46 protein-coding genes (1 of these 46 running past the window's edge) are annotated in these 57,671 nt (G+C 62.6%); 29 read left to right on the top strand and 17 right to left on the bottom strand.

Annotated elements, in window-relative coordinates; translation table 11 throughout:
• Positions 1-113: 113 nt before the first annotated feature.
• The 6 genes from ACKUUH_RS02695 to ACKUUH_RS02720 form a co-directional block, all read right to left on the bottom strand.
• Complete coding sequence (locus ACKUUH_RS02695; RefSeq protein WP_407948314.1) at positions 114-1,127, bottom strand: NADP-dependent oxidoreductase; 1,014 nt, start codon at positions 1,125-1,127, stop codon at positions 114-116.
• A gap of 139 nt (positions 1,128-1,266) precedes the next feature.
• Positions 1,267-2,292, bottom strand: coding sequence for an NADP-dependent oxidoreductase (locus ACKUUH_RS02700; RefSeq protein WP_407948315.1), 1,026 nt, complete (start codon positions 2,290-2,292; stop codon positions 1,267-1,269).
• Positions 2,293-2,409: 117 nt separating this feature from the next.
• Positions 2,410-3,843, bottom strand: coding sequence for an efflux transporter outer membrane subunit (locus ACKUUH_RS02705; protein WP_407948316.1), 1,434 nt, complete (start codon positions 3,841-3,843; stop codon positions 2,410-2,412).
• Positions 3,844-3,854: 11 nt separating this feature from the next.
• On the bottom strand, positions 3,855-5,813 hold the full coding sequence (locus ACKUUH_RS02710; protein WP_407948317.1) for a MacB family efflux pump subunit: 1,959 nt from the start codon (positions 5,811-5,813) through the stop codon (positions 3,855-3,857).
• Positions 5,814-5,823: 10 nt separating this feature from the next.
• Positions 5,824-7,047 (bottom strand): efflux RND transporter periplasmic adaptor subunit, encoded by a 1,224-nt coding sequence (locus ACKUUH_RS02715; protein WP_407948318.1) that lies wholly within the window; start codon positions 7,045-7,047, stop codon positions 5,824-5,826.
• Positions 7,048-7,174: 127 nt separating this feature from the next.
• Complete coding sequence (locus ACKUUH_RS02720; RefSeq protein ID WP_407948319.1) at positions 7,175-8,173, bottom strand: NADP-dependent oxidoreductase; 999 nt, start codon at positions 8,171-8,173, stop codon at positions 7,175-7,177.
• Between the two features lie 189 nt (positions 8,174-8,362).
• On the opposite strand from ACKUUH_RS02720, the gene ACKUUH_RS02725 reads away from it, so the two are divergent.
• The 4 genes from ACKUUH_RS02725 (at position 8,363) to rarD (ending at position 14,984) form a co-directional block, all read left to right on the top strand.
• Entirely contained in the window at positions 8,363-10,030 is a 1,668-nt protein-coding gene (locus tag ACKUUH_RS02725; protein WP_407948320.1) for an NAD+ synthase, read from the top strand.
• Positions 10,031-10,352: 322 nt separating this feature from the next.
• The gene (gene gltX, locus ACKUUH_RS02730; protein WP_407948321.1) at positions 10,353-11,708 is read left to right on the top strand and encodes a glutamate--tRNA ligase; all 1,356 of its coding nucleotides are present in this window, start codon (positions 10,353-10,355) and stop codon (positions 11,706-11,708) included.
• Positions 11,709-12,089: 381 nt separating this feature from the next.
• Complete coding sequence (gene cimA, locus ACKUUH_RS02735; RefSeq protein WP_407948322.1) at positions 12,090-13,748, top strand: citramalate synthase; 1,659 nt, start codon at positions 12,090-12,092, stop codon at positions 13,746-13,748.
• A 300-nt stretch (positions 13,749-14,048) separates the two neighbouring features.
• Positions 14,049-14,984 carry an EamA family transporter RarD gene (gene rarD / locus ACKUUH_RS02740; protein WP_407948323.1) on the top strand — a complete coding sequence of 312 codons (936 nt, stop codon included), beginning with the start codon at positions 14,049-14,051 and terminating at the stop codon, positions 14,982-14,984.
• Between the two features lie 64 nt (positions 14,985-15,048).
• Here rarD and ACKUUH_RS02745 read toward each other — a convergent pair whose 3' ends face one another.
• Positions 15,049-15,597, bottom strand: coding sequence for a TIGR00730 family Rossman fold protein (locus tag ACKUUH_RS02745; RefSeq protein WP_407948324.1), 549 nt, complete (start codon positions 15,595-15,597; stop codon positions 15,049-15,051).
• A gap of 151 nt (positions 15,598-15,748) precedes the next feature.
• Here ACKUUH_RS02745 and ACKUUH_RS02750 point away from each other — a divergent pair, with 151 nt between their 5' ends.
• From ACKUUH_RS02750 to pssA, 4 genes are all read left to right on the top strand, one after another.
• Positions 15,749-16,714, top strand: coding sequence for a LysM peptidoglycan-binding domain-containing protein (locus tag ACKUUH_RS02750; RefSeq protein WP_407948325.1), 966 nt, complete (start codon positions 15,749-15,751; stop codon positions 16,712-16,714).
• Positions 16,715-16,861: 147 nt separating this feature from the next.
• Positions 16,862-18,799 carry an ABCB family ABC transporter ATP-binding protein/permease gene (locus tag ACKUUH_RS02755; protein WP_407948326.1) on the top strand — a complete coding sequence of 646 codons (1,938 nt, stop codon included), beginning with the start codon at positions 16,862-16,864 and terminating at the stop codon, positions 18,797-18,799.
• 79 nt (positions 18,800-18,878) lie between these two features.
• Positions 18,879-19,559, top strand: a complete 681-nt coding sequence (locus ACKUUH_RS02760; protein ID WP_407948327.1) for a phosphatidylserine decarboxylase — start codon at positions 18,879-18,881, stop codon at positions 19,557-19,559.
• A 38-nt stretch (positions 19,560-19,597) separates the two neighbouring features.
• Positions 19,598-20,464 carry a CDP-diacylglycerol--serine O-phosphatidyltransferase gene (gene pssA / locus ACKUUH_RS02765; protein WP_407948328.1) on the top strand — a complete coding sequence of 289 codons (867 nt, stop codon included), beginning with the start codon at positions 19,598-19,600 and terminating at the stop codon, positions 20,462-20,464.
• A gap of 7 nt (positions 20,465-20,471) precedes the next feature.
• On the opposite strand, the gene ACKUUH_RS02770 is transcribed toward pssA, so the two are convergent.
• Together ACKUUH_RS02770 and ACKUUH_RS02775 are read right to left on the bottom strand one after the other, a co-directional pair.
• Positions 20,472-20,633: a hypothetical protein gene (locus ACKUUH_RS02770; RefSeq protein WP_407948329.1), complete on the bottom strand. Its 162-nt coding sequence runs from the start codon at positions 20,631-20,633 to the stop codon at positions 20,472-20,474.
• A gap of 49 nt (positions 20,634-20,682) precedes the next feature.
• A complete protein-coding gene (locus ACKUUH_RS02775; RefSeq protein WP_407948330.1) occupies positions 20,683-22,002 on the bottom strand; it encodes a methyltransferase domain-containing protein in 1,320 nt (439 codons plus the stop codon).
• A gap of 254 nt (positions 22,003-22,256) precedes the next feature.
• Here ACKUUH_RS02775 and ACKUUH_RS02780 point away from each other — a divergent pair, with 254 nt between their 5' ends.
• Both ACKUUH_RS02780 and ACKUUH_RS02785 read left to right on the top strand, forming a co-directional pair.
• Complete coding sequence (locus ACKUUH_RS02780; protein ID WP_407948331.1) at positions 22,257-24,554, top strand: efflux RND transporter permease subunit; 2,298 nt, start codon at positions 22,257-22,259, stop codon at positions 24,552-24,554.
• Between the two features lie 215 nt (positions 24,555-24,769).
• Positions 24,770-26,119 (top strand): hypothetical protein, encoded by a 1,350-nt coding sequence (locus ACKUUH_RS02785; RefSeq protein ID WP_407948332.1) that lies wholly within the window; start codon positions 24,770-24,772, stop codon positions 26,117-26,119.
• Positions 26,120-26,129: 10 nt separating this feature from the next.
• On the opposite strand, the gene ACKUUH_RS02790 is transcribed toward ACKUUH_RS02785, so the two are convergent.
• From ACKUUH_RS02790 to ACKUUH_RS02805, 4 genes are all read right to left on the bottom strand, one after another.
• The gene (locus tag ACKUUH_RS02790; protein WP_407948333.1) at positions 26,130-27,629 is read right to left on the bottom strand and encodes a sensor histidine kinase; all 1,500 of its coding nucleotides are present in this window, start codon (positions 27,627-27,629) and stop codon (positions 26,130-26,132) included.
• A 156-nt stretch (positions 27,630-27,785) separates the two neighbouring features.
• Positions 27,786-28,592, bottom strand: coding sequence for an undecaprenyl-diphosphate phosphatase (locus ACKUUH_RS02795; RefSeq protein ID WP_407948334.1), 807 nt, complete (start codon positions 28,590-28,592; stop codon positions 27,786-27,788).
• A 119-nt stretch (positions 28,593-28,711) separates the two neighbouring features.
• Positions 28,712-29,953 carry a Glu/Leu/Phe/Val family dehydrogenase gene (locus ACKUUH_RS02800; RefSeq protein ID WP_407948335.1) on the bottom strand — a complete coding sequence of 414 codons (1,242 nt, stop codon included), beginning with the start codon at positions 29,951-29,953 and terminating at the stop codon, positions 28,712-28,714.
• A gap of 199 nt (positions 29,954-30,152) precedes the next feature.
• Positions 30,153-30,620, bottom strand: coding sequence for a hypothetical protein (locus tag ACKUUH_RS02805; RefSeq protein ID WP_407948336.1), 468 nt, complete (start codon positions 30,618-30,620; stop codon positions 30,153-30,155).
• On the opposite strand from ACKUUH_RS02805, the gene ACKUUH_RS02810 reads away from it, so the two are divergent.
• The 7 genes from ACKUUH_RS02810 (at position 30,615) to ACKUUH_RS02840 (ending at position 38,963) form a co-directional block, all read left to right on the top strand.
• Entirely contained in the window at positions 30,615-31,400 is a 786-nt protein-coding gene (locus tag ACKUUH_RS02810) for a glycine zipper domain-containing protein (protein ID WP_407948337.1), read from the top strand. The two genes, ACKUUH_RS02805 and ACKUUH_RS02810, sit on opposite strands and share 6 nt — an antisense overlap.
• Before the next feature lie 151 nt (positions 31,401-31,551).
• Complete coding sequence (locus tag ACKUUH_RS02815) at positions 31,552-32,358, top strand: enoyl-CoA hydratase/isomerase family protein (protein ID WP_407948338.1); 807 nt, start codon at positions 31,552-31,554, stop codon at positions 32,356-32,358.
• Positions 32,359-32,496: 138 nt separating this feature from the next.
• Positions 32,497-34,242 carry an amidohydrolase gene (locus ACKUUH_RS02820; protein WP_407948339.1) on the top strand — a complete coding sequence of 582 codons (1,746 nt, stop codon included), beginning with the start codon at positions 32,497-32,499 and terminating at the stop codon, positions 34,240-34,242.
• A 13-nt stretch (positions 34,243-34,255) separates the two neighbouring features.
• The gene (locus tag ACKUUH_RS02825; protein WP_407948340.1) at positions 34,256-35,773 is read left to right on the top strand and encodes a thymidine phosphorylase family protein; all 1,518 of its coding nucleotides are present in this window, start codon (positions 34,256-34,258) and stop codon (positions 35,771-35,773) included.
• Entirely contained in the window at positions 35,770-36,663 is an 894-nt protein-coding gene (locus tag ACKUUH_RS02830) for a ribose-phosphate diphosphokinase (protein WP_407948341.1), read from the top strand. The genes ACKUUH_RS02825 and ACKUUH_RS02830 overlap by 4 nt, the downstream gene beginning before the upstream one ends.
• Before the next feature lie 5 nt (positions 36,664-36,668).
• A complete protein-coding gene (locus ACKUUH_RS02835) occupies positions 36,669-38,270 on the top strand; it encodes an MBL fold metallo-hydrolase RNA specificity domain-containing protein (protein ID WP_407948342.1) in 1,602 nt (533 codons plus the stop codon).
• Positions 38,271-38,369: 99 nt separating this feature from the next.
• Entirely contained in the window at positions 38,370-38,963 is a 594-nt protein-coding gene (locus tag ACKUUH_RS02840) for a TetR/AcrR family transcriptional regulator (protein ID WP_407948343.1), read from the top strand.
• A gap of 30 nt (positions 38,964-38,993) precedes the next feature.
• Here the strand turns inward: ACKUUH_RS02840 and ACKUUH_RS02845 are convergent, their stop codons facing one another.
• Positions 38,994-40,025: a glutathione S-transferase N-terminal domain-containing protein gene (locus ACKUUH_RS02845; protein ID WP_407948344.1), complete on the bottom strand. Its 1,032-nt coding sequence runs from the start codon at positions 40,023-40,025 to the stop codon at positions 38,994-38,996.
• Positions 40,026-40,057: 32 nt separating this feature from the next.
• Positions 40,058-41,131 carry a DUF2855 family protein gene (locus ACKUUH_RS02850; protein WP_407948345.1) on the bottom strand — a complete coding sequence of 358 codons (1,074 nt, stop codon included), beginning with the start codon at positions 41,129-41,131 and terminating at the stop codon, positions 40,058-40,060.
• Positions 41,132-41,343: 212 nt separating this feature from the next.
• Here ACKUUH_RS02850 and ACKUUH_RS02855 point away from each other — a divergent pair, with 212 nt between their 5' ends.
• The 7 genes from ACKUUH_RS02855 to ACKUUH_RS02885 all read left to right on the top strand — a co-directional run bounded on the left by ACKUUH_RS02855 (position 41,344) and on the right by ACKUUH_RS02885 (position 50,265).
• Entirely contained in the window at positions 41,344-41,763 is a 420-nt protein-coding gene (locus tag ACKUUH_RS02855; RefSeq protein ID WP_407948346.1) for a DUF1330 domain-containing protein, read from the top strand.
• Positions 41,764-41,954: 191 nt separating this feature from the next.
• Entirely contained in the window at positions 41,955-43,649 is a 1,695-nt protein-coding gene (locus ACKUUH_RS02860) for an alpha/beta fold hydrolase (protein ID WP_407948347.1), read from the top strand.
• A 40-nt stretch (positions 43,650-43,689) separates the two neighbouring features.
• Positions 43,690-44,571, top strand: a complete 882-nt coding sequence (gene phaZ / locus ACKUUH_RS02865) for a poly(3-hydroxyalkanoate) depolymerase (protein ID WP_407948348.1) — start codon at positions 43,690-43,692, stop codon at positions 44,569-44,571.
• 106 nt (positions 44,572-44,677) lie between these two features.
• Complete coding sequence (locus ACKUUH_RS02870; RefSeq protein WP_407948349.1) at positions 44,678-46,324, top strand: sulfatase-like hydrolase/transferase; 1,647 nt, start codon at positions 44,678-44,680, stop codon at positions 46,322-46,324.
• Between the two features lie 3 nt (positions 46,325-46,327).
• On the top strand, positions 46,328-47,332 hold the full coding sequence (locus ACKUUH_RS02875) for a formylglycine-generating enzyme family protein (protein WP_407948350.1): 1,005 nt from the start codon (positions 46,328-46,330) through the stop codon (positions 47,330-47,332).
• Positions 47,333-47,398: 66 nt separating this feature from the next.
• A complete protein-coding gene (locus ACKUUH_RS02880; protein ID WP_407948351.1) occupies positions 47,399-49,579 on the top strand; it encodes a VTT domain-containing protein in 2,181 nt (726 codons plus the stop codon).
• Positions 49,576-50,265, top strand: coding sequence for an endonuclease/exonuclease/phosphatase family protein (locus ACKUUH_RS02885; RefSeq protein WP_407948352.1), 690 nt, complete (start codon positions 49,576-49,578; stop codon positions 50,263-50,265). The genes ACKUUH_RS02880 and ACKUUH_RS02885 overlap by 4 nt, the downstream gene beginning before the upstream one ends.
• Here ACKUUH_RS02885 and aguB read toward each other — a convergent pair.
• Complete coding sequence (aguB, locus tag ACKUUH_RS02890; protein ID WP_407948354.1) at positions 50,262-51,134, bottom strand: N-carbamoylputrescine amidase; 873 nt, start codon at positions 51,132-51,134, stop codon at positions 50,262-50,264. The two genes, ACKUUH_RS02885 and aguB, sit on opposite strands and share 4 nt — an antisense overlap.
• A 155-nt stretch (positions 51,135-51,289) precedes the next feature.
• Between aguB and ptcA the strand changes: the two genes are divergently transcribed.
• The 5 genes from ptcA to ACKUUH_RS02915 all read left to right on the top strand — a co-directional run bounded on the left by ptcA (position 51,290) and on the right by ACKUUH_RS02915 (position 56,786).
• Positions 51,290-52,300: a putrescine carbamoyltransferase gene (gene ptcA / locus ACKUUH_RS02895; protein ID WP_407948355.1), complete on the top strand. Its 1,011-nt coding sequence runs from the start codon at positions 51,290-51,292 to the stop codon at positions 52,298-52,300.
• A gap of 64 nt (positions 52,301-52,364) precedes the next feature.
• Positions 52,365-53,759, top strand: a complete 1,395-nt coding sequence (locus tag ACKUUH_RS02900; protein WP_407948356.1) for an APC family permease — start codon at positions 52,365-52,367, stop codon at positions 53,757-53,759.
• Between the two features lie 66 nt (positions 53,760-53,825).
• A complete protein-coding gene (gene aguA, locus ACKUUH_RS02905) occupies positions 53,826-54,929 on the top strand; it encodes an agmatine deiminase (RefSeq protein WP_407948357.1) in 1,104 nt (367 codons plus the stop codon).
• A gap of 3 nt (positions 54,930-54,932) precedes the next feature.
• Positions 54,933-55,844 (top strand): carbamate kinase, encoded by a 912-nt coding sequence (locus tag ACKUUH_RS02910; protein WP_407948358.1) that lies wholly within the window; start codon positions 54,933-54,935, stop codon positions 55,842-55,844.
• 111 nt (positions 55,845-55,955) lie between these two features.
• Complete coding sequence (locus ACKUUH_RS02915; protein ID WP_407948359.1) at positions 55,956-56,786, top strand: TonB C-terminal domain-containing protein; 831 nt, start codon at positions 55,956-55,958, stop codon at positions 56,784-56,786.
• A 107-nt stretch (positions 56,787-56,893) separates the two neighbouring features.
• On the opposite strand, the gene ACKUUH_RS02920 is transcribed toward ACKUUH_RS02915, so the two are convergent.
• A protein-coding gene (locus tag ACKUUH_RS02920; protein WP_407948360.1) for a PQQ-dependent sugar dehydrogenase crosses the window boundary here: on the bottom strand, positions 56,894-57,671 show its 3' portion. Its footprint extends 356 nt past the window's final position; only the last 778 of its 1,134 coding nucleotides appear in the window; its start codon lies beyond the right edge, outside the window — the gene reads right to left on this strand; the stop codon is at positions 56,894-56,896.

The raw sequence follows: 57,671 nt of genomic DNA on the forward strand, positions 1-57,671 counted from the left end.
TCAAATGGTCACGAGACTCTACTTCCGACTGGATGAAACTTGGGGCGCAGGTCACTCTGGCTACCTATTTGGCAAATTCGCGTGCGATGGTAAGAGATTTGGTTCGCGCCTGATCAACTCACCTTGATCAGCCGTCGTCCCAAATTCTCTCCCTCGAAGAGCCCGATGAAGGCCGCCGCCGATCCCTCGATCCCTTCGGAGACATCTTCGGTATACTGAAGTTTCCCTTCATGGATCCACCCGGCCATCTCGGCCTGCGCCTCGCGGAAGCGCTTGAAATAGTCGAACACCACCAGCCCCTCCATCCGCAGCCGGTGCGTGATGAAGCGCGTCACGTTGCGGATGCCCACAAGCTCGTCATCGGCGCGGTTATACTCGCTCACCTGGCCCGAAATGACGATCCGCCCATGCTCCTTCATGTTGAGGATCGCCGCGTCGAGCATTTCGCCGCCCACATTGTCGAAATAGATGTCGGCGCCGTCCGGGCAGTGCTCCCCGATTGCCGCGCGCAAATCCGCGCCCCGATAGGAAAAGCAGGCGTCGAAGCCGAGCCCCGTCACGTAATCGCACTTCTCCTTTGAGCCCGCGATGCCGACAACGCGGCAGCCCTTCATCTTCGCGATCTGCCCTGCGGTCGCGCCCACCGGCCCGGCGGCCGACGAAATCAGCACCGTGTCGCCCTCTTTCGGTTGCCCGAGTTCCAGCAATCCGAAATAGGAGGTGAGGCCCGGAATGCCGAGCACGCCGATGGCCGCCGTCGGCCGCAGCTTCCCGTGAAACATCTCAGGTGCGAGCACCTGCACGCCGCGCCCGTTCGAGATCGCGTGCGTCACCCAGCCGAAACCGCCGGTCACGCGGTCGCCCACCTTGAACTTCTCGTTCCTGGATGCTTCGACTACGCCCACCATCGCGCTGTCGATGGTCTCACCCAGAGGCAGCGCCGCCGTGTAGCTGTCGCCCGAAAGCCGCCCGCGCATGCCGGGATCGACGGAGTGATGTTCCGTGCGGATCAGGATTTCATGCTCACCGAGTTCCGGTAGCCGGGTCTCCTCCAGCCGGAAATTCTCCGCCCGCGGCTTCCCCTCCGGCCGCGACGCCAGCACCCATCGCTTCGCTTTTGTCGGCATGTGGTCTCCTCCTTGGCTCTCTCATCCCCAAAATGTCATGCCCGGGCTTGACCCGGGCATCCAGGAGCCATTGGCTCCGAGCTTTGTTGCTCTGGATTGCCGGGTCAAGCCCGGCAATGACATCGAGAGTGCGGAACGCTTACACCGCCTTGTCCGGCCCGATCTTCACCAGCATCTTGCCGAAATTCGCGCCCTTGAAGAGATTGAGGAAGGCCTTCGGCGCATTCTCGATGCCTTCTTCCACCGTCTCCTCCCAGTGCATCTTTCCGCCTTTGATGAGCGGACCCATCTCGGCGTAGAACTCGCCGATGTGCTGGAAATAGTTGGAAACGATGAAGCCCTGCAGGCGCAGGCTCTTGCCGACGATCTGGATGAGGTTCGTCGGGCCGGGGCGCGGCTCGGTGTCGTTATACTGTTCGATCATGCCGCACAGCGCCGCCCGTCCGTTCGGCCGCATGGACTCGATGGCGGCTTCGAGATGCTTGCCGCCCACATTCTCGAAATAAACGTCGATCCCCTTCGGGAAAGCGTCCTTCACGGCCTTGGTCAGGTCGCCGCAGGTCTTGTAGTTGATCGCCTTGTCGATGCCCGCGACCTCTGTCAGCCACTTGCACTTGTCGTCGGAGCCCGCCGAGCCCACAACATAGCAGCCATGCGCCTTCGCAAGCTGGCAGACCACGGAGCCCACGGCGCCCGACGCGGCGGAGACGAATACCGTCTCGCCGTCTTTCAGCTCCGCCACCTTGAAGAGCCCGGCCCATGCCGTCATCCCCGGCATGCCGAGCACGCCGAGAAAGGCCTCGATGGGCCCAAGCGCCGGATCGACCGGCGTGAAGCCTGCCGCCGCCGCCGTCGCGAATTCGCGCCAGCCCAGCATGTGGTTCACATAAGTCCCCACTTTCAGCTTGTCGCTCTTGGATGCGACCACCTGGCCGATCGCGCCGCCTTCCAGCGGACTGCCGATCTGGAACGGCGGCACATAGCTCTCGCGGTCCATCATGCGCCCGCGCATATAGGGGTCCACCGACATCCAGATGTTCCGCACCAGCACCTCGCCCTCGCCGGGCTGGCGCGCTTCCGTCGTCGCCAGTTCGAAATCGCTCTCCTTCGGCATGCCGATGGGCCGCGCCTTCAGGCGAATTTCCTTCGAGGTCAGGTTCATCATGGCTCTCCTCCACCTATTCGTGTTTTCGTTGAGGGGAGACTAGCCGCCTTTGCGGGCAGGTGAAAGCAAAGCCCCGCCCGCGTCTGAACAACAGGTTGTGAAGGACTGAACGATGCCTCAGTTCTTCCAGCCGCCGCCCAGCGCGACGAAGAGATCGATGGCCGAGCCGTAGCGGTCGAGCCGCGCCGTTGCCGCGCTGTCCCGTGCCGAAAGCCAGCTTCGCTGCGCGTCGAGCACCGAGAGCAGGTCGCTCGCGCCCGCGCGGTAGCGCGCCAGCGAAAGCTCATACGACTTGCCCGCTTCCTCCGCCGCGATGTTGAGCGAGGTCTCGCGCGCCGCCGTCGTCTCCACGGTCGTGAGGGCATTCTCGACTTCGGAGAACGAGGTGAGCACGGTGAGTTTGTAGTTCGCGGCAAATTCGGCTTGCCGTCCCTTCGCCGATTGCAGGTTTCCTTCCAGCGTGCCGCCGGAGAAGATCGGTGCCAGCAGGGAGGCGCCGATGGAACTGACTGTCTCCGCCGCGCTTGCCGTCGCGAAGCTCCGTGTCAGCGAGGCCGAGAGGTCGAGGCTCGGAAAGAAGGCCGCCCGCGCCGCGCCGATATCGGCATTGGCGGCTTTCAGCGAAGCCTCCGCGCTCTTGATGTCGGGCCGCCGCTCAAGCAGCGTGGATGGTTGCCCCGCTGCGATCGCCGGCAGCACCACCTTGTCGAGCGTTTCGCCCTCAACGCTGAAACGTCCGGGCGTTGTCGCGACGAGGATCGCGAGCGCGTTCTCGTTCGCCGCGAGTTCCGAGCGAAGCGAGGGAAGTGTCGCCTCAATGGTCGCCACCGTGTTGCGCTGCTGTGCAAGGTCGAGGCCGGAAATGCTGCCCGCCTTGTAGCGCGCCTCCACGATGTCGAGCGTGTCGCGTGCGGCTCTCAGCGAATCCTCGGCAATCGCGATCCGGTCCTTCAGCGTCAGGATCGTGAAATAGGTCGTCGCCACCTCCGACTGCACGATCAGCGCCGTGCTCTCCTTGTCATATTGCGTTGCTTCCAGTGACAGCGTCGCCGAACGCGCTTCGTCGCGGTAGCGGCCCCATACGTCGAGCGCATAGCTTGCCGAAAGACCGAAATTCGCGCTGTCGCTTCTCGATCCGCCGCGCGTGTCGCTGCGCGCCGCGCTTCCGCTCCCCTCCACCTGCGGCAACAGGCTCGCGCCCGCCGTCCGTACCGCCCCGCGCGCCTGTTCGACGCGCGCCAGCGCCTGTTCGATGTCGAGGTTGCGTGCCAGCGCCGTCTGCATCAGCAGCGTCAGCTCCGGATCGCCGAATGCCGTCCACCATTGCGTGTCCCCGGCGACGTCCATGCCGGCCGGCCGCTGCGCGGAGGCATAGCCCTGCGGCGTATCGACGGCGGGTCGCTCGTAATCCGGCGCCATCGTGCAGGCGGCGAGGGCGGTTGCGGTCAGCAAGGGTAGGGCGATCCGGCGGAGCCGGCCAAAACCGAAAGTGTCATCCCGGCGAAAGCCGGGATCCACGGGCCTCTGCGTGTTGTTCATTGCTTCTTTCATGCCACTGCTCCTCACTCCGATGACAGCGCGACCACGGGGTCGAGCAGCGCCGCCTTGCGAGCGGGCAGATAGCCGAACACGAGCCCCGTCAGAAAGGCGCAGCTAAAGGCGAGCGCGGAGGGCATGGGATTGATCGCGATATTGAGCCCGAGGCCCGAAAGCGCGAGCGCGGTCGAAAGCCCGAAAAGAACGCCGATGAGCCCGCCCACGCCGCAGACGACCAGCGCCTCCGTGTTGAACTGCACAAGAATATTGTTCATCCGCGCGCCCGTCGCCATGCGCAGACCGATCTCGCGCGTCCGCTCGGTGACGTTGACGAGCATGATGTTCATCACGCCGATGCCGCCGACGAGAAGCGAGATCGCCGCCACCGACCCGAGCAGGATCGTCATCGTGTTCGACATGCTTTCCAGCGTCTCGAGCATCGAGGCCGTATTGCGGATCTGGAAGTCTTCCGTCCTGTGCCGCGCGAGCAGCAGCGTGTGAATGGCCTCCTCGGTGGCGTCCACGATATCCGCGTTCGCCACTTTCGCCGTGATGGAGTCGGCGAATTGCTGCCCGAAAAGCCGCATGAAGCCGGTGGTAAGCGGCACGAAGGCGACGTCGTCCTGGTCGCGTCCGAAGGCGGCCGCGCCCTTCGCTTCCATCACGCCCACGACCTCGAAGGGAATATTGCCGACGAGAACGTATTTCCCGACCGGGCTGCTGCCGTCCGGGAAAAGGGCTTTCACGACTGTCTGCCCGAGCACGATGACGGGTGCATAACCGTTGAGATCCGCCTCGGTGAAGAAGCCGCCATCTGCCATGTTCCAGTCGCGCACATCCGTGAGCGAAGGCCATGTCCCTTCGACCTGCGTCCGGTAGTCGACATTGCCGTAACGCAGCGTCGTCGAGGTGCTCCGCGATGGCGTCGCCGCCACGACGTTCGACACATCGAGGATCGCCTCCGCGTCGGAAGCCACCAGTGTCGCGATGTCGCCGCTCGACCGCACGCCGGGCGCACCGGGGCGTATCACCAGCAGATTCGTGCCCATGCTCTGCATGGAACTCACGATGTTCGCCTTGCTGCCGTCGCCGATCGCAAGCATGACGACGACCGCGGCCACACCGATTACCACGCCGAGCAGCGTCAGCGCCGTGCGGAAGATATTGGCGCGAAGCGACCGGAACGCCATCTTCACGGCTTCCGTTACTTCCGCCTGAAACGGCATGGCGTTTCGCCGCGTCGGGCCCTCGTCGGACGCGGCGAAGTTCGTCGCCGCCTTCGCGCCTGTGTCGGAGATGACGCGCCCGTCGCTGATCTGGATACTCCGGTCCGCATAGTCGGCGACCGCCGGATCGTGCGTGATGAGAATGACGGTGTGTCCTTCGGTGTTGAGGTCCTTCAGCACCTTCAGAACGTCCGCGCCGCTCTGTGTGTCGAGCGCGCCGGTCGGTTCGTCGGCGAGGATCACATCCGCGCCGTTCATCAGCGCCCGCGCGATGGAGACACGCTGCTGCTGGCCGCCTGAAAGCTCGGTCGGCTTGTGCGCGATGCGATCGCCCATGCCCAGGCGGTCGAGCAGTGCCTTCGCCCGCTCGGATCGATCGTTCCGTGTCATGCCGGCATAGATCGCGGGTAGCTCCACGTTCTCGGCCGCCGTCATGGTCGAGATCAGGTTGTAGCGCTGAAACACGAAGCCGAACGTATCGCGGCGGAGCGTCGCCAGATCGTCGGAGGTCAAGGAAGCAACGTCCGTTCCAGCGACCTCGTAGTGTCCCTGGGTCGGCCGGTCGAGGCAGCCGAGAATATTCATCAGCGTCGATTTTCCGGAGCCCGACTGCCCCATGATGGCGACGAACTCGCCACGCCTTATCGTCAGCGACACACCGTCGAGCGCGCGCACCTCCGCGCTGCCCGTGCGGTAGACTTTCGTCACATCGCGAATGTCGATCAGTGGCGTGGCGCTTTTGGGGGTGGGGGCGTGCATGCGTGGCTCCCTACAGGAAACCGGGCATGCGGCGCGTGCTTGCCGTGCCGCTTTCCGTTCCGGACACGACGCCCGTCACCACCGTTTCGCCTTCGTCGAGCCCGCTTTTGATTTCCGCGCTGACGCGGTTGGCAAGGCCCACATCGACCTCTCGCGGGCGCGGGCCGTTTTCCGTCATCACGGTCACATATGCCTTGCCGTCCGCTCCCTCGCTCACCGCGCCGACGGGAACGGTCACCACGTCCTGCGCCTCGCCCAGAAGGAAGAAGACCTGCGTGGTCATGTCCTTCATCAGCTTGCCGTCGGGGTTGGCGATGTCGATGAGCACCGTATAGAGCACGACGTCGTTTTCGATTTCCGGTGTTGGAAGAACCTGCCTCACGGTGGAGCGCCACCGCTCATTCGCGGCGCCGAGCGTCGTGAAATAAACCGGCATGCCTTCGGCGAGGCGGCCGACATCGGCTTCTGCCACTTCCGCTTCCACGGTCATGGTGTTGAGGTCCGAAATGGTCAGGATGGTCGGCGCCGTCTGGTTTGCATTCAGCGTCTGGCCTTGCAGCGCCGTCTGCGACGTCACCGTGCCGGTCATCGGCGCATAAATCTTCGTATAGCCGAGATTGACTTCCGCGCCCTCGACGGTGGACTTCTGCTGTTCGATCTGCGCCTTGAGCGAGCCGATCTGCGCCGCGATCGTTTTCACCGCGGTCTCCGTTGTGTCGAGGTCGTCGCGGCTCACCGCGTCGATCTTCGCGAGATCGAGGTTCCGCTTGTACTGCCGCTGCGCAAGCGTGAATTCGGCTTGCGAGCCCGCGAGTTCGGATTCGAGCTGAACGAGTCTTGCGCGCGCCGCGGCAAGTTCCGTCTCGTAGGTTTTGGCGTCGATTTCGGCGAGAAGGTCGCCCCCCTTCACATGGTCGCCAATTTCCACATAGACGCTTTTCAGTTGTCCGGAGACCTGCGCGCCCACATCGACATAGTCCTTGGGTTGCAGCGCGCCGAGCGCCGTCACCGTCTGCTCGATAATGCCGCGCGTCGCCGTCGCCGTGCGGTAGCTGACGCTTTCGCCGCCGAAAAGCGAGCCATAGGCGATCCACAGGGCGGCAAGAGCCGCGACACCGGCGGCGCCCCAGCGCGCAAGGCTGGGCAGCGCCAGCCAATGCTCCCTCAACCTTTCGGGAAGGGAAAGCGCTCCCGCGCCGTTCGTGCCATCTCTCGCGTCGCTCTCATAGCCCATCGGCCTGCCTGCCTCTTCTCGTCGTCCCGCTACTTATAACGGGGAAAGGCGACGCTTCCGTCGCGCGAAAGCGCGCAGTTCGGCGATAAAGGGCCAATCCGGTGGAATAAATGCAATCTGGAGGGGTTCAGGAGACCTTGACCATGCGCTTGCCCACATTGTCGCCGGCCAGCAGCCCGATCAGCGCCTTCGGCGTGTTCTCGAGCCCCTCCATGATGTCCTCTTTCACCTTGATCTTGCCGGCCGCGACCCAGCCCTGAAGCTCGGCCAGCGCCCGCTCGTGCTTGTCCATGAAGTCCGTCACGATGAAACCCTGCATGGTGATGCGCTTCACGACGATAAGCCCCGGTATGCCGCGCGGCCCATGCGCGGGCGCCGCGCCGTCATATTGCGACACCGCCCCGCAACAGGCGATACGGCCGAAATTGTTCATGCCGAACAGCACCGCCTCCAGAATGTCGCCGCCCACATTGTCGAAATAGACGTCGATGCCTTTCGGCGCCGCTTTCCGGAGTGCCTTGCCCACAGGCTCCGCCTTGTAGTCGATGGCGGCATCGAAGCCGAGTTCGTCGGTGAGCAGCTTGCACTTCGCCGTCCCGCCCGCGATCCCGATGACGGTGCATCCCTTGATCTTCGCGATCTGCCCGACGATGGTGCCGACCGATCCCGCCGCCGCCGACACGACCACTGTGTCGCCCGCCTTCGGCTTGCCCACTTCGAGGAGCCCGAAATAGGCCGTCAGCCCCGCAATGCCGTAAACGCTGAGCAGGTGCGAGAGCGGCTCCATCTTCGGCAGCTTCTGCGCGCTCTTCGCCGGCACGGCGGCATAGTCCTGCCAGCCCGTATCGGTGAACACGAGGTCGCCCTTGGCAAAGCCCGGCGCCTTCGCCTCGACGACCTCCGAAACCGAGCCGCCCGCCATCACCGTTCCCGCTTCCACCGCCGAGCGGTAGGTCGCGCCCTGCATCCAGGCGCGGTTCGCCGCATCGAGCGAAATGAGCTTCGTGCGCACGAGCAGCTCCCCGTCCTTCGCCTCGGGCACCTTGCCTTCGAAGAACTTGAAATGGCTCTCGGCAAGTTTCCCCTGCGGGGTTTCGGTCAGCAGGATCTGGCGGTTGACGGTCATCGGTCTCTCCTCCGCTTGGGAATGTCGTGATGGAGAGGGAGCCTATCCCCAGCCGCCGGGCGGCGCACCCCGGAATGCCCCTTTCCGCCGTTCATGCCTGAACTATTGTGAGTGCGTCCTTCAACGGCTAAAACCGCGAGGCCGAATCCCCATATCCTTGGGACATAACTGCCCGGATCTACTTGTAAAATGACCGACAAGCTCCGCATCGCCCTTGCCCAGTTGAACCCCGTCGTGGGCGACATCGCAGGCAATCTCCAGAAGGCCGTCGAGGCCCGTCGCGAGGCGGAGATCGCGGGCGCGGATCTCATCGTCTTTTCCGAACTCTTCCTCACCGGATACCCGCCGGAGGATCTCGTGCTCAAGGGCGCCTTCCAGCGCACCGCCCGCGCCGCCGCGGTCGACCTTGCGCGCCAGACGGTCGATGGCGGCCCCGCCGTGCTCATCGGCTGCCCCTGGCTCGCCGACGACGGCAAGCTCTTCAACGCCGTCCTCTATCTCGATCATGGCGAGGTGCGCGGCTACCGCGCCAAGGTCCACCTGCCGAATTATTCCGTCTTCGACGAGCCCCGCGTCTTCGACGAGGGCCCCATGCCCGGCCCCTTCGACATTCGCGGTGTCCGCATCGGCGTTCCCATCTGCGAGGACATCTGGTTCCCCGATGTCGTCGAATGTCTGGAAGAGTCCGGTGCCGAGATGCTGCTGGTCCCCAACGGCTCGCCCTACGACTTCAACAAGTTCGACGCGCGCATGAACCTCGCCGTCTCCCGCATCAAGGAAAGCGGTCTCCCGCTCGCCTATGTGAACCAGCTCGGCGGGCAGGACGAACTCGTCTTCGACGGCGCCTCCTTTGTGCTGAATGCCGACCTCTCGCTCCCCATCCAGATGCCGGCCTGGGAAGAAAAGATCGTCTGTACGGACTGGACGCGCGAGGCGAAGGGCTGGGTCTGCGCAACCGGCGAGCGCGCGGCGATAGAGGAGGGCGACGAAGCGCTCTATCTCGCCGTGGTGCAGGGCCTGCGCGACTACGTCACGAAAAACCGCTTCCCCGGCGTCGTCCTCGGTCTCTCCGGCGGCATCGACAGTGCACTAGTCGCCGCCATCGCCGTCGATGCGCTCGGCGCGGACAAGGTCCATTGCGTCATGCTGCCCTACCGCTACACCTCGCCGGAAAGCCTCGGCGATGCGGCCGAATGCGCGAAACTTCTCGGCGTGCGCTACGACATCGTGCCGATCGAGGAACCCGTCACGGGCTTCACTTCCGCCCTCGAAAAACTCTTCGAGGGCACCCAGGCCGACACGACGGAGGAGAACCTCCAGTCCCGCGCGCGCGGCGTCATCCTCATGGCGATCTCCAACAAGTTCGGTTCCATGCTGCTGACGACGGGCAACAAGTCGGAAGTCTCGGCCGGCTATGCCACCATCTATGGCGACATGAATGGCGGCTTCAATCCGATCAAGGATCTCTACAAGACGCGCGTCTTCCGCATGGCCCGCTGGCGCAACGAGAACATGCCGAAAGGATGTCTGGGGCCGAAGGGCAGGGTAATTCCGGAGAACATCATCACGCGTCCGCCCTCCGCCGAGCTGCGTCCCGACCAGAAGGACGAGGATTCGCTCCCGCCCTACGAGGCGCTGGACGACATTCTGCATTGTCTCGTCGAAGAGGAAATGTCGGTGCGCGGCATCGTCGATCGCGGCCACGACCGCGACCTCGTGAAGCGCGTCGAGCATCTTCTCTACATCTCGGAATACAAGCGCCGCCAGGCCGCCCCCGGCGTCAAGGTCACGACACGCAATTTCGGCCGCGACCGCCGCTACCCGATCGTGAACGGCTTCCGGGATCAGGACATATGAGCGGCATCGCGCATGACACCCTGCTTCCCACCCTCCCCTCGGGGGTGAGGGGCGGTTTGCGTCAGCAAATGAAAAGGTCCAGTGGACCTTTTCAAGCACCGAACGCCCGGAGTGCAAGCGAAGGGCCAGTCAAACCGCTGAAAGCCGTTTGGGGCGGGGGCGTAGAACCAGCCGTCATTCACAGAACTCCCCCAAAAACCGTCCCAAAAACCGTCATGGCCCGCTTTATGCGGGCCATCCACGTCTTCTTTTCGGCTGTCCACAAAGACGTGGACGGCCCGGACAAGCCGGGCCATGACGATCCATTTTGGGCGCTCGCATCATGACCGCCCCCTCGAACGTCACCGTCCGCTTCGCCCCGTCGCCCACGGGCCGTCTCCACGTCGGCAATGCCCGCGCCGCGCTTTTCAATTTCCTCTTTGCACGGAAGAATGGCGGCAGGTTCATGCTCCGCATGGACGACACCGATGACGAACGCTCGACGCCCGAATTCGCCGCCGCGATCAAAGAGGACCTGCGCTGGCTCGGCCTGACGCATGACATCTTCGCCCGCCAGTCGGAACGCCTCGCGGCCTACGAGGCAGCGGCGGAGAAACTGAAAAGCGAAGGCCGCCTCTATCCCGCTTATGAAAGCGCCGCCGAGCTCGACCGCCGCCGCAAGCGCCAGCTCGCCCGCGGCCTCCCCCCCGTCTATGACCGCGCCGCGCTCGATCTCACGGACGAGGACCGCGCCGCCCTCGAAGCCGAAGGCCGCAAGCCCCATTGGCGCTTCAGGCTCGACCACGAACACACCGCCTTCGAGGACATGATCCAGGGCCATGTCGAGGTCGACGGCGCCTCGCTCTCGGACCCCGTGCTCATCCGCGAGGATGGCCGCTTCCTCTACACGCTGCCGAGCATCGTCGACGACATCGACTTCGCGATAACGCATGTCATTCGCGGCTCGGACCACATCACCAACACCGGCGTCCAGATCCAGATCATCCGCGCGCTCGGCGCCGAGCCTCCGGCCTTCGCGCATTACTCGCTGCTGAACGGGCCGGAAGGAAAGCCGCTCTCCAAGCGCGACGATGCCGGGCGCTTCTCGCTGCGCGCGCTCCGCGAGGCCGGCTACGAGCCGATGGCCGTGAATGCGCTTCTCGCCCGCCTCGGCACGCCGGACCCGGTCGAGCCCTGCCTCTCGCTCGACGAACTCGCCTCGGGCTTCGACCTCTCGCGCCTCGGCCGCGCCGACATCCGCTTCGACCCGGCGGACCTCGCCCGCGTCAATGCCGCCAGCCTGCACCTCATGCCTTACGCCGCCATGCAGCCGCGCCTCGCCGCGCTCGGCTGCGATCTCGGAGCGGACTTCTGGGATGCCGTGAAGCCGAACATCGTCCTCTTCGCCGACGCGGCGGACTGGGCGCGCGTCGTCACGGGGCCGGTCGCGCCGGTGATCGAGGAGCCGGATTTCGCCGCCGCCGCCGCCGCCGTCCTCCCGCCGGAGCCGTGGAACGAGGCCACCTGGGGCATCTGGACCGATGCCGTGAAATCCGCCACCGGCCGCAAGGGCAAGGCGCTCTTCATGCCGCTCCGCCTCGCGCTCACCGGCCTCACGCATGGACCGGAACTCAAAAACCTGCTACCTCTCATCGGACGGGACCGGGCGCAAGCCCGTCTCAAGGGTCTGACGGATTGATTTCGTTGGATTATTTCAACGGCGGCCAGCGAGGATACCGGCATGAACCCGGCTCTCCCGATCGTTCAGGGTCTGATTATTAGCGGCTGATTTTTATCCGCCGCCGCCGTACAAGCACGCTTGCAATACATTGTGAAACGGACCGGTCGGCGGCGGGAGTCGCGGATGTTTGGCGGCCGATGGCGTTCTGTCTTTCCTTGAGGGAGGGTCGAAATTTGCTCTCGCAAATTTCGGGGCGGGGGCTCTGAGATGCGGTGCTGAACGAGCTGACGAAGGCGATAGTTATTTATGCGGCAACCCCTCCCCAAACGGCTTGCAGCCGTTTGACCCTCCCTCAAGGGGAGGGTGGAAGAGGGAAAGCGGATCGAAGGCAACGAAACCATGAGCAAGTCCCCAAAAGCTGAAAAGAAACAGCGCCTCTACCTTTTCGACACCACGCTGCGCGACGGCGCGCAGACGACGGGCGTCGATTTCAGCGTGGAGGACAAGCGCCTCATTGCGGGTCTGCTCGATGAACTCGGCCTCGACTATATCGAGGGCGGTTATCCCGGTGCGAACCCCACCGACACGGCCTTCTTCGGCGACAAGCCGAAGCTCGGTCATGCGAAGTTCACCGCCTTCGGCATGACGAAACGGGCAGGGCGCTCCGCCTCCAACGATCCGGGCCTCGCCGCCGTGCTCGACGCGGATACGGATGCCGTTTGCCTCGTCGCCAAGAGCTGGGACTTTCATGTCGCCGTCGCGCTTGGCATCGCCAACGAGGAAAACCTCGAAAGCATCGCCGGCAGCGTGAAGGCCGTGGCCGCGCGCGGCCGCGAGCCCCTGATCGACTGCGAACATTTCTTCGACGGCTACAAGGCAAATCCGGCATTCGCGCTTTCCTGCGTGAAGACCGCGCTCGATAGCGGCGCGCGCTGGGCCGTCCTCTGCGACACCAATGGCGGCACCCTGCCGGACGAGGTGGAACGCATCGTCGGCGAGGTCATCGCGTCCGGCGTGCCCGGCGAAAAGCTCGGCATCCACGCCCACAACGACACGGAAAACGCCGTCGCGAATTCGCTCGCCGCCATCCGCGCGGGCGTGCGCCAGGTACAGGGCACATTGAACGGTCTGGGCGAGCGTTGCGGCAACGCCAACATGGTCTCGCTCATCCCGACGCTGCTGCTGAAACCTCTTTATGCGGATCGCTTCGAGATCGGCGTCAGCCTTGAGCGCCTGAAAAGCCTTGTCCATGTCTCCCGCACGCTCGATGAAATGCTCAATCGCGCGCCGGATCGCTACGCACCTTACGTCGGAGAAAGCGCCTTCGCCTCCAAGGCGGGCATCCATGTCTCGGCGATCCTGAAAGACCCGAAGACCTATGAGCATGTGCCGCCCGAAAGCGTCGGTAACAAGCGCAAGGTCGCCGTCTCCGATCAGGCTGGAAAGTCCAACATCCTCGCGCGCCTCGAAGAAGCGGGCATCGAGTTCGATCCGAAGGACCGCCGCATCGGCCGCCTGCTCGACGAGGTGAAGGAACGCGAGTTCCTCGGTTATTCCTATGACGGCGCGGAAGCCTCCTTCGAGCTGCTCGCGCGCCGCATCCTCGGCGAGGTGCCGGAATTCTTCGACGTCGAGTCCTTCCGTGTGCTCGTCGAGCGCCGCTACAACGCGCTGGGCGATCTCGTCACCGTCTCCGAAGCCACCGTGAAGGTCGTGGTCGATGGCGAAAAGCTGATCTCGGTCGGCGAGGGCAACGGTCCGGTCAACGCGCTCGATCAGGCGCTGCGAAAAGACCTCGGCAAATACTCGCCCTATATCGAGGATCTTCGCCTCGCGGACTTCAAGGTGCGTATCCTCACAAGCGGCACCGAGGCCGTCACCCGCGTCATGATCGAAAGCATGGACGGGAAGGGCAACCGCTGGTTCACGGTCGGCGTCTCGCCCAACATCGTGGACGCCTCCTTCCAGGCGCTGACGGATTCGATCACCTGGAAACTCCTCCGCGACGGCGCCCCGGCCCCGCAAACGCATAACCGCAAGGAAAGTGCGGGCGTCTGAGGGATACCTCAAAGAAAGTACGTCACCCCCGGGCTTGACCCGGGGGTCCAGAAGCCGTGGAACACGGCGTCTCTCTTCGCAAGAATTCTTCAAGGGACGAAGCCGGCGCCGGCCCGCTTCACCTCCCCAACCTCGTCATTGCGAGCCTCGCATCAGCGAGGCGCGGCAATCCACAGGGCCTCCCGGCAACGAGTGCTGGAGCGAAAACAGTACCGCTCATTCTTGTGTCCCGGACGATTGGTCTCCGGCGTGATACAAGAAGCCGCGGAATCGTCCGGTCGATTCAGCGGGAGAAGAAACGTGCAGAAATCCGCCTCGGAAACGGCCTCCGCCGAAGCCGCGCTCGGCGTCGCCTCGGCGGGCCTCGGTTATCTGCTCTGGGGCCTTTCCGTCATCTTCTACAAGCAGTTGATGGACGTGCCGCCTTTCGAGGTGCTGGCGCATCGCTCCGTCTGGAGCGTGGTGCTGACGCTGGCGATGATCTTCCTCCTCGCGCGCCATGCCGAACTGATCGCCATGCTCCGCGACCGCCGTACCATGCTGACGCTGGTGGGCACCGGCCTTCTCATCGGCTCCAACTGGTTCGTCTTCATCTATTCGATCAACGAGGCGCGCATCGTCGAGACGAGCCTCGGCTATTACATCAACCCCCTTGTGAGCGTGCTGCTCGGTGTCGCCTTTCTCGGCGAGCGCCTGTCGCGGGGGCAAATCCTCGCGGTCGCGCTCGCCGCCATCGGCGTGGCGATCTTCGCCTTCGATCTCGGTCAGCTCCCCTGGATATCGCTCTACCTTGCGGGCAGCTTCGCGGCCTATGGCTATCTGCGGAAAGTCTCCCGCGCGACGCCCCTCGAAGGTCTCTTTGTCGAGGTGCTCGTCCTGCTGCCCTTCGCGCTCGGCTATCTGTGGTGGCTCTCCGGCCATGGCGGCACGAGCTTCGGCAATGGAAGCCGGTTCACCTGGACCCTCCTTGTACTGACGGGTCCGATGACGGCCGTGCCGCTCTTCCTCTTTGCCTTCGGGGCGCAGCGCATCCGCCTCGCCACCCTGGGCCTGATGCAGTATCTCGCCCCGACGACGCAGTTTCTCGTCGCCGTCCTCCTCTATGGAGAGCCGCTGGGCACCGTCCAGGCGATGACCTTCGGCCTCATCTGGGTTGGACTGGGGATATTCTCGTTCGGCACATGGCGCCGCGAGCGCGAACTGCGCCGCACGGCCGCCCTCGCAAACCGGGGATAGGTTTCGCGCCGCGTCGTTTATGACAGTTGAGTGACATTCGTGTGACAGTCGCCCCGCTTTATCCTCAGAGGGAGGCTTCGATCCGGGGCAGGATATCCTCGACCCGGTCGACCACCGAATAGATGCGGCGGATATCCGAGCGGGCAAACCCGGCCTTTATGATGTGGTCGAGAAGCTCGATCATCGGCTCCCAGAAGCCCTTGAGGTTGGCGATCACGATCGGGTTCGAGTGCCTCCCGAGCTGCGCCCAGGTCAGCATCTCGATCGTCTCCTCGACCGTTCCGATACCTCCGGGAAGAGCCACAAAGGCTTGAGAACGTTCGAACATCAGTTGTTTGCGGGCATGCATGCTCTCGGTGACGATGAGTTCGCTCACCTCTTTGAACTCGACTTCCACCTCCGTCAGGAACTTCGGGATGATGCCCGTCACGCGGCCTCCCTCGGCGAGCACGGCCCTCGCCACCGCGCCCATCACGCCGATGCCGCCGCCGCCATAGACGAGCTCCACACCTGACTTCGCCATGAGCCGGCCGAACCGGTCGCCCGCCTCCATGAACAGGGGATCGCTCCCCGTGCTGGAACCGCAATAGACACAAACGCTTTTGAGCTTCATGGAAGGAGGGTCATCCTTGATTTCTGTGGATCGCTGGCTCACCCGCGAGGTTTCACATTGGTGCCGTAATTGCAAGTTACGCGGTAGAATAGGTTGATAGTGGGGCACTGTTCCGTTTCGGCACAGCCACATCGGGGAAGGAAACAGGAAGATGAAAATCGGGGCAATTGTCGGCGCCTTCGTCGTGGCGCTTCTTCTTCTCGTGGGCGGCTGGTGGTTCTTTCTGCGGGGCGACACGGAACCCGCACCCTCCGAGGTGATCGCCGAGGCGCCGGCCGATACGGCCGAACCCGGCGACGAGCAGGAAGACCCCTCCATCCCGACCTTCGACATCGTTCGCGTGGAGCGCGATGGGTCGACCCTTGCCGCGGGGCGTTCGCTCCCCGGTGCCCGCATCCAGCTCAAGGCGAACGGCGAAATCGTTGCCGAGACGGTCGCCGACGGCAATGGCGAATGGGTTGCCGTCCTCGAAGAGCCTCTGAAACCCGGCTCCGTCGAGCTCCGCCTCACTGCCATCAACCCGGACGGCAGTACGAAGGACAGCAAGCAGGTCGTGACGGTGTCGGTGCCCGAAGACGAGAACGGGCAGACGCTCGTCGTCCGCAGCGAGCCCGGCAAGGCGAGCAAGGTGCTCCAGGGCCCCGGCGTGCCCTCGGATGCGGGCAGTCTTGTCCTCGAGACTGTGGATTACGACGAGAAGGGTAACGTCATCATTTCCGGCCGCGCCGACGCCGGCGCCGCCGTCCGCATCTATGTCGGCGGAGAACTCGTCGGAGAGACCCGAGCGGACAAAACGGGCCACTGGGAAGTGAGCCCGGATGCGGACATTGCGCCCGGCCAATATGCCCTTCGCGTGGACCAGGTAGACGAGGAAGGCCGGGTGGTCGGCCGTGTCGAGGTGCCGTTCGAACGGGGCGAACCGTCAGCCGTCCTCGCCGCTCTCAAGGAGGGCAGGGTAGTGATCCAGCCGGGCAACAACCTCTGGAATATCGCGCGCCAAATCTACGGTTCGGGCTTCAGCTACACGGTCATCTACGAAGCCAACAAGGACCAGATCCGCGACCCGGACCTCATCTATCCGGGGCAGATATTCGAGACGCCGGCGCAGGGCCGCTGAAAAATCTTGTCCCCGGCCTGAATAGGCTTATCTAGTGTATGGATTAACGCCCTGTCCGGGCTCCCGGACGGGGCGTTTGCTTGTACGCGAATGCATTGGCGATGCTGCCCCTTGTGCGCGGCTGCCGAAGCGGAGACCCTGCAACCGATGTCACCCGGCCTGAAGCATGCCTCGCGAGACGGCCCCGATCCTGTAACGGGCAAGGCGCCGAACGTCCGCCGCAATGCGGCGCGGACGCTCGCGAACATGTTGCCTCGGCTCTGGCCACAGGGCAGGACGGACCTGCGCCTGCGTGTCGTCCTGGCGATGGTGGCACTCATCGCCGCAAAGGGCATCACGGTCTACGTCCCCTTTCTCTACAAGGAAGCGGTGGACGCCCTCTCGCCCGAAACGGTAGCCGAGGCCGCCATCATCGTGCCCGTCATGCTGATCGTGAGTTATGGCGTCGGCCGCATCATGATGATCGCGCTGGCGCAGCTTCGCGACGCGATTTTCGCGAAGGTCGGCCAGAATGCCGTGCGCGAACTCGCGGTCGAAACGTTCCGCCATCTGCATGCATTGTCTCTGCGATTTCATCTGGAGCGGCGCACCGGCGGCCTCTCGCGCGTGATTGAGCGCGGCACCAAGGGCATCGATTTTCTGCTGCGCTTCTCGCTCTTCAACATCGTGCCGACGATCATCGAGCTCGCGCTCGTCTGCGTCATTCTCGCCTACGCTTTCGACATCTGGTACTCGGTCGTCACGGCCGTCACGGTCATCGTCTACATGGCCTTCACCTTCTCCGTGACGGAGTGGCGCACGCGCTTTCGCCGCGAGATGAACGACCTCGACACCGAGGCGAACACCAAGGCCGTGGACAGTCTTCTGAACTACGAGACGGTCAAGTATTTCGGTAACGAGGAGCATGAGACGCGACGCTTCAACCGTTCGATGGAGGGTTATGAACGCGCCGCCATCAAGACCGCGACGTCTCTCTCCGTACTGAACACCGGCCAGACGCTGATTTTCAGCGGCGGGCTCACCATTCTCATGTTGATGGCGGCAAATGGCATCGCGGAAGGGGTGCTCACCGTCGGCTCCTTCGTGATGATCAACGCCTATCTGATCCAGCTCTATCAGCCGCTCAATCTTCTTGGCACGGTCTATCGCGAAATCAGGCAGGCATTGATCGACATGGAGACCATGTTCGATCTGCTGCAGGTTCCCGCCGAGATCAGGGACAAGCCGGATGCTGCAGCTCTCGAGGTTTCCGGCGGCGAAATCGTCTTCGACAATGTAAGTTTCTACTATGACCGCGACCGCCGCATTCTCGACGGCGTTTCCTTTCGCGTGCCGGCCGGCGCGACCCTCGCGATCGTCGGACCTTCGGGTGCGGGCAAATCGACGATTGCCCGCATCCTCTTTCGCTTCTACGACATTTCGGAAGGGGCGGTGCGAATTGACGGACAGGACATACGCGACGTCCGCCAGGACAGTCTGCGTGCGGCCATCGGCATGGTTCCGCAGGACACGGTTCTTTTCAACGATACCATTCGCTACAACATTCGATACGGACGCCCCGATGCAACCGACGAGGAGGTTCGCGCGGCGGCGGAACTCGCTCAGATTGGACGTTTCATTGAACGCCTGCCGCAGGGCTACGACACGCGCGTCGGCGAGCGGGGGTTGAAGCTGTCGGGAGGCGAGAAACAGCGCGTCGCGATTGCGCGGACGATCCTGAAGAATCCGCCGCTCCTTCTGCTGGACGAAGCGACGTCGGCGCTGGACACGCATACCGAGAAGGACATCCAGACGGCGTTGAGGCGGATATCGCAGAACCGTACGACGCTCGTTATCGCCCACCGTCTTTCGACAGTCGTGGATGCGGATGAAATCCTGGTCCTGGACCATGGCAGAGTAGTGGAGCGTGGCCGCCATGAAGAGCTGCTGGCGCTGGGCGGGGCCTATGCTGCCATGTGGAACCGTCAGCGCGAGACGGAAGAGAAGGGTGACGACGAGGCGCGGCAGTTCGCCGCGAACGGGGAGAGCGGGGAGCCGGAAGAGCGCGGATTGGCGCCCGCCGCCGCCGATCCCGGATTTGCTTAACCCGGGCCTTGTGCCGGGTTACACTCCGCTGAAATCACAGCCCGGCGACTGCGGGTAACAAGAGGCCGAGACAAGTTCTATGGACAGCATTACTTCGATCCTGACGCCCATACATCGCGAAGGACACCGCTGGGTGCTCATTTTCGCCGCGGTCACCGTCGTGCTTTTCCTGATCTGGAATCCGCTCGGATGGATTGGCGTCATCCTGACGCTTTGGTGTCTCTATTTTTTCCGCGACCCGGACCGTGTGACCCCATCCCGGGAAGGTCTCGTCATCAGTCCGGCCGACGGCGTCGTGAACATGATCACCGAAGCCTCTCCACCGGAGGAACTCGGCCTTGGCGATATGACGCGCACGCGCGTCAGCATCTTCATGAATGTCTTCAACTGCCATGTGAACCGGTCGCCGGTCGCGGGCAAGGTGAAACGCGTGGCCTATCGGCCGGGGCTTTTTCTCAATGCCGATCTCGACAAGGCCAGCGATGCCAATGAGCGCAATTCGCTGCTGATCGAACGTGCGGATGGTGAGCAGATCGTCGTCGTGCAGATTGCCGGCCTTGTGGCGCGACGCATCGTTTGCGACGTCCGCGAGGGACACGATCTCGCGGCAGGCGAACGCTTCGGTATTATCCGTTTCGGCAGCCGGCTCGACGTCTACCTGCCGCAAGGCGCCATTCCCCTCGTCGCGGTCGGTCAGACGGCAATCGCGGGCGAGACGGTACTGGCGGACTCGATCTCCGTCGAACCGCATCATCTCTAGGAAATGGATGCGGGCTTTGACCGTAAAGGATTGAATTGATGGCTGGGTCCATACCACCCTTCGAGCCGCGCCCCGGTCCGGGCTTTCGGGCGACCGAGACCATGCGCGAGCGCCGCACGCGGCAATTTTCGCAATTGCCGGTGCGCACCATCGTTCCGAATTCGCTTACGGTTCTCGCCCTCTGCGCGGGTCTCACCGCCATCCGCTTTGCGATCGAAGGCCGTTTCGAAGCGGCGGTTGCCGCAATCATCATCGCATCGGTTTTCGACGCGCTGGACGGCCGCATCGCGCGCATGCTGCGCGGCTCCACGCGCTTCGGTGCGGAACTCGACTCGCTTACCGATTTTGTGAATTTCGGTGTTGCGCCCGTCGTGATCCTTTATCTCTGGTCTCTGGGGGATATTGGCGGACTTGGCTGGATCGCCGTACTCGGGTTTTCCGTTTGCTGCGCGCTGCGTCTTGCCCGTTTCAATGTGGCGCTTGAAGATCCCGACAAACCGGTCTGGGCCGGGAACTACTTCGTCGGTGTGCCTTCTCCCGCAGCCGCCGGTCTTGTCATGATGCCGCTCTATCTCTCTTTCATCGGCGTTGAATGGGTCAAGGAGACGCCGCTTCTCATCGCCGCGCTCGTCCTCGTCATTGCATTCCTGATGGTGAGCCAGATCCCGACATTCTCGGGCAAGCGCATGGGGCTGCGCATCCGCCGCGACATGGTGCTGCCGGTGCTCCTGCTCGTCGGCATGAGCGCGGCCATCATCCTCAATTATCCCTGGATTGCTTTCACCGGCCTGGGTGCGATCTATCTCGCCTCAATCCCGGTGGCTGTGCTTCGCTATCGGTATCACCAGAAGCGGACGGCCGCCGCGCAGCCCCATTCGGATATGAACGACCTGGAAATCGACTGAGCGCGGTTCAGCGGTCGCCCTGGCCCTCTTCGTCTGTCGTTTCAGGTGCCCTGTGCAGGCGGGCGTCGTCGATCTTCGACATGACGTGCCTTTTCAGCGAACCGGACGCATCGAAGATTGGCTCAATGCGGCGGCCCGTTCCCGTGGTCCGTAACGTGCGCTGTTGCATTTCAAACTCCGCGGCACCGGCTGACGAGCCGGATTGATGCCTGCCAAATCTATCCATTTCCTTCTTCCGCATCTTCCGATGCGAAACCCGCTTCGTCCGCTTCCGCCTTCGTTCCGGTCCCGGCGGGTGCGCGGGTCGCATGAATGAGAACGAGCCGAAGCTGGTTTGTTTCCAACGCCTGGCTGCGAGCAAGCCAGACAGCGCCTTCCTCCATTAACGTGGTAGCCGTTTCCGGCAGAAGTTTGGCTTTTTGCAGGCAATCGTGAAGCTGTCGCCAACCGGACTGTATAAGTGGCAGATAGGCTGAGGTCAGGTCCTCGAAACTTTCTAATTTGTAATCCTGTGCCTCCAGCGCATGACGATATTCAGCCTCGGTCCATGGCGCCGGGAAGCTGCCTTCGGCCATCCGCCATGCGGTGAGCGCGGGCGCTTCTTCCGTATCCGTACCAACGCCGTCCGCAAGGATGAAGTCGGTCAGGATCAACGAGCCGCCCTCGGCGAGCCCGCGATTGATCTCCGCGAGCATCAGTTCGCGATCGTCGACCGCGAACATGGATTCACGCATGAAGATGGCCGTATGACCTTCCGCAGGCTCGAAGTCCGCCGGCTCCAGTCCCTCCGGGCCGCAGGCGCGGACCGGCGCGGTTTCGCCCATTCCTTGCTCCGCAGAGAGACGCTGCGCTTCCGCGGCTATTTCTTCATCGGCTTCAATGCCGAGGATCGTGATCCCGTGTTTCGCCGCGACGGCGCGCATGCCGCCGCCAAGGCCCGGCGCGAGGTCGAGGAAGCGTCCCTTGTTCTTGAGGTTGGCGCGTTCTGCCAGGAACAGAGCGAAGTTCGCGCCACCGGGCAGGCTGAAGCCCGGTCCCCAGAGTTGTTGAATGATTTCCAGACGGCTCAGCGACTTCGGCGGCTCGGGCTTTTCAACGGGCAGGGCGGCGGGGGCGGCCGGTTTCACGGCAGCGGCCTGCGGCGCCTTCTTCTTTTTCCGCTTGCGCTTGATGCCTTTGGCGCGGGCGACGTCGTCGGTCTCCATGCCTTCCCACCAGGCGATGACGCGCAGCAGGATTTCCCAGCCAATGCCGGCTTCTCTGGGCTTCTTCTTGTTCTTTTCGTTTTCTCCACCGGCGGTCTTGGCCGCCGGGCCGTGCTCGGCTCCGCCTCCTCCTCCAGGGCGTTTGTCGGGATGCTCGACCAGGAATTTCTCAAGTGCGTTACGCTGAGGCCCGCTCAGTTTGCGGAGCTTTCGGAACCGAACAATCCCCTCGGCCGACATCTGCTCAAGGCCGGCCGTGAAGGCGGATATCGGCATCGCCTGCAGCTCATCGCTGCCGACTGTTGCCAGATTGACGAGCGCCGAATTGCTCATGCTCGTACCTATGGGTCCCCAGTGCGGCCGTCTCGCGTTCGGTAATCTCGGCCGGTCTTTCCCCTGGAGGCGTGCGCCTTGCACTGAACCACGCGCGGCCCCGTCATCCTTAATGCCACAAGCAGCGTTAAATCATTGTTTCCCCAAAGGTGGCTCACCGTTAACAAAGGTAAAATCGGAGCTTTTCTTTCGCACGGGAATCCCCCAATTTATGCCCGCGCTGGATCGATCAGGGGGGCAGGCGGCGCTATTACATGCAGAAGTTGAGAAATCCGGTCTTGCGTTTTCCGCGCCTGACTATCGCTCTTTGTCTAGCGATTTTCGCGGTCTCGGCGGCGGGGGTATTCCAATACACCCTGTCCTACGACACGCGCGTCTTCTTCAATCCCGAAGGCGCGGATCTCGCGAAACTGCGCGCTTTCGACGCGAAATACGGCCAGAACAACGATGTTCTGATGGTGCTCTGGGCCGGTGGCCGCAAGGTCACCGAACCTGAGGTGTTGGCGGCCCTTGGCGATCTCGTCTCGCAGGCATGGCAACTGCCGCATTCGACGCGTGTCGACGCGCTGACCAATTTTCCGCACGTCTCGGCGGATACCGACAGTTTCTCCGTCGTCGACCTTGTTCCCGACCCCGCGAATGTCACGGTCGAGGAGGCAAGAGCCATCGAGCGAATAGCCCTCGACGACTCTCTCATCCGGAACCGCCTTCTTTCCGCCGACGGGCGCGCTGCGGGCGTGCTCGTCAACTTTAACCTGCCGGCGGAAGCCTCGATTGAAGTGCAGGAGATCGTTGCGGCCTCGCGCGCCCTCGTCGCGCGGTTCGAGGCAAACCATCCGGGGATCGAGGTCAAGCTCACCGGCAATGTGATGCTGATGGCAACCTTCTCGGAAGCCGCCTTGAATGACATCAAGGTGCTGATCCCGGTCAGCCTCATCATCACCTCGCTGGTCATGTTTGTATTTGTGCGAGCGGTGTTACCCAGCGTCGCGATCCTTTCGTTGCTTGGTCTGTCGAGCGCCGCCGCCATGGGGCTGGCGGGCTGGTACGGCTATGAGATCAATACCGCGACGGTTGCTTGTCCCATCATCATCATGACGGTGAACATGGCCGCCGCCGTCCGCATCGTGACCACCGCCATGGGGGCTCTCGGACGCGGGCTCACGCGCCACGACGCGATCGCCGAGGCTGTGTCCATGAACCTGTGGCCGGTGACGCTCACGAACGCGACGACGATGATCGGTTTCCTGGCGATGAATCTCGCCGACGCGCCGCCGCTTCGCCAGCAGGGGAATGTCGTGGTTGTCGGCATCTGCCTTGCCTACATCTTCACCTTCACCTGGCTGCCGGCGTTGCTCTCCCTGATGCCGCTCCGTCCTGCCGTGCAGCGCTCGGAACGTGTCATGGTGCTCCTCGGCCACTTTGTGAACCGCTACTATCGGCAGCTCTTCTTTCTCTGCAGCGTGATCGTGGTTTCCTGTGCCATATGGCTCGGCAATATCCGCCTCGATGACGATTTCGCGCGCTATTTCGACTGGCGCTTCGATTACCGCCAGGACTCGGACTTTGCCGAGGAACACCTGACCGGCCTTAACATCATCGAGTTCGACATCGGTTCCGGCGAAGAGGGAGGCATCTTCGATCCCGAATATCAGGAGCGGCTCGCTGCCTTCGAGGCATGGTTGCGCGAGCAGGAAGGTGTCGTCAGCGTCCTGGCGATCTCCGATATCACTCGGCGGGTCCATGATGCGATGAATGCCGGAAGGGCGGATGCGGGGCCGATGCCCGACGATCGGGAGACTATCGCGCAGTATTTCCTTCTCTACGAGATGTCGCTGCCCTATGGCGTCTCGCTGAACGAACAGATCAACGTCAGCCGCTCATCGAGCCGCGTTACCGCCATTTTGCGGAAGATGTCGTCAAGCCAGATTCGTGATGTTGACGAGCGGGCGACCGCGTGGCTTGCGGAAAATGTACTACCGGAAATGCAGACGCAGGCGACGGGCATCAACGTGCTCTTTGCCAACTTGTCGGGCGTCAATATCCGCTCGATGATGCTCGCGACGCTCGTGTCCGTACTCCTCATCGCTGTGGTGGTGGGTATTGCGTTGCGCAGTGCCGTCTATGGCGCGCTCAGCATCCTGCTCAACATGTTGCCGTCTCTCGTGGGCTTCGGTCTCTGGGGGCTCCTCTATCAGGACATAGGCCTCGCAGCCTCCGTCGTCACCGCCATGACCATTGGCCTCGTCGTTGACGACACGATCTACTTTCTTCTCATGTACCAGCAGGCGAGGGCGCGTGGTCTGGATCCCGAGGGAGCCATTAACCATGTCTTCGCGGTGGTCGGCGTTGCCATGCTCGTCATCACCGTTTCGCTCACGGTCGGATTCGGAACCCTGGCTTTCTCCGGCTTCGAGGTGAACCGTTCCTTGGGCGCAATGACCGCACTCGTCATCTTGTCCAATCTCTTCATCGACTGGTTGATGCTGCCCCCGGTGATGAGAATTATGGAGAACTCCCGTGCCAAACGCTCTGGCACGACTGTTGCCTAAAACGGTCATTGTGGAACTACAGTTTCTCGCTTTAAACATTTGTTAGTGTTTGTAACGGCGGGAACCCTGTGATTCCTTAGTATTGTCCGTTTTTGAGACAGGTGGGGCCAGTGATACGTACATATGAACAACTGACAGGTGCCGAAGGTCGCCGGATGTTCTACCGGGCCGAGCGGTTCCGGCCAGAGCAACTGTTCCGGGAGGCTGTTCCGGCGGTGCTGATTGAGAACGAGCGTGCGCTGCTGAGAGATATCAGCATGACCGGCATCGCGATCCAGAGTTCGCACGCTGATGGCTGGGACGAACGTATCGGTTCCGAAATGCCTTTTGAGTTCCGGGTGGGGGAAGCGCGCCTGTTCGGTGGAGCCGGCCGCGTGCGCCGGGTGGAGCCGCACGGGCTCAGAACGGTGGTGGGCCTGGAGTTCACCTCGGGCTATCTCGACATTCCAGGCATCATCAGCGAGCACGACAATCTCGTCCTCTCGCAAGCGCTGGCCGACCCGCTCTTTGCAACTTCAGAAGGCATTCTGCCGGAGTTCCAGCAGCTTTGTAGCGAAATCCTCAATCTGTTCCGCTCCTACAAGGATGTGCTCAGCAACTTTGAGACGCGCCTAAAAGCGACGGGCGAAGAACGCGATAAGCTTCTTCTCGAAGCGCTGATTGCCTGCGAGGATCGCATAGTTCCGCAGTGGCAGGAGCTCTGGTATCGGGGCAACGACGTGCTTGAGCCGGTCTGGCACGATCCCGCCGTCCTCGCGCGCCACAAGCGATACGCCGAGCGCGTTCTCACGCCCGACTTCATGCCCGGAGCCGTGATGAAGCGGTGTTACGAAAAACCGCTCGGCTATCCCGGCGACTACCAGATCATGAACTACGTTTACGAGTGGCAGCGCGTCGGTAACACGCCCTACGAAAAGCTCCTCCACCGCATCGGCATCGAGACCGGCGCCTGTGTCGGCACGCGCCTTCGCATGACGCAGAAGCTCATTGCAGCCCGTATCGCGGAGGAGCCAGGGGATACTCCGCTCAACATCGCCAATCTGGGCTGCGGCTCCGCTTATGAAGTCTACGACTATCTGCGGACCGACAAGCTGCCGCGGCCGGTGAACTTCACGCTGATCGACCAGGACGAGCGGGCGCTCACCCACGCCTACGAGCATGCCTATCCGGAAGTCGTGCGGCATGCGGGACGTGCAAAAGTTCAATGCCTTCAGGCATCGTTCGCACAATTGCTGAAGGCGGGCGCGCTTTTCCGCACCTTGCCGCCGCAGGACGTGATCTACAGCCTGGGGCTCTACGATTACCTCTCGGCTCGCCGCGCCCGGGCGCTGACACGCGATCTCTACGAGCAGGTGAAACCGGGCGGCAAGCTCATTCTCGCCAACGTCCGCAAGGGACGGGAAAGCTGCGAATGGCCGCTTGAGTTCGTGACGGACTGGAGCCTGATCTATCGTACGGAAGCGGACATGCTTGCGCTCCTCGAAGGGCTCGATGTCGCCAACGTGACGATCGAGGTCGACTCGACGAAGTGCATCTATCTGATGGTGGCGGACAAACCGGCCTGACGGCAAGCCGTCAGCTTGCCTGCCATTGCATCTCATCGGCCTGGGGCGCGACGAACCGGCTTTTCGGGAACGTCGCGCTCACGGTCGTGCCTTCGCCGACTGTGCTTTCGAGTTCTACCGTTCCGCCATGCAGGCTCATGATCTTGCGAACCAGCGGAAGCCCGAGACCTGTGCCCTGCTGCGTCCGTGACATGGCATCTTCGACCTGCACGAAAGGCTCGAAAATGCGCTTGGTGTCCGACGCCTTGATGCCGATGCCCGTATCCTTCACGCTCAGCACGAGGTCGCCTGCGGCGTCGACACCGAGCTCGACCTGGACACTGCCGTTCTCGGGCGTGAATTTAAGGGCGTTCGAGGTCAGATTGATCGCCACCTGATTGAAGAGGCGAGGATCGGCAATGAGCCAGGGAATATCGTCGCGAATGCGGAAGGTCAGGTCCACGCCGAGTTCAGACGCACGCTGACGGAACATGCGCATCGTCCGGTTCAATGCCTCCACCGGATCGATCGGTTCCTCCTCCAGCTGAAGCTTTCCAGCCTCAGCCTTCGAAATGTCGAGGATGTCGTTGATGATGCTCAGAAGATGCGCTCCGCTTGCCCGGATGTCGCCCGCATAGTCGACATATTTGGGCTGGCCGACCGGACCGAACATCTGGTTCGAAATGATCTCAGAAAATCCGATGATCGCGTTGAGCGGCGTCCGCAGTTCATGGCTCATGATCGCGAGGAAGTCGTTCTTGGCGCGGTTTGCGGCTTCGGAGCGGCTGAGCAGGCGCTCGGAACGGCGTTGCTCAGCGCGCAGCTTTTCATTGTCGACGAAGCTCTGGCGGAGTTTGTACTCCTGAACATAGTTCACGAATACGCTCACCCCGACGCCGAAGATCAGGAACGCATTGTTGTTGATGAGCATGTTCGTGGGAATGGGATTCACGAACAGGGCGACGAATTCGTAAGCGCCACAGGTCAGGCCGGACATCAAGATGGAATAGTAATACCGCAAACGCCAAAGGCAGTTCACATAGGTCAGAATAATGAGGATGCCGGCATAGTAGAGATAGTTGCCCGGCGATGAGGCGATCGAAATCATGCCGACGACGGCGAGGCCGGGAATACACATGGCCAGCGACAACAACGCCTGGTGGCGATACGAAAATCCCGGCATGTAGGAAATCGCCACGATGAGAAGAAGAAGCGGACAGGCGAGTCCCAGCCGGATTGCCCAGGCTTCGTTGGTGATTTCCGGAATGATAAAGGGATCGAATACGGCGTAGACGGCGAAGATGATCGCGCCCAGCGCAATCGAAAGGCGCAAGAGGCCGACCTGGCGCGCGAAGTTGTCGACGTTGAATCTGTGCTCCAGATCAGGCTGGCGGAACCGCAACCCGATAGGCTCTATGGAGTAGTCGGTCGCCTGTTCGGAAAAAAGCGGATCGGCCGGCGTTTGCAATTCGCGCCGGTGCTCCGGGTCATCTCGCTTCAGCGCGTCGCCGGTGATGGTTTGCCTATTCATTTCCGCCGTAAATCCCGGAGGCTGCCGCTATCCCTTGGGTGTAGAGAGGTCAGACTAGCGACAAAACGTATAATGCTTGGTTAAGCATGATTTACGTTCCGGTAAGCATCTCGTTTCGACGGAATTGTCCTGGCTGTCTCCGAAAACAGACGAAACTCAACCTCTGGCCATGAAATAGACGAGCAGCAATCCGCCGAAGATGATCCGGTACCATCCGAAGATTGTGTAGCCGTGAGTGCTGACGAAGTTGAGTAGCCACTGCACGACGACGAGCGCCGAGAGGAATGCGGCGACGAACCCCGCCCCGATGACATAGGCATGCGCCGCGTCGATCAATTCCCACGTCTCGGCGAGGTTAACCGCCGAGGCGCCGAGCATGACGGGAATGGCGAGGAAAAAGGAAAACTCGGCGGCCGTCTTGCGCTCGACCCCGACAAGCAGGGCGCCAAGGATCGTTGCGCCCGAGCGGGAAACGCCGGGCACAAGCGCCAGGCATTGAAAGAATCCGATCTTCAGAGCTGTCCGCATCGTGAACGACTCGATCGAGGTGAATCTCGCCTCGAGATGCAGCCTCTCGATGACGATAATGGCAATGCCGCCGAGGATGAGCGTCGTGCATACCACGTAGGGTGAGAAGAGGACCTCCACGATGAAGTCGTGGAAGAGTATGCCGATCAGGCCGGCCGGAAGGATGGCGACGAGAATGGCCCCGATGAAAGTTCGGGCCGCGGGGTCGCGTGGAGCATCGAGGACCACGCGGAAGAGCCGGTCGCGATAGAGAACGCATATCGCCAAAATGGCGCCAAGCTGGATAACCACTTCGAAGACTTTGCCCGGCATGCTCGAAAAGCCGATCAGGTCGCCTACCACGATGAGGTGGCCGGTGGACGAGATCGGGAGGAATTCGGAGACGCCCTCGACAACGCCGAGAATGAGGGCTTGCAGGAAACTGTGCTCGATCATGTCCGGCAGAGAGTCCTGCTCTGGGGTGGAAAACGACTCATCGGGAGCCTAACACGGTGACCCTTACATGAACCTTATTGCAGCTCCATGTCGAACGGGGCCACGTTGGACCCCTTTTTTCATATTCCGGTCGCGTCCAACGCTTCCTTGACGCGGCTCACCGCGATGTCGAAGGCCGCCGATCTCAGGTCGAGGTCCTTCTGGGCCGCGTGGTTGAATACCTGCTGTGCCGCATTGTCGAGGATTCGTGCGAGTTCGTTGTCGACGCGGTCGAGTGGCCAGACCACGCGTTGCAGGTTCTGGACCCACTCGAAATAGCTGACGACGACGCCGCCCGAGTTGGCGAGGATATCCGGTACCACCCTGACCCCCCTGTCCGTCAGGAGACGGTCGGCGTCGCTGGTGACAGGCCCATTGGCCCCTTCGACGACTGTGCTTGCCTTGATTCTCGGAGCATTCTCCGCGGTGATGACCCCGCCCAGCGCCGCGGGCACGAGGTAGTCACACTCGACCTCAAGCTCCCGTCCTGCTTCCAGCGTTTCATGGCCCTCGACATCGGCGAGCAGTCCCCGTTCGCTCTTCTGCTTTGCGAGCGCGGATAGGTCGACGCCGCCCTCGCGATAGACGGCGCTGCGCGCATCGGAAACCGCAACGACCTTCATGCCGAGATCGACGAAAGCCTTCGCTGCATGAAAGCCCACATTGCCGAAGCCCTGAATGGCCACTGTCGCTCCCTTGAGGGGGGCGTCGTAGCGTTCGGCATAGGCCTTCATCACGATGCCTATGCCGTAACCTGTCGCCTTGTCCCGCCCGGCGGAGCCGCCAAGTGCCAGGGGCTTGCCGGTGACCGCTGCGGGCGAGTGTCCGTAGATCGCGGAATATTCGCTGTGAATCCAGCCCATCACCTGCGCGTTCGTGCCGACATCCGGCGCCATGATGTCGCTGTTGGGCCCAATCTCGCGATGAATGCGCTTGACGAACTTTCGGGTCAGGACCTCCAGCTCGCGCGTCGAAAGTTCGCGCGGATTGCAGCATATGCCGCCCTTGCCGCCGCCAAGCGGAATGTTCACCAGCGCGGTCTTCATTGTCATCAGCGAGGCGAGACCCCGGACCTCGTCGATGTCGACGTCGGGATGATAGCGAAGGCCGCCCTTGCATGGCCCGCGGACGTTCTGGTGCTGAACCCTGTATCCGCTGAAGACGGCCAGCTCGCCATTATCCCGAATGATCGGGATTTCGACCTTCATTTCGAGGGCGGCGAGCGAAAGCAGTGAAATCGTGGACTTGCCGTAACCGAGGCGGTCGCAGGCGGCGTTGAGGAACGTCTCATATGCCGATTGCGTCGTGTTTCCTGTCGTCATTCCGCCTCCGGTGAAAACGCATCTCAATGTGCCGCGGATTTGACGGGAAAAGGCGGGCAAATTCAACAGCAGGACCGCTGCCGCATTTTCGCCCCGCAGATTAACGAACGGTTCATATGCCGTTCAGGTGGCGAATGGGAATCTGCCTTCGGGCACGGGACGACCCGTCGCCCCCGAGGAGGTGCCGGACATCATGCGGCTAAACCCACAATTTGCATCTATTGCGCTGGCTTTGGCGCTTTGTTCTGGCGGTGGCGCGGCAGCGCTCGCCGCCCCCCAGTCGGATTCGTGGCAGCAACGCCAGGAACTGCGCGAGCGCGCGAGCCGACCGGCCCAAGAAAGTCGGCAGCGGATCGAAGACACCGGGCAGAACCGGCAGATGGAAAGACGGGAGCAGCAGAACCGGCAGCAGCAAATCCACCGGCAGGATGACCGTCAGCGCATCGATATGCGTACTCGCCAGCATGAACAGCAGGTGGCGCGGGGGCAACAGAACCGGGAGCAGGCGGAGCAGCACGAAAGGCTGCGTCAGCAACAGATCGCCCGCGAACGCAACCAGCACCAGCAAGCCCTGCAGCACGAACGCGAACGCAGTCGCGACATGGACAACCACCGGCGCTTGCAGCAGGTCAATATCGAGCGGCAGCGCCAGGAGCAGGATGTGCACCGTCAGCTCCAACGCCAGACGCAGCAGCAGGCTTTGCTGCGTCAGCAGCACACCCGCCCGCAGGACCGTCGGCAGTATGGCGACGGCCACGACGATGATCGCCGTGGCCACTATGCGGGTAATCGCGAGAATGTCCGTACTGCTGAGTACCGGCGCCCTTACCGCCCGGTTTACAACGACCGGCCCTGGTACGGATATCACGGGCACGGCAAGCGCCCGCACCATCGCGGACCCGTCGTCATCTATCGCAACGTGACGCATGTCGTGATGATCCCGCAGCCCGTCTATGTGCAGCCGGTCGCGGGCTACTACTATGACGACTACTACTATTCCGGCCCCTATGCCGGATATGACTCGGTCTACGGCTACGACGATTACGGCTACGGCTATCGCCAGTCCGCCTGCAACAGCGACACTGTCGGTGCCGTCATCGGGGCAGTGCTTGGCGGCGTCATCGGCGCTCATCAGGATCGGGGCGCCGGCCCTGTCGTCGGTGGTGCCCTCATCGGAGCGGTGCTCGGCGGCCTGCTTGGACATGCGATCGATGAAAGCAACCAAGCCTGCGTGAGCGACGTCCTCGAATATGTGCCGTCGAATCGGCCCGTCTATTGGGAGGACGGAGGCTATGGCTACGAGGTAACGCCAATGCGGACTTACGAACCCGAGCCTGGCCGCTACTGCCGCGAGTACCAGACGGTGGTGACCGTCGGCGGCCGCGCCGAACAGGCATACGGCACGGCCTGCCGCCAGCCGGACGGCAGCTGGCAGATCGTCAGCTAGGGCGGCTCCCTTGGCCAGCGGACGGCGCGGTCCCCGCGCCGTCCGTCTTCGTATGCTGCGACCACGAAAACCCTAGGCAGGCCCGCCTCCAGAGGCCATCATCCGGAAAACAAAACGGCGTAGATTCAGCGCCAACCGGAGAGGCAGGGGAATGGCAGGGCCAGAGAAAATCGGCGAATACATCACTATTGAGCGCGAAGGACGTGTGGCGACGCTTCGCTTCGATCGGGGTGACAGGATCAATCCGCTTTCCGTTCAGCTTCTTCGAGATATTGGCTCCGCAGCCCGCGCGCTGCGTGAGGATGTTTCCACGAGTGCCATCGTCCTGACCGGAGGGCAGGCTTTCTCCGGCGGCGCCGACCTCGCGGACCCCGAAATTTCCAGGCGTGCCTCCGCATCCCTGCTCGAGCGCCGCGAAATGCTCCGCGCCGGGCCCGACATGTGCGATGCATGGGAAGCGCTGGACCAGGTGACGATTGCCGCCGTCGAAGGCTTCTGCATTGGCGGCGGGGTCGCCCTTGCCGTCGCCTGCGACTTTCGTATCGCGGGGCGGGGTGCCCACTTCCGTCTGCCGGAAATTCCACTCGGCATGAACATGAGCTGGCACACGCAACCGCGTCTCGTGAACCTCATAGGCCCGTCGCGTGCGAAGCAGCTCACGATCTTCGGCGAGAAGGTGAGCGCCGCAAAGGCAGAGGCCTGGGGTCTTGTCGATGAAGTCTGCGAGGACGGCGAGGCGCTTGCCGTTGCACACCGCTGGGCGGAGAAAGTCGCGGCCCTTCCGCCCGTTGCCGTGCGTATGGCAAAACGCGGCATCACGCAGGCGGCGACTGCACTGAATGCGGTCTCCACCTTCATGGATGCGGACCAGTTCGCACTGGTCTCCACGAGCGAAGACCAGCGCGAAGCCGTTGCGGCGTTTCTGGAGAAGCGTTCGCCGAAATTCACTGGCCGCTGAGGGGAAGCGCGCATGAGCCATAGCCATCCGAATAGTCATCGCACAGGTTGCCCCTGCTGCTCGCCTTACCTTTGGGGAGACCGGCGTCTCCGCGATCCGCGGCTCAGCCGCCGCGGTTTCTTTGGCGCAGGTGCCGCCTTGACGGCAGCGGCCCTTTCCGTCCTCGGCGGAACGAAGAGCAATGCCGCAGGTTTCTCCGCGCTTGCTTTCGCGGCGCCGAAACTCGGCATGGGTGAAACGCGCCGAAGCCGTGCGGACGCTGCGGGCGCCACCATCTATCGCGGCGGCACTATCCGCACGATGAATGACGCGATGCCGCTCGCGGAAGCTGTTGCCGTCAAAGGTGGCCGCATCGTCGCGGTAGGAACCGAAGCAGAAGTGAAGGCGAAGACAGGGAGCGGCGCGCGGATCGTCGACCTCGCGGGTCGGACCATGCTGCCCGGCTTCATCGATTGCCACGGCCATGTTTCGATCACCGCCCTTCTGATGGGGTTCCGCAACCTCGCGCCGGAGCCTGCCGGTCCGATCCGCAATATTGCCGATATAAAGAGAGAACTGGCGGCATATCGGGAAGAAACGGGCGGTGGCCGTGGCGGCTGGCTCCTCGGCGCGAGCTACGACGACTCGCTGCTGGAAGAGAAGCGCGCCGTTACGCGTGACGATCTCGACGACGTTTCGACCGACCAGCCTGTTCTCGTCTACCACGCCTCGCTTCACGTCGTCGTCGTGAACTCCTGTGCGCTCTCGCTCCTCGGCATAAACGCCGACACGCCCGACTCGCAGGGCGGCGTGATCCGGCGCTGGCCGGGTACGCGGGAGCCGAACGGCATTCTGGAGGAGGGTGCGATCACGCTCGCTCTGCCGCGCTTGCCGCAGCCATCGGTTGATGAACTTCTCGATCTGCTCGACAAGGTTCAGGACAAATATGCAGCGTGGGGCATTACGACGGCACAGGACGGCGCCACCCGCCGGCCGGACTACGATCTTCTGACGCTCGCGGCATCGCGCGACCGCCTCCGGCTCGATATCGTCGCCTATCCTTTCTTCACCCACATGGACGACATCGCCAATGGCGACATCGAGATGGGACGCGACTACAACGGCCTCAAATTCGGCGGCGTGAAGCTGATGCTGGATGGCTCGCCGCAGGCGAAGACGGCCTGGCTGACGAAGCCATACGAGGTCGTGCCGCCCGGCTTTACGGCGGACTATAGCGGCTACCGCATCGTGGAAGACGAGACTGCCGCGCAACTCGTGGATAACGCTTACGCCCGCGGCTGGCAGGTCTATGCGCATTGTAACGGTGACGCCGCCGCCGATCAGTTTATCGCGGCGGTTGGCAAGGCCACGGAGAAATACGGCCCCGGTGACAGACGGTCGACCGTCATTCACGCGCAGACGTTGCGGGAAGATCAACTCGACCTCATGCGGCAGCTCGGAGTCATGCCATCTTACTTCGTGTCTCACACGTTCTATTGGGGCGACTGGCACCGCGACTCCGTTCTCGGTCCCGAGCGGGGCGCGCGTATCAGCCCGCTGCGTTCGACGATCGATCGTGGCATGCGCTACACATTGCACAATGACTCGCCGGTCGTACCTTCCGATTGCCGCATGTTGCTCTGGACCGCAACAAACCGGAAGACGAGAAGCGGAAAGGTGCTCGGCGAGGAGCAGAGAATTACGGCGCACGAGGCGCTTCGCGGCATCACCATCGACGCCGCCTATCAGCACTTCGAAGACGACACGAAGGGCTCGATAGAGGAGGGCAAGCTCGCGGATTTTGTGATCCTCGGAGAGGATCCGGAAACCATCGGCACGGACGCACTCCGTGACCTGTCGATCGTCGAAACAATCAAGCGCGGCGAAACCATCTACCGCGCATGAAGGTGGCAAGGATATGAGGCTGAAGATACGCCGGATTCCGCTCGACACACTGCGGGAAAACGTGGTGGTTCTCGCCTCGAATTGCGCGGCGCTCCGGCCCGAGGCTTTCCAGGCGTTCAAGCGGCTGGAGGTGCAGCATGATGGCCGTTCCATCATAGCGAGCCTCGACATCTGCCATGACCACTCGATGGTGGGTCCGGACGAGATCGGTCTCACGGAGCCTGCTTTCCGCCGTATGGGGCTCTCGGAGGGAGACACCGTTTTCATCTCGCCCTCACGCAGTCCGCAGAGCCTCGAATATGTGAGGACCAAGATCGGCGGCGAAACGCTGAACCGGCACCAGATCGAGTCGATCATTCAGGACATCGTCGGTTACCGCTATTCCGACATGGAAATCGCGGCCTTCCTGGTCGCCTGCGCAGGTTTCCTGTCGACCGACGAACTCCTCCATCTCACTTTTGCAATGGCTTCCGCCGGTACCTCGCTCACCTGGGATGCGCCCATCGTCGTCGACAAGCACTGCATCGGCGGCATTCCGGGGAATCGCACCTCGATGATCGTGGTGCCGATCGTCGCCGCGCATGGCTTCACCATGCCGAAGACATCGTCGCGCGCGATTACCTCTCCGGCGGGGACCGCCGACACGATGGAAGTCCTTGCGCGCGTCGACCTCACCATCGATGAGATGAAGGAAGTAGTCGGCGAGTGCAACGCCTGTCTCGTTTGGGGTGGTCATGTGAACTTGTCGCCCGCCGACGATATCCTGATCGGCGTCGAGCGCCCGCTCAATCTCGACACGCGCGAGCAGATGGTTGCCTCGATCATGTCGAAGAAGAAATCGGCGGGGTCTACCCATCTGGTGATCGACCTGCCGCTTGGGCCAACGGCCAAAGTGCGCGATGCCATGGAAGCGCTGCGTCTGCGCAAACTCTTCGAGTTTGTTGCCGATCGCATGAACCTTCACGTGGAGATTGTCGTGACCGACGGGATTCAACCCGTGGGCCGTGGCATCGGGCCGGTGCTCGAGGCGCGCGACGTGATGGCCGTGCTTGCCAACGATGTTTCCGCGCCCGCAGACCTGCGAGAGAAGTCGCTTCAGCTCGCTGCACGGGTGATTGAATGCGACCCGGCTGTTCGGGGCGGTGCCGGATATGAGCGCGCACGACACCTGCTGGAGAGCGGTGCGGCAATGGCATCGATGCAGAAGATTATCGACGCTCAGGGGCGCGCGTCGTCGGCGCCTGATCCGGGACCGCTCACAGCCGATATTCTCGCTCACGCCGATGGCGTGGTGGCCTCTGTCGATTGCCTCCGGATCGCGCAGCTGGCGCGGCTCGCCGGTGCCCCGCTCGATCGGGGGGCCGGAATTGATGTATTGAAGCGCATCGGGGACAAGGTTGAAGCGGGCGAGCCCCTCTACCGCATCTATTCGGCGGGAGAGGCCCATTTCAACTTCGCGGTGGAAGAGGCCGAACAATCGAACGGCTTTGCACTTGCGAGTGCGGGCATTCCTTCGAAAGCACTTGAATGATACCGGTCGCACTTCACTCATTCGAGCATGGTGAGAGTCATGCACGTGAGCTTGCTTCGAAGCTCGGGCTCGATGCGCACCTGATCGATGTCCACACATTTCCCGATGGTGAGAGTCGCGTTGGCATTTCGGGGGCGGCTCGGACCTCCTTGGTCTACTGTCCGCTGGACAGGCCGAATGCGCGGCTCGTCGATCTGATGCTTGCCGCAGACGCTCTTCGCCGCGCTGGCGCACAGCGTCTCGTTCTCGTCGCGCCTTATCTCAGCTACATGCGGCAGGACAAGGCCTTCCATGAAGGCGAGGCGGTCAGCCAGCAGGCCGTGGCGCGCTTTCTCTCGTCGCTCTTCGACCGGGTCGTGACGGTAGACGCGCATCTGCACCGCGTGGCAACTCTCGGCGAGGTGTTTCCCGGCATCGAAGCAGAGAATCTCATCGCCGCCGATACGATCGCGCGTTTCGCAGCCGAACGAGGCATTGGCGAAGACACGCTCATTGCGGGTCCGGACGAGGAGTCTGCCCAGTGGGTAGGCCGTCTGGCCGCTGTGCTTGGTTCACATGCAATCACCGGGAGGAAGGTGAGGCTCGGTGACCGAAAAGTCGAGATCGTGTTTCCCGATCTGGACCTCGAGGGGAAGTCCGTTCTCATTGCGGACGATATTGTCTCAAGCGGTGGAACGGTTCTGTCGGCCGTCGCCGCAATGAAGGCGCGCGGCGCGATTTCGGTCCGCGTCGCCATCACTCATGCACTCTTCGATACTGACGTGTATGAAAAGATGTTGGATGCAGGCGCCGATACCGTCTGGTCCACGACGTCGGTGCCTCATCCGACAAACGCAATTTCCCTAGCCGGCCTTCTCGGTGAAGCGCTGCAAAACGAATTAGGTGAGTGAGGACCATGTCGATTTCCCTGAGCGTCCACGGCGCTGCGCACACCGTCACCGGTTCCTGCTATCTGTTGCAGGCGGGGCGGACGCGATTTCTCGTCGATTGCGGCATGTTTCAAGGCCCAAAGACGCTGAAGGCGCTCAACTATGCGGACTTCCCGTTCAAGCCGGAGGAGATCGATTTCGTTCTCCTCACGCATGCTCATATCGATCATTCGGGCCTGATTCCGAAGCTCGTAAAGAACGGGTTCTCGGGTCCGATCTATGCGACGCACGGCACGATCGATCTTCTCACCTGCATGCTGCCGGATTCGGGCCACATTCAGGAAACGGAAGTCGAGCAGCTCAACAGGCGCAACGCACAGCGCGGCCGCCCGGAAGTAACGCCGATCTATACCGTGGAAGATGCCGAGGTTGCGCTGCGCTCCTTCAGCCCCGTCGCCTACGACACATGGATCGAACCGGCGGAGGGTGTTCGCGCGCGCTTCTGGAATGCCGGTCACATTCTCGGTTCCGCGTCTATCGAGGTCGAGTTGACGACAGGTCTCCAATCGCCGCGCTCGATGCGGCTCCTGTTCTCTGGCGATATCGGGCCGGAGGTGACAAGCTTTCATCCGGCCCCGGATTCTCCGCAGAATCTCGACTACATCGTCTGCGAATCGACATATGGCTCGCGCGTGCGGCCGCCGATGACGCTCTCGTCTCGGCGCGACCTGCTTGCAGCGGAGGCAAACGAAGCCCTGAAAGGCAATGGCGTGCTCATCGTTCCGTCGTTTGCGGTCGAGCGCACCCAGGAACTCTTGTCTGATCTTCTGGCTCTCGTTCACGAACGCCGCATTCCGCAAGTACCGATCTTCCTCGACTCGCCGCTTGCCATCCGGGCGACCGATGTCTTCATCGACCATGCGCATGAGCTTGAAGACGGCGCCGCCTTCCGCCACGCCATGCGCTCTCCGATCCTGCGCACGACGGAGTCCGCGCAGGAAAGCATGATGATCGAGCGAATAGACGGTAGCCACATCATCGTCGCCGCCAGCGGCATGTGCGATGCGGGCCGTATCCGCCATCATCTGAAGAACCATCTCTGGCGCGCCAATGCGACAGTGCTCATGGTCGGGTTCCAGGCCGAGGGAACGCTCGGGCGCATTCTGCAGAATGGCGCCAAGGCTGTTCGCATACAGGGCGAGGAAGTAAAGGTTCGGGCACGCATCCGGACGCTCGACATCTATTCGGGCCATGCCGACGGGCCAGGCCTTGCCCGCTGGGTGGAAGATCGGGGCCCCGTTTCGCGCGGCATCATTCTGGTGCATGGCGAGGAGGATGAAATCGCCGGTTTGCACGAGCGTCTCTCAAACCTGGGCCTTGACGGAGAGCGCATCTTCGCGCCCGAGCTTGATGCCGTCTTCGATCTCCTCGCCGAAACACCGGCGACGCGCGAGCGGCCGGCGCCTCGGCGCCTGCAGCCGGAGGTTGTCGGCCATCCGGACTGGCACAACGACCTTTCCGGGCTTTGGCTCGACCTCACGGAGATGCTCGACAAGGCGGCGGACGACAAGTCACGGCGCGTCATCCTGCGCCGGATAAGACGGGCGCTCGAGAAGGAGCAGGCCTGACGCCATTTTACCTTTTTCTCGGCCACTCGCCGGTAGCTTTTATCTCCCCGCTTTGGGATGATGGCGCCGAGGCCAGAATCCTTCCATGAGTACCCCCACATGCCTGCTTCCCAACCCCAGAAAAAACAGGATGGACGCCGCCTTCGCAGCGCGGCCAGCCGCCGCCGCATCGTTGAGGCGATGCGCGACCTGGTCCGTGAGGGCACGGTTTCTCCGCGCGCGGAGGAAGTTGCCGCGCGCGCCGATGTCGGCCTCAGAAGCGTCTTCCGTCACTTCGACGACATGGAAAGTCTTTATCGGGAGATCGGCGACCTGATCCTGATCGATGTAGCGCCGATGCTTGAGCTCCCGCCGCCATCGGGCACGGCAGATGAAATTCTCGAGGAGATGATCGATCGCCGCGCAAAGCTCTTCGAGCGCATCATGCCTTTCCGCGTCGCCGCCGACATGAATGCGCACCGTTCGCCGTTCCTGGCCGACGACCGCGCGCGCATGAACACGGCGTTCCGCGATATCATGCGCTCCGCGCTTCCGACGGCAGTCCGCAAGGACCGCGTGCTCGTAGACGCGCTCGACGCCGTTCTCAGCTTCGATTTCTGGCGCCGCCTTCGCGTCGACCAGCGCCTTTCCATCGCTCAGGCAAGGCGTGTGGTCGAGGCGACAGCCGCCCCCCTCATCGGTGCGAAGCGTTAGGACAGTTCGAGGGAAGACAGGGCAGGGGGCTCAGCTTTCAAACAGCTTCTCGCAGCCTGTCCCGGAGAGAATCTCGTCCACAACCTTCCGGTCCGCCGCACCGAGGCTTGCATGCTTCTCGCGCAGCCATTGCAGACACTTCCCCTGATAGGGAAACGGCTGCTGCACCCATCGCTTGCCGTCTATTTCCGTATCGACCTGCTCCGCACCCTCCATCAGCGCTTTGGCGTTGGCGCGAAGAGCCGGCACATAGACCCGGCCGACCTCTTTCAGCAGGCCCCGAATTTCTTCGGGAATGGCATCGCGCTTCATCCAGCCGTCTTCCTGCGCGTCGAGCCCTGAAAGGTCTTCCATGATATCGACCCAGGCAAAGACGCGCGGCGCCCGATTCAGCGTCTCGTCCATCGGTGTCGGATCGAAATGCGTCAGCTGCGTCAATTGTCCGTAGGCGCCGAAGTCGCTGCTGCCAGGCCGCATCCCCATCAGGAAAGGTTGCACTTCGAGAAGTGCCTTCATCGCGTCGAGATAGCGCAGATAGCTCGCCTCGATGACAGGCGCCGTCGTGTCGTTGGAGCCTACGACGTAAAGACGCGATATCTGACGATCGGCGAATATCTCGCCCATCTTCAGCGCCTCGTCTTCGGGTGCTGAAATCCCGCGCCAGCGCGGCAGGATGGCCGCAGCCCGCTCGATATCGGGCTTGTAGTACCAGCGATAATGGAACATCGCCTTGGTCAGCCATTCGTCGGCATAGTCTTCGAGCAGATAGTCGAGAAACTCGATCACGGGATCGGAGGGCACGACTTCGCGTCCGGAGAATGCCTCCTCGAAGCGGCGGATCAGCGGTGTCGAGTCGACCGCTGCCTGATAGTCCCCACCGTCTTCCTTCAGATAAAAGGTCGGCAGCAGCGCCACCTTGGGCGCGGGCAGTCCTTTCGGCACGCCGTGACCCGACAGGAAGAAGCGATAGGGAATGTGCCGGTAGCGAAGCACAGCGAGCATCTTGCGCGTATAGGGCGAGCCCGGAGCGCCGCTCAGCAGCAGGGGTGTCTCGAGCGTCATCTTGTCCTCCCGGTTATTGTTATTTGAAGCGCTCACTTGAATCCGAGGATGTGGCCTTCTGCCGGATTGATTTTGCCGGCCAGCATGTCGGAATAGACGCGTGCGATTGCGTCCTCGCCCTTGCCGCGCTCAACCTTGATCCATGCGCCCGCCGCTTCCGCAAAGGCATTCCAGCTCTCCGCGAGCATCCGGTCGAAGCCGTCGCGCCCGAGTTCGTCCGACCGCTTTTTCATCTGGTCCGGCGCAAAGAAGAAGCGCGGTTTGGCCCCCGGCAGGTCCGCAGGCGGACGCGGCGCGTCCTTGTGAGAGAGACCGACCGTCGTGCTCTCCACGATCTTGTCGCCGAAATGCCGGTGCACGGCGGCGAGCACTTCCCCGTCGCCCGCGAAGTCGACCACGGCCGTCGGCACGCTTGCATCGAGCGTCGCGACATCGCCATAGGCCACCGCCTTGTCGTAGTAGCCGAGCCCTTCCACGAAAGCCTTGTTGCCGGGGGAGGTGAGGCCGACCACTTCCGGTCCCGCAGGCCGGCGCCGGTGAAGACCATAGGCGAGCCCGAGCCCCGTCTTCGACGAGGCGCTAAGCACCAGCACCTGCTTTGCACCGAAAAAACCGTTATCGGCGAGCCAGTCGTCGATCAGAAATGATGTCGTATAGAGCGGCCGCAGCACCGGCTCGAGATATTCATGCGGCCTTGCCCCTTTCACGCGCGTATAGCTGTTATAGACGGGATGCAGCTCGCGACGTTGCTTGTAGAGGTCGAGGAAGCTGCCCGCTGTCACCTTCTCGGGCTGCATCACGAGATGGGTGGCCATCGGCAGATAGCCATATATCCGCTCGCCCTCGGCAACGCCCTCGCACTTCGACTGCACGATCCGCGCGAACCCCCAGACGGGAATCTTTCCCCAGCCTTCCTCGGCGGGAAAGAACGACCAGTAGTTCAGCATGTCGCCGGCAACGGCATAGGTAATGTTGTTTGCGGTGAGTGCGAACTTCTCGATCTCGACGAGAATCTGTCCATCCTCGACCTCGGCTGCCCTGTTCACCCATTTCGTCTGGCCGTAGTCCGGACGGTTCACGACGAATTCCCGGATCGCGATGCTCATGCGTACCTCCCTGAATGACGATGGTGCGCGCATCCTGCCACAGCCCATCGCCGTTTTGTGAATTTGGTCGCGCCGCGCTCCATGCTTCTCTCTTCTCTACGATGGGTGCCTTGACCGCGCCCGTCGGATCGTCAATAAAATGGCACTAATAATGTCATTACAATATGTGCCGGATCGGCGTCAATCGTGCCGGAGCCGGAGGAAAGGCAGGAATGATAGTCGAGAACGCCCTGCGTCCGTCGGACGAGCAGCTCAAGTCCTTCTTTGCCCGCGCGGGCACCGACAAGGATGGGCCGGTTGTCATGGTCAACCTTCTCAAGTTCCGCGAGCGGGCCGCTTATCCGGATGGGCGCGATGCGGATATCTCGGGACAGGAAGCCTATATGCGCTATGGCGTCGAGGTCGCGAAGATCGTGGCGAAGCTCGACGGCCGCATGGTTTTCGGAGCCGCTGTCGACGGGCTCATGCTCGGCAAATGCGAGGAACTCTGGGACCAGGTGGCCCTTGTCGAGTACCCCTCGCGCGCGTCCTTCATGGAAATGGTCATGTCGCCCGAGTATCACGCCATTGAGGTCCATCGCGAAGCAGGGCTCGCCGGCCAGCTCAACATCGGCACACGCGTTCCCCGCTGACCACGGCGCATATATCCTCTTGGAATACCGGTTCCGCCCGTGCGAAATCTTTCTGGAACCTCTTTGCGCGCTGAACCCCTTGTGGCCGTCCCTTGGGCAGCGCATCATGTTCGTCTGTCAGGCCTATCGGCGCCTTCCGGGGAGGGAAGGCCGGGCACGGCTGAGGGACATGACGAAGAGGAGGGAAGCCTATGGCGAGGCGGCAAAGGGATGAATTCGGTCCGGGCATCGGCGAGGAAGCGGCGGAAACACCAAACGTATTGAGTCCCATCGTCGGCATCAGCCGCGAGGACGTTCTCTCTGCGATCGGGTCGATCGTCGGCGGCGCGGTGCGTCAGCCCTTCACCTTCATGCAGCACATCGGCTCCTTTGGCCGCAACATGGTGGACATCGTCGGCGGGCAGCAGAAGTTCGCTCCCGAGCCGAAGGATCGCCGCTTTGTCGACCCCGCCTGGCAGAAGAGCCCCGTCTATCGCCGCCTGATGCAGGGCTGGCTCGCCTTCCGGACGGAAATGCACGGTTTCATTCAGTCGCTTGAGCTCGATCCGATTGAGCATGGCCGCGCCATGCTCGTTGCCGACATCATGATCGATGCGGTCGCGCCGACGAACACATTCGTGGGCAACCCTTCGGCGGTGAAGCTCGCGCTCGACACGGGGGGCGCATCGCTCGTGCAGGGTCTTCGTCACGCGCTGGACGACCTGCGCAACAATCACGGCATGCCTTCACAGGTCGACAAGACACCCTTCAAGGTCGGCGAAAATCTCGCGACCACCGAAGGTTCCGTCGTCTACCGGACCGAGATGCTGGAACTTCTTCAGTACACGCCGAAGACGGGGAAGGTGCACGCCATGCCGCTCCTCTTCGTGCCTCCCCAGATCAACAAATACTATGTGCTCGACCTCACGCCCGAAAAGAGCATGTCCCGCTATCTCGTCGATCAGGGCTTCCAGGTCTTCGTCGTGAGCTGGCGCAATCCGGGTCCGGAACATCGCGACTGGGGCCTTGCCGACTACGTAACCGCACTTGTCGAGGTGCTCGGCGTCGTCACCGGTATCACCGGTTCGGAGAAAGTGAACATATCCGGCGGCTGTTCGGGCGGCATCACCACGGCGACGCTGCTGAGCTATCTTGCAGCGAAGGGCGACAAGCGCGTCAATTCCGTCACCTTCTGGGTCTGCGTGCTCGACCCGCGCATGGAAGACAGCGACGTCGGCGTTCTGGTGACGAAACGCGGCATTGAGATGGCCCGAAAGAGATCGGCGAAGAAGGGCGTGCTGGAGGGCTCCGATCTGTCGCGCGTCTTCGCCTGGCTCCGGCCAAACGATCTCGTCTGGAACTACGTCGTGAACAACTACCTGCACGGGCAGAAGCCGCCCGCTTTCGACGTGCTCTTCTGGAACAACGACTCGACGAACCTCACCGCCGCGCTGCATTCGGACTATCTCTCGCTCTACGAGACACAGCCTTTCGCCAATCCGGGCAAGGAGGAAATTCTCGGCCAGCCGATAGACATCGGAAAAGTCGATATCGATGCATTCATCGTTGGTGGCGTGACCGACCACATCACGCCCTGGAAGGCCTGCTATCGCACCACGCAGATGCTCGGTGGCAAGCGTGAATTCGTGTTGTCGAACAGCGGCCACATACAGTCGATCCTGAACCCGCCCGGCAATCCGAAGGCGAAATATTTCGTTAACGATGATTTGCCGGCGACAGCCGATGAATGGGCCGCGGGCGCCAGCGAAGTGCAGGGTTCCTGGTGGGAACGCTGGGGAAAATGGCTGGGCGAACGTTCGGGGGAAACGGTGCCCGCGCCGAAAACATTGGGAAATCGCAAATACAAGCCTTTGGATCCCGCGCCGGGCACATATGTATTAGGCTGATACTCTGAAGTATGAGTCGGAACAGGCCCGGAGCCGCTGAATGAACGAGAGAAAGCCGCGATACCGCGACATAAGAGTGGGATCGAACATACTCCGCACCGCGGTGTGGGAAGGCAAGGGACCGGGACGGCCGCTTCTTTTCTTCAATGGCATCGGCGCGAACCTCGAACTTGTCGCGCCTTTCGCCGAGGCGTTGCACGACCGCGATGTGATCGCCTTCGATGCGCCGGGCGTCGGCGGTTCTCCGTCTGCCTCCTTTCCCTATCGTCCGTGGCAGTTCGCCCGCATGGCGGCGCGCATTCTCGACGAGCTCGGCTACGACGAGGTCGATGTGCTCGGCGTGTCGTGGGGCGGCGCGATGGCGCAGCAATTCGCCTTCCAGTTCGGAAAGCGCGTCAACCGCCTGATCCTTGCGGCCACCTCGGCGGGCATGTTCATGGTGCCGGGCAATCCCCGCGCTCTGGCGAAGCTCGCGCATCCACGCCGCTACATGGACCCGGCTTACATGCTGCGCCATTTCGAAATGCTCTATGGCGACGAGGGCGATGGCGCCGAGGGACATGCAAAGCGTCTGCGCGCGCCGTCGACGCGCGGATATTTCTATCAGTTGCTTGCAGGCATGGGCTGGACGAGCCTTCCTTTTCTGCCGTTCATCAAGCAGCCGACACTGATCCTCGGCGGCGAGAACGATCAGATCGTCCCGCTGGTGAACCTCAAACTTCTTGCACAGATTATTCCCGGTGCGCGCCTCGAAACCGTTTCCGGCGGACACCTCTTCCTCGTGTCGCAGATGGACGAAGTCCTGCCGATGATCCGCTCCTTCCTCGACGAGGAGCCGGAGAGGCGCCCTTTCGCGGCTAGCGCCCGCCGGGGCGAACGCCGCTTCCGGGGTACCGGGGGGCAGGTCCGCCCGGCGGTCTGAACATTTGGCGGCACGAAACGAGGCAGGCGGGTCCATCGGCCCGCTTGCCTTTTTTCCGCCCGCGCATTATTAATGTTTAACATTAAAACGGGAGGGAGCGGGTATCATGAAAATCGGGAAACGCGGCGCGGGCATCGCCCTCGCGGCGCTCGTAGTCGTTGCCGTTACAGGCGTCGTCCTCTTCAACCGCTACTGGTACTACCTGCCCGGCATCCTGCAGGAAATTCGCGATCCCGTTCAGCCGAACCGTGAAGTGACCTGGGATCAGGGACCGGCGGACGCGGCCATACCGGCAAGCGAGCGGCGGCCGAACATCGTTGTGATCCTCGCCGATGATCTCGGCTTCAACGACATCTCCTTCGGTGGCGGCGGCATCGTCCCGACACCGAATATCGACTCCATCGCAAAGCGCGGCGTCACCTTCGCGAACGGCTATGCCGGTAACGCGACTTGCGCGCCCTCTCGCGCGGCCATCATGACCGGCCGCTACGCAACGCGGTTCGGTTTCGAGTTCACGCCCGCGCCGCCCCAGTTCGCGAAAACCATCGCAACTTTCGCGGATAACGGTGCCATCTATTTCGAGGAACGCGAGAAAGACGTGCCCGACGTCAACATGATGAGCGTGCCGGAAAACGAGATCTATATTTCAAGGATGTTGCAGGAGCAGGGTTACCACACGCTCATGCTCGGCAAGTGGCATCTCGGCGGCACAGATACGACGCGGCCGGAGACGCGCGGTTTCGATGAGGCTCTCGGCTTCGCGCCCGGCGCCTCGCTCTTCCTGCCGAAGAACGACCCGAATGTCGTGAACTCCATTCAGGACTTCGACCCGATCGACAAATTCCTCTGGGCAAACCTGCCCTTCGCCGTTCAGTTCAATGGCGGTGACCGTTTCGAGCCGTCCGAATACATGACCGACTATCTCACCAACGAAGCGGTGAAGGCGATCCAGGCGAACCGCAATCGTCCTTTCTTCATGTACCTCTCCTACAATGCGGTGCACACGCCGCTTCAGGCGTTGAAGTCGGACTACGACAAGCTTTCTCACATCGAGGATCACACGCTGCGCACCTATGCGGCGATGATCGTCGCGCTCGACCGTGGTGTGGGCGAGGTGCTGGATGAACTGCGCAAGCAGGGGCTCGAGGAAAACACCATCGTGGTCTTCACGAGCGACAATGGCGGCGCGAACTATATCGGTCTGCCGGACATCAACGATCCTTATCGTGGCTTCAAGGCGAGCTTCTTCGAGGGCGGTATCCATGTGCCCTTCTTCCTGAAGTGGCCGGGCCATGTACCCGAAGGGAAAACCGTCGAACACCGTGCGGCGCATGTCGACATCTTCGCGACCGCCGCGGCAGCTGCGGGTGCCTCCCTGGCTCAGGACCGCGTTTACGACGGTATCGATCTTCTCGGCCTGACCGATTGGGAAGGTGGCCTCGGCGAACGTCCGCTGTACTTCCGCTCCAGCCACTACAAGACGCTCCTGAAAGGAGACTGGAAACTTCAGGTCTCCGAGCGGCCGAAGAAGAACTGGCTCTTCAATCTCGCGGAGGATCCGACGGAACAGGTGAACCTCGCCGGCGACAATCCGGAGAAGCTCGCGGAAATGATAGCCGCGCTTGAGGAAATCGACGATGAGCAGGCCGAGCCGATCTGGCCGGCGCTCGTCGAGGCGCCCATGATGATCGACAGGCCGCTCGGCGGCGCGCCGCGCGGACCGGAAGATGAATTTGTCTTCTGGGCGAACTGATCGGTGCAAGCTGTGAATCCACGATGGGTCATCGCTGCTATCGTTGTTGCCGTCGTCGTCCTTGTGACGGCGGCGGCCAATCTTTGGCTGCATGGCGGCAAGGAAGCGTCGCGTCTCGCGGAAGCGGAACGGACGAGCTGCCTTCCGCCTTCCGCCGGCGCTCCGGGGCCCCGTGCCGGCATGGTCTGGGTGCCGGGCGGCACCTTCACCATGGGCGATACCTTCTATCCGGAGGAGGAGCCCCTTCGCGAGGTGACCGTGGAAGGGTTCTGGATGGACAGGACGGAAGTCACGAATGCCGAATTTGCGGCCTTCGTCGATGCGACCGGCTACGTCACCGTTCCCGAGCGTCCGGTCGATACGGTCGCTCATCCGGGTCTGCCGCCTGAAATGCAGAAGCCCGGCGCGGTCGTCTTCATCATGCCCAACGACGTGAGTGGAATGGGCGACATCTCGCAATGGTGGCAATACGTGCCGGGTGCCAACTGGCGGCATCCGGGCGGCCCGGATACGTCGATCGAGGGCCGCGAGCAGTTTCCCGTCACGGCCATCGCCCATGAGGACGCGCTTGCCTATGCGGCATGGAAGGGAAGGGTGCTTCCCTCAGAAGCGCAATGGGAATGGGCGTCGCGTGCGGCGGACCCCGATGCGCCGAACCCGCGCGCTCAGCCCCGCGAGGCGAATACATGGCAGGGCATCTTCCCCGTCATCAACGAAGCGGAAGATGGCTTCGTTGGCATCGCGCCGGTCGGTTGCTTCGAACCGAACGCACTCGGCCTTTATGACATGATCGGAAATCTCTGGGAGTGGACCACCGACGTCTATGAGGGCGCGCCGGGCACCCGCGTCATCAAGGGCGGTTCCTGGCTGTGCGCGCCGTCATATTGCCTCCGCTACAGGCCCGGTGCGCGCCAGCCACAGGAAGCTGATCTCGCCACGACGCATCTCGGCTTCCGCACGATAACTCTCTCCGCGATGCCGGAGAGTGCCGGCCAAATTTCTCCATGAGGTGAGACTTTTCTTCGCTTGGGGCGTTGTTTTGCCCGAGGAGTTTGAAGCGAACCAGGGTCTCACATGCCGGTGCATCGCTATTCCGGCCCGGAAGCGGCGGAAGAGCTTGGAAACTCGAGCATTCTTGAACCGTCGGGCAATGTCTGGCGGGTCGAGAAAGCGCGCCGCGCCCGCATGCTGGTGGACGCCGCTGAATATTTCGGCGTCCTCCGTGCGTCCATGCTCCAGGCCCGCCGGTCGCTCATCGTCGTGGGCTGGGACATAGACAGCCGCATGCGCTTCGTCGGACCGGGCGGAGAGGCGGATGACGGCTACCCCGAACTCTTCGGCGATTTCCTGAAAAGGCTCGCGGGCGAGAGACCCGGCCTCGAAATCAAGCTTCTGCTTTGGGATTATTCCGTCATCTACGCGACGGAACGCGAACTGTTGCCCGCCCTGCCGCTGCGTTTGAATACGCCGGCCAATATCGATTTCTGTCTCGACAATCAGGTTCCGTTCGGTGGCTCGCATCACCAGAAGATCGTCGTGATCGACGGCTGTCTTGCGTTTTGCGGTGGCATCGACCTCACTGTCCGCCGCTGGGATACGTCGGCGCATGATCCGGAGAACAGCTGGCGCGTCGATCAGGCAAAGCGTCCCTATCGGCCGTTCCATGACGTACAGATGATGGTCGATGGAGATGCAGCCGCCGCGCTGGACGAACTCGCGCGCTGGCGCTGGCGCAACGCCGCTTGCGAGGACCTCGAACCGGCAGGAGGCGGCAGCCACGATCCGTGGCCTGAAGAGGTCGAGCCGCATTTCCGCGATGTGCGGGTGGGCATTGCGCGCACACTGCCTTCCGGCAACGGTGAAAAGGAAGTGAGAGAGGTCGCGCGTCTCTTTGTCGATTCCATCGCGAGTGCTGAGCGCTGGATCTATATCGAGAACCAGTTTCTCACCTGTCTTGAAGTCGCCCGGGCGCTCGCGGCGCGCCTTCGCGAAACGCCGCGGCTCGAAGTGCTGCTGGTTGCGCCTCAGACGCATGTCTCTTGGCTGGAACAGCAGTCCATGCTCGCCGGGCGCATCCGCTTCATGAATGTATTGCGCGAGGCCGGTGTGGAAGATCGCGTTCGGCTTCTTTATCCATCGGTAGGAGAAGGGAAGGCCGAAACTCCCGTCATGGTCCATTCGAAGGTGATGATTGTGGATGATCGTCTGCTGCGTGTCGGCTCGGCGAATATCTGCAATCGGTCCATGGGCGTGGATACGGAATGCGACCTGGCCATCGAGGCGGAAGACGAACGGAGCCGCTCGGCTGTCCTGCGCTCGCTCGCCCGTCTTGTCGGCGAGCATTGTGGCGCCGGAACGGATGGGGCTCTGGCGACGATCCACGAAACCGGATCGGTGTTGGAGGCGGTGGAGCGCTGCGGCAAGAATGCAGACCGAGGTTTGCGGCCCGTCGAGGACGGCGAGACGGTCGCTGGCGCCGGCCTCGCAACGGTCGAGGCGATTGCCGACCCCGGCCGGCCGATTGCCGCAGACGAATATTTGGCCGACATCGTGGATTATCCCGGCGAAGGCCGGCGAAGCCGTGTTCCCGCCATTGCGCGAGGCGTCGCGCTTCTTCTCTTCGTCGCGGCGCTCGGTCTTCTGTGGCGATACACGCCCCTCTCGGAATATGCCCGGCCAGACACGCTCCGCGCGACCTTCGGCAGCCTGGCAAACAGCCCCTTTGCCGCGGCGATCATTGTTGCGCTCTATGTCGTCACTGGTTTCTTTGCGTTTCCGGTCACGGTTCTCATCATTGTCACTGCCGGAACCTTCGGTCTCTGGCCGGGGCTGCTCTATGCGGCAGTTGGGTCGATGTCGAGTGCCGTCGCGACCTATGGCGCGGGCCGCGGGCTCGGTGCGCGCTTCCTCCGCAACACGATAGGTCCACGCATCAACCGTGTGAGCCGTGGCATCGGCGAGAGAGGCATTCTCGCCATCGCTACCATCCGCCTCGTGCCGGTCGCGCCCTTCATGCTGGTAAACCTCGTGGCGGGTGCGCTTCGCATTCCCTTTATGGAATACGCAGTTGGGACTTTCCTCGGTCTCGCGCCGGGTATCCTTCTTCTTTCCATTCTTGGCGACCGCGTTTTTGCCATGTTCGAGAATCCCTCTTTCTCCGATCTTGCCGTCGCGTTCGGTGCGCTGTCGCTCTGGATCGTTTTCGCTCTCATGCTCCAGCGTCTGGCCACTCGATGGAGAAATCGCGGGAGATGAGAAAAGCGTTGCGTGTGTTGAGTTGGAACATTCACGGCGGCATGGGCCCGGATCGTCGCTACGATCTCGCCCGCATCGCCAACCTTGTCGCAACCTACGACCCCGATGTGATTGCGCTGCAGGAGGTCGACTCGCGCGGAAGAAGCGGTAGCCAGGCGCCCGTCTGCGAGCTCAAGGAGGCGCTCGGGGAGCACGCGGCGGAGGCGCGCACCATCTCGGCGCCGGATGGTCACTACGGACACGCCGTCATCAGCCGCTTTCCGTTGTCGGAAACCTGCGTCCACGACCTTTCCCTGCATGCGCGAGAGCCGCGCTGCGCCATCGCGACGAATGTCTCCGCGCCGCAAGGGATGTTCCGTCTCGTCACCACCCATCTCGGATTGAGCATCTGGGAAAGGCGCATGCAGTCGGCGAAGCTTGCCGCCCTTGCGCGGCAGGGCGAGGGGGCCTGCATCATGATGGGCGACTTCAACGACTGGTTCTCATTCGGGTGGGTCCGCCGCCGCCTGAAGCGGGAACTGCCCTCGCGGACGATGGAGCGGACCTTCCCCGCGGTCCGTCCGCTTCTCCGTCTCGACAGGATCTATTGCAGCTCACCGGCACGCATATTGCGAAGCTGGACGGATCGTGCCGCACGCGACATTTCCGACCATCTCCCCATCGTGGCGGACATCGCTCTCGGCTAGCGCCGCTGTGTACCGTCCAATGTCAGGATGTCGCCATAGAGCTCCGGCCGGCGGTCGCGAAACACGCCCCAGTTCACGCGTTGCCGTCTGTTCTGCTCGATGTCGAACGTTGCCGTGAGAACGTCTTCCTCGTGCTCGCTCGCTTCCGCGACCTTCGCTCCCGTTGCATCGGTGATGAAGGAGGAGCCGTAGAAGGTGATGGCGCAGCTCTTTCCTTCCTCCCGTCCGATCCGGTTCGACGCGACGATGGGCACGAGATTCGCCGCGGAGTGACCTTGCATCGTCCGCTGCCAATGGTCGCGGGAATGGATCGTCTCGTCATGAGGTTCCGAACCGATGGCTGTCGGGTAGAGCACGACATCTGCCCCCTTCAGCGCCAGAATGCGCGCCGTCTCCGGAAACCACTGGTCCCAGCAGATGGCGGCGCCCACGCGGCCGCGCCTTGTGTTCCAGACATGGAAGCCGGTGTCGCCCGGGCTGAAGTAGTATTTCTCGCGGTATCCCGGTCCGTCCGGAATATGCGACTTGCGATAGACGCCCAGGATCTCGCCATTGTCGATCATCACCAGCGAATTGTACTGCGCATTGTTCGCGCGCTCGTAGATCGAGATCGGCAGCACCGCCTCATACTTGGCCGAAATGGAACGAAAATGCTGCACCGCAGGATTGTCGCTCGCCGGTACGGCGAGGTGCATCAGCTCCGGCTCGGTATCCTTGCAGAAATAGGGGGTCTCGAAGAGCTCCTGCAGCAGGATCACGCCCGCGCCCCGTTCCGCGGCGGCATGGACGAGCTTCTCCGCGCGTGCGATGTTTTCATCCCGGTCGTGACCGCAGGCCATTTGCGTGGCTGCAACTGTCAGTTGTGTCATCGTTTTGTCCAATACCTCAGGGCTGGCTCTTTGCGTCACTTTGTCGCCAGCCGTGACCCGCGAGCCGAAAACTGCATTGCGCTCGATCAAGTCGCCAGCGGGCCGAAGCAGGGATAATCGGGCCAGTTCTCCCGCACGTAAAGAGGGCCCCCTTGATGCTGCGCCATTTCGTTCAGATTCTCGACTTCTCGAAGGAAGAGTTGCTCCACATGATGGAGCTGACAGCCCTGCTCAAGCGCGCCGACAAGGACGGCGCCTGTCCGAGGCTTTTGAACGGCGCCTCTCTGGGGATGATCTTCGAGGAACCGTCGACCCGCACCCGCGTCTCCTTCGAGGTCGCGATGACCAAGCTCGGCGGTCACGCTCTCTACCTGCGCCCCGGCGAAATCCATCTCGGTGCCCGCGAGTCGATCGCCGATACCGCGCGCGTCGTCTCCCGCATGGTCGACGTCATCGAGGCGCGCACGCTGAAACATCAGACCGTGCTCGATCTCGCGAAATACGCAACCGTCCCCATCATCAACGGTCTTACGGATTTCAACCATCCGACGCAGGTCCTCTGCGACGTCTTCACCATGACGGAGCATGCACCGAAGGGTAAGAAGCTCGAGGACCTCAAGCTCGTCTTTGTCGGCGACGCGACCAATGTCTGCGTCTCGCTCATGTTCATATGCGCCCGTTTGGGCATGTCCTTCACGCAGGCCGCGCCCGCGAAGTACCAGGTCTCCGAAGCGCATCGCGCCATGGTGAAGGATGCCTGCGCGCAATCCGGTGCGAGGATAAACTTCACCGACGATCCGGCCGCCGCCGTCGCCGACGCCGATTTCGTCTACACAGATCTCTGGTGGTGGGTTGGCCAGGAAAGCGAGATACCGGAGCGCAGCGCTGCCTTCATGCCGAAATTCCAGGTCAACGCGGCGCTGATGGCGAAGGCGCCCGCCGATGCGCGTTTCATGCACTGCCTTCCCGCCTCGCGCGGCGTCGAGGCGACGGATGAAGTCATGGACGGGCCGCAATCCGTCATTCTCGATCAGTCGGAAAACCGGCTGCACACGGAGAAGGCGCTCCTCGTCTGGTTCGTCTATCCCCGCCTGAAGCGTCCCTCGGAAGCTTTGCTCGCCCGCCACCGGGGACTTGTCGAGGATTTTCTGACGGACTTTTTCTGATCCCGCCGTGAGTAGAGCGGCTTGTACCACGCGTAACAGGTTCAATCTTATCGGGAGAAAAATGATGACCGATCAATCCACCGCCAATCCGCGTGGCTACAAGAAGGTCATGCGCGGTCTCGACCTGACACTGTTCACAGTCTGCGCCATCCTCGTTATCGACCAGCTTGCGGCATCCGCGGCCATCGGCCCGCAATCCGTCTTCTGGTGGATATTCACCATGGTGTTCTTTTTCATCCCCTACGGCCTGATCACGGCTGAACTCGGCAGCGCCTATCCGGATCAGGGCGGCATTTATGCCTGGGTCCGCCGGGCCTTCGGTGCGCGCTGGGGCGGACGGACCGCATGGCTGTGGTGGATCAACGTCGCGCTCTGGCAGCCCTCTGTCTTCATTCTCTTCGCCGGCATCTTCGCCGCGCTCTTCATGCCGGAACTCGAACTCTGGCCGCAGATCGCCATCGCGGTCGTGCTCACCTGGATCACGGTCTGGGTCAACATCGTCCGCCTCGACATCGGCAAATGGGTGCCCAATCTCGGCGCCATCTTCAAGGTCGCGATCATGCTCATCATCGGCATCGGCGGTTTCGTCTATGCCGCAAATCACGGCGTCGCGAACGAACTCACCCTCTCCAGCATGACACCGAGCTGGGGTGCCTCGCTCGCCTTCCTGCCGGTCATCGTCTACAATTTCATGGGCTTCGAGCTCATGTCGGGCGCGAGCGCGGAAATGAAAAATCCCGCCCGCGACGTGCCGCTCACCATCGCTCTCTCCGGCATCCTGATCGCCGCTTTCTACCTCTTCGCGACCATCGGCATCCTCATTGCCCTGCCGCTCGACGAAATCAACCTTGTCAGTGGCATCGTCGATACCTTGCGCGTCCTCCTCGGCGAAGGCGGCGCCGGCGGCACCTTCGTCGTCCTCCTCGGCCTCATGGCGCTCTATTCCTTCCTCGCCAACATGGTCACCTGGACCATGGGCGCGAACCGTTCGGCCGCCGAGGCCGCGCTCGACGGCAATCTTCCGGCGATGTTCGCACGGCTCCATGCGGTTCATCGCACGCCCGCAAGCGCCGCCATCGTCACCGGCGTGGTAACGACCGTCGTCATCGTGATCTACGGCTTCCTCGCGGCGGATGCGGAAGACCTCTTCTGGACGCTCTTCGCCTTCTCCTCCATCGTCTTCCTGCTGCCTTATCTCATCATGTTCGCGGCCTTCCTGCGGCTGCGGGCAATCGACCCGGCCACGCCGCGCCCCTATCGCGTACCGGGCGGGCAGGGCGGCGCCCTCGTCCTGGCGATCCTCTGCATGCTCTTCATCCTGCAGGCGATCGTCTTCTTCATTTACACGCCGGGCGAGTTCGACATGACCTATGCCATCTCCATTGCCATCGGCGTCGTCGTCACCGTGGTGATCGGCGAAGGACTGGTTCGCTGGGGCGGGCGCAAGCGCGCTGCCTGAGTCATGTGGTAAAATCGGGCGGCGGCGCACAAGGCGTCGCCGCCTCTTTCTGTCGGGAGTTTTCGAATGGTGCGGACACTGGTGACGACCCCCCGGGCGGATGGCTTCCGCATGCCCGCGGAGTTCGAGCCCCATGCGGGCACATGGATGCTCTGGCCCGAACGGCCGGACAACTGGCGCCTCGGCGCAAAGCCCGCGCAGCATGCTTTCGCCGCGGTCGCCGCCGCCATTGCAACCGGCGAGCCGGTCACGGTCGGCGCCTCGCCTCGCCAGTTCTCGAACGCCCGCGCCATGCTCGCGCCGGAAATCCGCGTCGTCGAAATCTCGAACGACGATTCCTGGATGCGCGATTGCGGTCCCACTTTCGTCGTGGACGGCAAGGGCGGCGTTCGCGCCATTGACTGGATCTTCAACGCCTGGGGCGGGCTCGATGGCGGCCTCTATTTCCCCTGGGACCAGGACGATCTCGTCGCCGCCAAGGTAGCCGAGATCGAAAGCGTCCCGCGTTACCGCGCTCCCATTATTCTCGAAGGCGGCTCCATCCATGTCGATGGTGAAGGCACGCTCCTCACCACGGAGGAATGCCTCCTCAATCCGAACCGCAATCCCGGCATGACGCGCGAAGAGATCGAGCATGTGCTCGCGGATTACCTTGGCCTGAAAAAATTCATATGGCTCGGCCTTGGCGTCCATGAGGACGAGACGAGCGGCCACATCGACAATCTCGCCTGCTTCGTGCGCCCCGGCGTCGTCGCGCTGACCTGGACGGACGACAGGAACGATCCCCAATACGAGATTTCACAGGATGCTTTCGAGCGTCTTTCGGCGGCGACGGATGCGAAGGGCCGCAAACTCGAAATTCACCGCATCCACCAGCCGGACCCCGTGCATATCACGGCGGAGGAAAGCAGCGGCGTCGACGTCGTGGAGGGAACCCAGCCCCGCACCGAAGGCATGCGTCTCGCCGCCTCCTACATCAATTTCTACATCGCGAACGGCACGATCGTGATGCCGGCCTTCGGCGATGCCCATGACGATCCGGCGCGCGCGCAGATCGCGGCGCTCTTTCCCGACCGCAAGGTGATCGCCGTTCCCGCGCGCGAAATTCTCCTCGGGGGCGGCAACATCCACTGCATCACGCAGCAGCAGCCCGCGCCGCAAGGTGCCTGAGCCATGCGCATCCTCGTTGCCATCGGTGGAAACGCGCTCCTGAAACGCGGCGACACGCTCGGCATCGGCGAGCAGCGCCGCAACATGGCCGAAGCCGCAACGGCGCTGGCAAATCTTGCCCGCGAACATGAACTCGTGCTCGTGCACGGCAATGGTCCCCAGGTCGGCCTCCTCGCCCTCGAAGCCGACGCCTACAAAGGCGCGCCGCCTTACCCGCTCGATGTGCTCGGTGCGGAATCGCAGGGCATGATCGGTTATGTCATCGAGGAGGCGATGCGCCGTGCGCTTCCGGAGCGTGAAATCGTGACCGTGCTCACGCAAACGCTGGTCGATCCCGCCGACCCCGCCTTCGCAAAGCCGTCGAAGCCCATCGGTCCGGTCTACGACAAGAAGACGGCGCAGGCGCTCGCCGCCGAACGCGGCTGGGCCGTCGCACCGGATGGCCCGGACGGCAAGGCCTGGCGCCGCGTCGTCGCTTCGCCCGCGCCGCGCAGCATCGTGCAGCTCGCCGCGATCCGTCGCCTCGTCGATAGCGGATGCCTCGTCGTTTGCGCCGGGGGCGGCGGCATTCCCGTCCAGCCCGGACCCGCGGGCGCCCCGGAAGGCGTCGAAGCCGTCATCGACAAGGACCTCGCGGCCTGCCTTCTGGCGAAGGATCTCGATGCCGGCTGCTTGTTGATCCTCACGGATGTGGACGGCGTCTACGAAGCCTGGGGCACGCCCGCGCAAACGCGCATCGAAGCCGTCTCCGCCCGGGCGCTCGACCCAGCCACCTTTGCCGCGGGCTCGATGGGCCCAAAGATCGAGGCTGCGCGCGATTTCGCTCTTGCCACCGGCCGCCCCGCCTTCATTGGCGCCTTGGGGAAGGCGGCGGACATTCTGTCTGGCCGCTCCGGCACCCGCATCGATCCGTGATGTGTTGTGATCGCATCGCCCCTGCCATGAACGGGCGCCGCCTGTTAAGGTCGTCCGGTGAGGGCCGGAGATAAGCACCGGCCGCAAAAATGCCGGAAGCCGGGCAGGATAATGAGTGCAACGACAGTAAGCGGCAGCACCCCGGCTGCGGATGACGGATTGCTCCGCAATACGTTTCATGTCGTGCCGCCGCCCCCACCGCGTCAGAAGGCCTGGAGCGAACTCACCATCGCGATCGGCATCGCGCTCCTCATCAATCTCATCGTGATCCTGTCCTTCATCCTGCGCGCGCCGATTGCCATGCCTCCCGCCGATCCGCCTGCCATCTCGGTCGATCTCGTGCAGGAGCCGCAGCCGCAGCCACAGCCCCAACCCCAGCCGCAACCTCAGCAGGAGGCGCCGGAAATAACGCCTTTCTCGCGGTCCGGCGAAGACACGGATGCGCCGCCCGGGCTGGACACGGAGCCGGACGACAGCCCTCTTCAGACGGACTCGAAGGAAGACAAGCCGGAGCCGGACGAAAAGACGACAAGGGAACAGAAAAGTCAGGCCGAGGAAGACATTCCCGGTTGGGCCCAAACCATCCTTCCTGGCTTCGATGTCCGTTCGGGAAAGCCCGACGCATCGAGCCGTGAGCAACAGGCCGCGCGCAGCTCCGGCGGCGCAAGCGCGTTCTTCAACCGCATCCGCGACGCCATTCTTGCCAATGTGGATCAGGCCGAAACAGCAGGCTTCCAGGGATCGGCCGAATTCGAGGTCATCATCCACCGCTCGGGTAAGATCGTAAGCCTGCGGCTGACGCGGTCGAGTGGCTACAAGACCCTCGATCAAGCCTTCGCAAACGCCATCGTCAGGACCCAGCCCTACAGCTATCCGGCCGGAATTAGCCTCGATTTCTTGCCGATAATCGTGGAACTGAAATCCCGTCCATCAGACGGCTGATGCACTTGCAGCTGCCTGCGGTCCGGGTGGCCCTCATCCCGAACCACCAGACAAGAGAGCCTTCTCGCCGTAGGACGAGTCGAGGCAATATACCGTCGGATGCAACCTTATTTGGCCGGTGCGACGCGCAGCACCGATCCGTCCTCTCCATCCGTCACCAGATAGAGATAGCCATCCGGTCCCGTCGCCACATCGCGAATGCGTTTGCCGAGATCGGCGAAGAGTTCTTCCTGCGCCACGACCTCGCCATTTTCCATATCGATCCGCCGCACATGCTGTCCTGCGAGCGCGCCCACGAAGAGGTCGCCTTCCCATTCGGGAAACACGGCTCCGCGGTAGAGCGTAAAACCGCAGGGTGCAATTGATGGCGTCCAGTGGAGCAGGGGCTGTTCCATCCCTTCATATTCCGTATAGGGAGAAACCCGCGCGCCGGAATAATCCATGCCCCAGGTAATGACCGGCCAGCCATAATTCTTGCCGGGCTCGATGATGTTGATTTCATCGCCGCCCCGCGGTCCGTGCTCGTGCTCGATGACGCGTCCCGAGGCCTCGTCGTAGATCAGGCCCTGAATGTTGCGGTGTCCGTAGCTCCAGATTTCCGGACGTGCGCCTTCCTGTGCGACGAAAGGGTTGTCTTCCGGAACGCTGCCGTCGCGATTGATGCGCACGATCTTGCCAAGGTCGTTGTCGAGGCGTTGCGCTTGCTCGCGATAGTCGAAGCCGTCGCCCACCGCGACGAGCAGCGTGCCGTCTGGGAGGAAAGTCATCACGCCGCCATAGTGGACCGGCGTATCCTTTTTCGGTGTGGCCTCGAAGATGACTTCGAGTTCGCTCAGCGACTGACCGTCGAAGCGCGCGCGGGCAACGCGCGTGCCGTTCTCTCCC

The sequence above is a fragment of the Parvibaculum sp. genome (assembly GCF_045863935.1).
Taxonomy (GTDB): domain Bacteria; phylum Pseudomonadota; class Alphaproteobacteria; order Parvibaculales; family Parvibaculaceae; genus Parvibaculum.

Coding starts and splice junctions, on each gene's coding strand:
- ACKUUH_RS02795 (WP_407948334.1), bottom strand. CDS start 28,592: ATGATCGAGCACAGTTTCCTGCAAGCCCTCATTCTCGGCGTTGTCGAG.
- ACKUUH_RS02695 (WP_407948314.1), bottom strand. CDS start 1,127: ATGCCGACAAAAGCGAAGCGATGGGTGCTGGCGTCGCGGCCGGAGGGG.
- ACKUUH_RS02710 (WP_407948317.1), bottom strand. CDS start 5,813: ATGCACGCCCCCACCCCCAAAAGCGCCACGCCACTGATCGACATTCGC.
- aguB (WP_407948354.1), bottom strand. CDS start 51,134: ATGACACAACTGACAGTTGCAGCCACGCAAATGGCCTGCGGTCACGAC.
- ACKUUH_RS02720 (WP_407948319.1), bottom strand. CDS start 8,173: ATGACCGTCAACCGCCAGATCCTGCTGACCGAAACCCCGCAGGGGAAA.
- ACKUUH_RS02780 (WP_407948331.1), top strand. CDS start 22,257: ATGCAGAAGTTGAGAAATCCGGTCTTGCGTTTTCCGCGCCTGACTATC.
- ACKUUH_RS02770 (WP_407948329.1), bottom strand. CDS start 20,633: ATGCAACAGCGCACGTTACGGACCACGGGAACGGGCCGCCGCATTGAG.
- ACKUUH_RS02835 (WP_407948342.1), top strand. CDS start 36,669: ATGTCGATTTCCCTGAGCGTCCACGGCGCTGCGCACACCGTCACCGGT.
- aguA (WP_407948357.1), top strand. CDS start 53,826: ATGGTGCGGACACTGGTGACGACCCCCCGGGCGGATGGCTTCCGCATG.
- ACKUUH_RS02910 (WP_407948358.1), top strand. CDS start 54,933: ATGCGCATCCTCGTTGCCATCGGTGGAAACGCGCTCCTGAAACGCGGC.
- ACKUUH_RS02745 (WP_407948324.1), bottom strand. CDS start 15,597: ATGAAGCTCAAAAGCGTTTGTGTCTATTGCGGTTCCAGCACGGGGAGC.
- ACKUUH_RS02775 (WP_407948330.1), bottom strand. CDS start 22,002: ATGAGCAATTCGGCGCTCGTCAATCTGGCAACAGTCGGCAGCGATGAG.
- ACKUUH_RS02860 (WP_407948347.1), top strand. CDS start 41,955: ATGGCGAGGCGGCAAAGGGATGAATTCGGTCCGGGCATCGGCGAGGAA.
- ACKUUH_RS02845 (WP_407948344.1), bottom strand. CDS start 40,025: ATGACGCTCGAGACACCCCTGCTGCTGAGCGGCGCTCCGGGCTCGCCC.
- ptcA (WP_407948355.1), top strand. CDS start 51,290: ATGCTGCGCCATTTCGTTCAGATTCTCGACTTCTCGAAGGAAGAGTTG.
- ACKUUH_RS02855 (WP_407948346.1), top strand. CDS start 41,344: ATGATAGTCGAGAACGCCCTGCGTCCGTCGGACGAGCAGCTCAAGTCC.
- ACKUUH_RS02885 (WP_407948352.1), top strand. CDS start 49,576: ATGAGAAAAGCGTTGCGTGTGTTGAGTTGGAACATTCACGGCGGCATG.
- gltX (WP_407948321.1), top strand. CDS start 10,353: ATGACCGCCCCCTCGAACGTCACCGTCCGCTTCGCCCCGTCGCCCACG.
- ACKUUH_RS02825 (WP_407948340.1), top strand. CDS start 34,256: ATGAGGCTGAAGATACGCCGGATTCCGCTCGACACACTGCGGGAAAAC.
- ACKUUH_RS02800 (WP_407948335.1), bottom strand. CDS start 29,953: ATGACGACAGGAAACACGACGCAATCGGCATATGAGACGTTCCTCAAC.
- ACKUUH_RS02725 (WP_407948320.1), top strand. CDS start 8,363: ATGACCGACAAGCTCCGCATCGCCCTTGCCCAGTTGAACCCCGTCGTG.
- pssA (WP_407948328.1), top strand. CDS start 19,598: ATGGCTGGGTCCATACCACCCTTCGAGCCGCGCCCCGGTCCGGGCTTT.
- ACKUUH_RS02700 (WP_407948315.1), bottom strand. CDS start 2,292: ATGATGAACCTGACCTCGAAGGAAATTCGCCTGAAGGCGCGGCCCATC.
- cimA (WP_407948322.1), top strand. CDS start 12,090: ATGAGCAAGTCCCCAAAAGCTGAAAAGAAACAGCGCCTCTACCTTTTC.
- ACKUUH_RS02900 (WP_407948356.1), top strand. CDS start 52,365: ATGACCGATCAATCCACCGCCAATCCGCGTGGCTACAAGAAGGTCATG.
- phaZ (WP_407948348.1), top strand. CDS start 43,690: ATGAACGAGAGAAAGCCGCGATACCGCGACATAAGAGTGGGATCGAAC.
- ACKUUH_RS02830 (WP_407948341.1), top strand. CDS start 35,770: ATGATACCGGTCGCACTTCACTCATTCGAGCATGGTGAGAGTCATGCA.
- ACKUUH_RS02750 (WP_407948325.1), top strand. CDS start 15,749: ATGAAAATCGGGGCAATTGTCGGCGCCTTCGTCGTGGCGCTTCTTCTT.
- ACKUUH_RS02755 (WP_407948326.1), top strand. CDS start 16,862: ATGTCACCCGGCCTGAAGCATGCCTCGCGAGACGGCCCCGATCCTGTA.
- ACKUUH_RS02760 (WP_407948327.1), top strand. CDS start 18,879: ATGGACAGCATTACTTCGATCCTGACGCCCATACATCGCGAAGGACAC.
- ACKUUH_RS02915 (WP_407948359.1), top strand. CDS start 55,956: ATGAGTGCAACGACAGTAAGCGGCAGCACCCCGGCTGCGGATGACGGA.
- ACKUUH_RS02790 (WP_407948333.1), bottom strand. CDS start 27,629: ATGAATAGGCAAACCATCACCGGCGACGCGCTGAAGCGAGATGACCCG.
- ACKUUH_RS02880 (WP_407948351.1), top strand. CDS start 47,399: ATGCCGGTGCATCGCTATTCCGGCCCGGAAGCGGCGGAAGAGCTTGGA.
- ACKUUH_RS02850 (WP_407948345.1), bottom strand. CDS start 41,131: ATGAGCATCGCGATCCGGGAATTCGTCGTGAACCGTCCGGACTACGGC.
- ACKUUH_RS02715 (WP_407948318.1), bottom strand. CDS start 7,047: ATGGGCTATGAGAGCGACGCGAGAGATGGCACGAACGGCGCGGGAGCG.
- ACKUUH_RS02840 (WP_407948343.1), top strand. CDS start 38,370: ATGCCTGCTTCCCAACCCCAGAAAAAACAGGATGGACGCCGCCTTCGC.
- ACKUUH_RS02870 (WP_407948349.1), top strand. CDS start 44,678: ATGAAAATCGGGAAACGCGGCGCGGGCATCGCCCTCGCGGCGCTCGTA.
- ACKUUH_RS02815 (WP_407948338.1), top strand. CDS start 31,552: ATGGCAGGGCCAGAGAAAATCGGCGAATACATCACTATTGAGCGCGAA.
- ACKUUH_RS02705 (WP_407948316.1), bottom strand. CDS start 3,843: ATGAAAGAAGCAATGAACAACACGCAGAGGCCCGTGGATCCCGGCTTT.